This window comes from Microbacterium enclense, assembly GCF_001456955.1.
In the GTDB taxonomy this organism is placed as follows: Bacteria; Actinomycetota; Actinomycetes; order Actinomycetales; family Microbacteriaceae; genus Microbacterium; species Microbacterium enclense.
This window is the reverse complement of record NZ_KQ758469.1, coordinates 352,990-410,660: the sequence shown is the minus strand read 5'-3', so window position 1 is coordinate 410,660 and position 57,671 is coordinate 352,990. Positions and strand designations below refer to the sequence as shown.

The window sequence follows — 57,671 nt, the reverse complement described above, 5'->3', positions numbered from 1 at the left end:
GCCGAGTGCGAGCGGATAGCGCAGCGACCACGGCTGCACGAGGCGCACGAGGGCGTCGTAGATGGGGGCGTCGCCGTGCGGGTGGTAGTGCCCCATGACCTCGCCCACGACGCGCGCGCACTTGGAGAACGACTTGTCGGGGCGGAAGCCGCCGTCGTACATGCCGTAGATGACACGGCGATGCACGGGCTTCAGGCCGTCGCGCACGTCGGGCAGGGCGCGTCCGACGATCACGCTCATCGCGTAGTCGAGGTAGCTCCGCTGCATCTCGAGCTGGAGGTCGACCTGGTCGATCTTGCCGTGGTCGTGCGCCGGCTCGCCGCGGACGTCGTCGGGTTCGATCGTGCTGTCGTCAGCCATGTGTTCTCAGTTTCGTAGTGCGTCGTCGTTCGTCGCGCCGGGCGCGACGGAATCAGATGTCGAGGAAGCGGACGTCTTTCGCGTTGCGCTGGATGAAGGTGCGGCGCGACTCGACGTCTTCTCCCATGAGCACGGAGAAGATCTCGTCGGCGGCCGCGGCGTCATCGATGGTCACCTGCTTCAGCGTGCGCGTCTGCGGGTCCATCGTGGTCTCCCACAGCTCGTGGTCGTTCATCTCGCCGAGACCCTTGTAGCGCTGGATGCCGTTGTCTTTCGGGATGCGACGACCCGATGCCTGACCGTCGACGAGCAGCGCGTCGCGCTCCCGGTCGCTGTAGGCGTACTCGTGCGGGTGGTTCGACCACTTCAGTCGGTACAGCGGGGGCTGGGCGAGGTAGACGAAGCCCGCCTCGATGAGTCCGCGCATGTAGCGGAACAGCAGCGTGAGCAGCAGCGTCGTGATGTGCTGGCCGTCGACGTCGGCATCGGCCATCAGAACGATCTTGTGGTAGCGCGCCTTCGACATGTCGAAGTCTTCCCCGATGCCCGTGCCGAACGCCTGGATCATCGCCTGCACTTCTTTGTTGCCCAGTGCGCGGTCGAGGCGGGCGCGCTCGACGTTGAGGATCTTGCCGCGCAGCGCCAGGATCGCCTGGGTGTGCGGGTCGCGACCCTGCACGGCGGAGCCGCCGGCCGAGTCACCCTCGACGAGGAAGATCTCGCTGATCGAGGGGTCCTTCGAGGTGCAGTCCTTGAGCTTGTCGGGCATCGCCGCCGACTCGAAGACGCTCTTGCGGCGGGCGGTCTCGCGCGCCTTGCGGGCAGCCAGACGAGCGGTCGCGGCGTCGATCGCCTTACGGATGATGTTCTTGGCCTGGCCCGGGTTGCGGTCGAACCAGTCGCCGAGCTTGTCGCCGACGACCTTCTGCACGAACGCGCGCGCCTCGGTGTTGCCGAGCTTCGTCTTGGTCTGCCCCTCGAACTGCGGCTCCGACAGCTTCACCGAGATGACCGCGGTGAGACCCTCGCGGATGTCGTCGCCGGTGAGGTTGTCGTCTTTCTCTTTGAGGAGGTTGTTGGCCCGCGCGTAGCGGTTGACGAGCGTCGTCAGCGCGGCGCGGAAGCCCTCTTCGTGCGTACCGCCCTCGTGGGTGTTGATGGTGTTTGCGTAGGTGAAGACGTTCTCGGTGTACGCCGTGGTCCACTGCATCGCCAGCTCGAGCGCGATCTTGCGCTCGGTGTCTTCGGACTCGACCTCGATGATCTCGTCGTTGACGACGTCGGCCTTGCGCACGCGGTTGAGGTGCTCGACGTAGTCGACCAGTCCGCGCTCGTACAGGAACGAGTCGTGGCGGGCCTCGGTGACCTCTTCGCCGGGCTCGCCCTCGGTCACGAGCGACTGCGGTCGCTCGTCGCGCAGGCTCAGGCGCAGGCCCTTGTTGAGGAAGGCCATCTGCTGGAAGCGCGTACGCAGCGTGTCGTAGTCGAAGTCGATGGTGTCGAAGATCGTGGCATCCGGCCAGAACGTGATCGACGTGCCCGTGCTCTCGCTCGCTTCGCCCTTCTCGAGCGGAGCGAGGGGCACACCGCCGTTGCGGAACGACTGCCGCCACACGTGACCCTGGCGCTGCACCTCGACCTCGAGTCGGGTCGACAGCGCATTGACCACCGACGAGCCGACGCCGTGCAGACCGCCCGAGACGGCATAGCCGCCGCCGCCGAACTTGCCTCCGGCGTGGAGAACGGTGAGCACGACCTCGACGGTCGACTTGCCCTCGGTGCGGTGCATGTCGACGGGGATGCCACGACCGTTGTCGACCACGCGGACGGCACCGTCGCTGAGGATCGTGACGTCGATCGTGTCGCAGTAGCCGGCCAGGGCCTCATCGACGGAGTTGTCGACGATCTCTTGCACGAGGTGGTGCAGGCCGCGCTCACCCGTGGACCCGATGTACATGCCGGGGCGCTTGCGAACCGCCTCGAGCCCCTCGAGCACCTGGATGGCGTCTGCCCCGTACTCGTTGGGAACCTTCGCGGGAGAGGTCGCTTCGGGTTCCTCGGAAACGCTGTCGGGGTTTTCGGACGTCATGGGTACGCGCGCTCCAGAATCGGTTCGTCGGAACCTCCATCTTATCGCGCCGGGCCCTTCGAAACGGTGTGTGCGGCTCAATGCGGGGAGAAATCGCGTCGAACCGGGACCGACCATGGCCTAGCCGTAGGTATCGCGCGGACCGCGGCCTGGAACGGCTCTGGGCCCCCATTTCCAAGAGGGGACGTCGGGCCCGACGAAGCGGATCGCCTCCACCCCCGCTTCGGGGAAGCGTCTGATGATCTCCGACAGGATGTGCGCCCGCATGAGCTGCAGTTGCTTCGCCCACGCCGTCGAGTCGGCCTGGACGGTGAGGGTGCCGGCATCCAAGGCGACGGGCCGGGTGTGAGCAGCGGTGTCGGCCCCCGCCACCTCGTCCCACGTGCGCACGAGGTCTTCTCGCGACAATTGCGGCTCCCACCCGGCCGACTGCGTGAGGGCCGACAGCACGTCACCGAGACCGCGGGGATCGCGGCCGGGCGTGAAGGGGGCGTTCTCACCGTCGTCGGTGCGCCGGCGACGCTTCTTCTTGCGGTACGGCGACGGCTCGAGACCCCGCAGACGCAGGTAGGTCGAGATGGTCTCGGGAAGCTCGGGGTCGTCAGTCATCGTCCGACTCCCTGATCCGCCCCGCCTCGACCCTCACCACGTGTGCGCGCAGGGCGTCGGGAACGTCTTCTTCGACGGCGGAGGTGACGATGACCTGCTCGTACCCTCCCGCGAGCTCGGCGAGCCTGGAGCGGCGGCCGGCGTCGAGCTCGGCGAAGACGTCGTCGAGGATGAGCACGGGATCGCCCAGCCGTGATTCGGCACGGAGCAGCTCGGCGGATGCCAGCCGCAGCGCCAGCGCGACCGACCACGACTCTCCGTGGGATGCGTACCCCTTCACCGGCAGGCCGCGGACCTCGAGCACGAGGTCGTCTCGATGCGGACCGACCAGCGTGAGCCCTCGCTCGAGCTCCGTCGAGCGGCGGGCGGCGAGGGCCGCGCGGAACTGCTCGCCCAGCGGCGCCGACGAGCGTCCCGCCGCCGCGGAATCGCCCTCTTCGGGGTCGCCTCCTCCCACCGACAACGCCCAGGACAGCCGCGGTTCATGATCGGCCCCGGCGATGGCGGCGTAGGCGCGCGCGACCGGAAGGGAGAGATCGGATGCCAATGCCAGACGCGCCTCGATCACCTCGGTACCGAGGGTGATCAGCTTGTCATCCCACACGTCGAGAGTGCTGAGCGCGTCGCCTCGGAGCCCGCGGGCCCGGGCCGACTTCAACAGCGCACTCCGTTGGCGCAGGACGCGATCGTAGTCGCCCAGCACCGCGGCCATTCGGGGGGTGCGCTGCACGATCAACTGATCGGCGAAGCGACGCCGCGCGGAGGGGTCGCCCCGCACGATCTGCAGGTCTTCGGGGGCGAACAGCACGACCTGTGCGTAGCGCGGGAGCTCCGATGTGCGGACGTTCACCCCGTTGACCCGGGCTTTGTTCGCGCCCTGGCGGTTGAGTTGCAGCTCGAGCAGCACGCTGCGCTCACCGTGGGCGAGCCGGGCGCGCACGATCGCGGCATCCGTTCCATCGCGCACCAGAGGCGCATCGCTGGAGACCCGGTGCGATCCCAGCGTCGCCAGGTAGGCCACCGCTTCGACGAGGTTGGTCTTGCCCTGACCGTTGCGCCCCACGAAGACGTTGGCGCCCGTGGCGAGCGAGACATCGGCTGCCGCGTAATTGCGGAAGTCCTTCAGTCCGAGCTGCTCCACGATCACCGAGTCAGACTACCCGGGACCTCCGACACGGCTGCCGGACGACGACTCAGCGCAGAAGCAGGTTCGGCTGCAGCAGGTACTTGAACGAGCCTTCGCCGCCCTTGTCGACGGACGTCTGCGGGGTCACGAGCACCGGGCTGAGCTTGTTGGCGTTGTCGCTCGAGGTGAACGTGATGCGCGTGAACTCGCTGCGAACGGCTCCGAGCGACTCGAGCAGGTACTGCGGGTTGAGTCCGAGGGTGACCTCATCGCCCACGAGGGTCGCATCGACGGACTCCGTCGCGCGTGCCTGCTCCGTGCCGGAGGCGTCCATCGAGACGCCGTCGGGGCCGAAGGTGAATCGCAGCGGAGCCGAGCGGTCGAGCACGAGTGCCACGCGGCGCACGGCCTCGGCGAGTTCGGCGGTGTTCACGACGCTGTGGTGCTCGGTCTGGGCCGGGAACAGTCGACGCACCGGCGGGAAGTTCCCCTTGATGAGCAGCGACGTCACCGTCTTGTTGCCCGACGAGAACGCGATGATCTCGCGGTCTCCCGATCCCGAGAAGGCGATCGAGATGTCGCCGCCGTGCGCGAAGGTCTTGCCGACCTCCTGCAGGGTGCGAGCGGGAACGAGAGCCGACGTCGGCTCGTCGGATGCCGCTGCCCCGCCGTCCCACGGGATCTCTCGCAGGGCCACACGGTAACGGTCGGTCGCGACGAGGCTGAGCTGTGTTCCGGTGACTTCGAGCTGCACACCGGTGAGGACCGGGGTCACATCGTCACGGGAGGCGGCGAAGGCGACCTGAGCGATCGCGGTGGCGAACTCGTCGGCGGGAACGAGCCCGGACTCACCCGTCACCTCTGGGATGGCCGGGTATTCCTGCACGGGCATGGAAGCCAGGGTGAATCGCGCCGAACCGCACGTGAGCAGGATGCCGCCGTCGTCGTCGACCGCGATCTGGATGGGCGCGTTCGGCAGACGGCTCGCGATGTCGCTGAGGAGTCGACCGTGGACGAGGATCGTGCCCGGCTCGTCGACCGTGGCCTCGATGGTAGTGCGCGCGGACGCCTCGTAATCGAAGGCGGCGAGGGTGAGGCCCTCTTCGCCCGCTTCGATCAGCACGCCGGCCAGGATCGGCTGCGGGTTGCGCTGGGGCAGGAGCTTGACCACGAACGAGACGGCTTCGCTGAACACATCGCGATTGACGTGGAACTTCACGGGCGCTCCCTTGACGGCGGGTATGGCTTACCCATGCTAGTGCCCCCTTCGATGCAGGCACGGCGAGCGCTGTCGGCACGGCGAGGTCATCGAATTTCCCTTAACCAAGAGTTGGAGTCTTCATCTTGTTAACCGCTGTGGGAACTGTGGATAACTCCCGACACGCGTGTTAACAGCAGGGATGCGTGCGTCTGTTCACTGTGGACGGGTTGCGGAGAGCCTGTGTTGTTAACACGACTCGCGCGCTGCACCTCGAATGGCTCCTCCACAGTGTTAACGAATCCGTGCACAGTCCATCCGCAGGAAAGCCGAGTTATCCACAGGTTTTCCACACTGTGTAGAACCATGTCCGAAACTGCGTGCGAGCGGTGCTGTATGCCTGATCAGCGGCCAAAAACGGCGAAGGGGCCCGTTCCACGGAAATGGACGGACCCCTTCGGGAGAGCGGCACTCAGCGCATACGACCCAGCTGGCTCGTGATCTCGGAGACCTGGTTGAAGATCGATCGGCGCTCCTTCATGAGGTCGCTGATCTTCTTGTACGCATACATGACGGTGGTGTGATCCCGGTTGCCGAAGAGCTGTCCGATCTTGGGTAGCGACAGGCTGGTGCGCTCACGGCAGAGGTACATCGCGATCTGGCGCGCCGTCGCCACCGCCTGAGAACGGCTCGAGCCGTAGAGATCGTCGACCGACAGTTTGAAGTACTGGGCCGTCGCCGTGATGATGTCGGTCGGCGAGATGACGTTGGCGTCGTCCTGGTCGATGATGTCGCGCAGCACCGTCTGCGCGAGCGACATGTCGAGCGTGGAACGGTTCAAGCTGGCGAACGCCGACACGCGGATGAGCGCGCCCTCGAGCTCACGGATGTTCGACGAGACCACGGTGGCGATGTACTCCAGGACGTCGTCGGGAATGAGGAGTCTCTCGCTCTGCGCCTTCTTGCGCAGGATCGCGATGCGGGTCTCGAGGTCGGGCGCTTGGACGTCGGTGATCAGACCCCACTCGAAGCGGCTGCGCATGCGGTCTTCGAAGCCGGTCAGCTGCTTCGGCGGCAGGTCGCTGGTGATGACGACTTGCTTGTCGTGATCGTGGAGCGTGTTGAAGGTGTGGAAGAAGGCTTCCTGCGTCTCTGCGCGCCCCTGCAGGAACTGGATGTCGTCGATGAGCAGGATGTCGACGTCGCGGTAACGCGCCTGGAACGCCGAGCCGCGGTTGTTGGCGATCGAGTTGATGAAGTCGTTCGTGAACTCTTCGCTCGAGACGTATCGCACGCGGATGCCGGCGTACATGCTCGCGGCGTAGTCGCCGATGGCGTGGAGGAGGTGCGTCTTGCCGAGTCCGGAGTCGCCATAGATGAACAGCGGGTTGTACGCCTTGGCCGGAGCCTCGGCGACGGCGACCGCGGCCGCGTGGGCGAAGCGGTTGGACTGGCCGATGACGAAGTTGTCGAAGGTGTACTTCGGATTGAGGCGCGTGTCGTTGCGGGACGCGGGCACGATCGGTTCCGGCGTCTGATCGCTGACGGCGGAGTGGACGGTGATCGCGGGCGCCAACGGAGGGCGATCGCCGGCGGGGCTGATCGGCTCGCGAGGGGACTCGACGATGTCGGGGTTGACGACGACGCGGAAGGTTCCGATCTCGGGGTCGCTGCCCTGCACCTGGGCCAGCGCTTCGAGGATGGGCGCGCGCATGCGCTTGTTGAACTGCGCCGCGGTGAGGTCGTTCGGGACGTCGAGGTAGAGGGTGCCGCCCATGACGCCCTGCGGCACCGCCAGATTCAGGAAGCCGTGCAGCTGCGGGGTGACGCGGTCGTCAGTGAGAAGATGGTCCAGCACGGCTGACCAGACGGGTACATCCGGTACTTCGTGCAAAGACATATCCCCTCCGGGATCTAGACGCGACGGGCGATCGACGAGTCGCGCCGAACCTGTGGATAACTTCCGGGGCCACGCTAGTTCGCGGCTCTCGCGGAGCAAAATCCACTGTAAGACCCGGCCGCGTGTCTTTGCCACGCTTGTGGACAACGCCTGGGGATAATGGGCGGTCGGCTTCCCGGTTTGAGTTAACGCCGCGCACGACGTAGCCTTAGTCGGTTGACTTATGCCTATACGGCAGTCCCGACCCCGTCCCCGGCAGAAGAGCATCGGGCGACACCACCTCCGGAGTGACCCATGAGCAAGCGCACCTTCCAGCCCAACAACCGTCGCCGCGCCAAGAAGCACGGCTTCCGCGCCCGCATGCGCACGCGTGCCGGCCGCGGCATCCTCTCGGCGCGTCGCGCCAAGGGCCGTACCGAGCTCTCGGCCTGACAGACCCGGTGCTCGCGAAGCCGAACCGACTCACCCGCGGATCGGACTACAAAGCCACAGTCCGACGGGGCTCTCGCTGTGCCGGAGCGCACACCGTGACGTACGTCGGGACCTCGGCTGACACCGATGCACCGCGGTTCGGCTTCATCGTGAGCCGACAGGTCGGCTCCGCCGTCACCCGCAACACCATCCGCCGCCGTCTCAAAGCGGTGTGCGCCGAGGCGCTCCCGTCGATTCGCGGGGGCGCCTCGATCGTCATCCGTGCACTCCCCTCGGCCGCGACGACGGATTATGCGACCCTGCGTGCCGACGTGGTGAGATGCCTCGAACGGAAGGCGTCGGCATGAGCGCATCGACGCTTCCGACCTCGGCCACGGGCGCCGGTCGGCTCTCTGCCGATGCACTCCTGGCATCCGTTCCGCTCCTCCCCCGGAACGCGGGACTCGCCCTTCTGCACGCGTACCGGGCCACGATCTCGCACGTCTACGGCGACGTGTGCAAGTACTACCCCTCCTGCTCCGCCTATTCGGTGGGCGCCGTGCAGCAGCACGGACTCGTGAAGGGCGTCGCGTACACCGCCGCCCGTCTCGCACGGTGTCATCCCTGGGCTCAGGGTGGCATCGACGACGTCCGTCCTCACCGGGCCTTCCGTCACGAACTCACTCGGCACGGATTCGTCGTGCCCGCCCGAAAGGACTGATCGTGCAATTCGATCTCATTGGGACCATCCTCTGGCCGCTGAAATGGGCGGTCGAGCTCGTGCTGGTGGGGTGGCACTCGCTCTTCACCGCTCTGGGCATGCCTCCTGCGGCCGGCCTGACGTGGGTGCTCTCGATCGTCGGCCTGGTGCTCATCGTGCGCGCCGCGCTGATCCCGCTCTTCGTCAAGCAGATCAAGAGCCAGCGCAAGATGATGGAGATCGCTCCCGAACTGCGCAAGGTGCAGGAGAAGTACCGGGGCAAGAAAGACCAGCTGTCTCGCGAGGCGATGAGCCGCGAGACCATGGCGCTCTACAAGAAGCACGGCACCACCCCCGTCTCGAGCTGCCTCCCGCTCCTCGTGCAGATGCCGATCTTCTTCGCGCTCTTCAGCGTGCTGAACGACGTCGCGAAGCACGCGACCAACAATCAGGGTGGCGTGGGCCTGCTGACGCCCGAGCTGACGCGCGAGTTCTACGACGCTCGTCTGTTCGACGTGGCATCCATGCACGTGAACCTGGTCACCGCGTGGGGTCAGCCCGACGGTCAGATCACCGTCGCGATCCTGCTGACGCTCGTCGTGCTCATGATCGCGTCGCAGTTCTTCACGCAGCTGCAGATCATCTCGAAGAACCTGTCGCCCGAGGCCAAGACCGGCCAGGCGTATCAGATGCAGAAGATCATGCTCTACATCCTGCCGCTGGCCTTCATCTTCTCGGGTGTGTTCTTCCCGCTCGGTGTCGTCATCTACTGGTTCGTCAGCAACCTGTGGACGATGGTGCAGCAGTTCATCGTCATCCGCGAGATGCCGACTCCCGGTTCGGACGCGGCCAAGGCCCGCGAAGAACGTCTGGCGCGCAAGGGCAAGGCGATCGACTCGTCGGGCAAGGTCGTCCCGATGGAGAAGTACCAGGCCGAGCAGCAGCGTCTGCTGGAGGAGGCCGAGCGCGCTCGCGCGGCCGCGCCCAAGCGCCAGCAGCCCGTCGGCAAGCAGCGGGCCAAGAAGCAGTCCACCAAGAACTCCGGTGCCGCGGGCGGATCCGCCGGCGGATCCGGGTCCACCTCCGCCTCCTGACCTTCGGAGACCACGATGACGACGTCCGATCAGATCGCCCCCGAGCAGACCACCGCCACGGAGGAGCAGCTCGAGCAGGAGGGCGATATCGCCGCCGACTACCTCGAGGGGCTGCTCGACATCGCCGACATCGACGGCGATCTCGCCATGGATGTGCGCGCAGGTCGCGCCTACGTGTCGGTGGAGGCCGACGATGTCGAGTCGCTGTCGAGCATCTCGCACCCCGACACGGTGCAGGCGCTTCAGGAGCTGACGCGGCTTGCGGTGCAGAACTCGACCGGTCGCTTCTCGCGGCTGATCCTCGACATCGGGGGCTCGCGGGACGCTCGTCAGCGCCAGCTCGAGACCCTGGTCGACCGTGCGATCACCCGCCTCGAAGAGGGAGCGTCGCAGGCGTCGCTGCCGGCGATGTCGAGCTACGAGCGCAAGCTGGTGCACGACATCGCCGCCGACCGCGGCTACGCGTCGGAGTCGTTCGGCGAGGGTGCGGACCGGCACACCGTCCTTCGTCGAGGCTGACCCGCGGATGACGGAACAGCTCGAGTCCGAACCCGTCGCGGCCGCGCAGCTCTTCGGTGACCGCCTCGAGACGGCACGGCGTTTCACCGCCAATCTCGCCGCGCACGGCGAGGAGCGCGGCCTTATCGGCCCGTTGGAACTGCCTCGTCTGTGGACGCGGCACGTTCTGAACAGTGCGATCGCGGCTCCGTACTTCTCGGGTTCGGCCGTCGACGTCGGATCCGGCGCGGGCCTGCCGGGGCTCGTCCTCGCCATCGCTCGCCCTGACGTGGAATGGACGCTCATCGAGCCGATGGAGCGCCGGACCGCGTGGCTCACGGAACAGGTCGCCGACCTGGAGCTCGACAATGTCAGCGTCGAGCGCATGCGAGGTGAGGAGTGGTCACGGGGGCGTGTCTTCGACGCCGCCACGGCGCGCGCAGTGAGTGCGCTGCGTACTCTTCTGCCCTTCACCGCTCCCCTGGTGCGACCGGGCGGACGTCTCGTCTTCCTCAAGGGCGCCAACGTCGCCGGTGAGATCGACGCCGCGGCCAAGCAGATCAAGAAGTACGGACTGCAAGACGTGTCGGTGGAGATCGTCGGCGAAGGTGTGCTCGACGAGCCGACCCGGGTATTCCTGGCAACACTTAGTCGCTGACGTTTCACATGTATGCATGCGATGATCTAGAGTCCGTCACGGGTTGCGCGAGCGACAACTGATCGTCGCGATGCGACGTACGACATCCGTTGCGACGAGTGCGATTCGCGGCTGGACGACGGGTGGGCGATCGGCTGAGACGGCCGATCGGCATCCGCGTGCCGGGGTGGTAGACGATCGTCGCGGTGCCCTCCTCCAGGCGCGTCTCTGCGTCTCGCGATGGTCAAGGCGTTCCGAGCTTCCTGATTCGAGGTGACCCGGCCCTCGCTTGCGCGGCGGCGCGCGCTGATTCGGGCGCCGTTTCGCACCAATTCTCTGGCCGTGAGTTCGTCTCCCGTGGCCCGGTAGAGCTCCACCGGTGCACGGTATCGGCCCCGCGGTCTGCGCGCGGCCGTCTGGGGCGTGCAGTGGGCTTTGGCGCAGACGGAGAGCGGGGCCGGCTCTTCTCGGCGGTAGGTGCCGGCCGAGAGCAAGATCGTTCTGTCTGGGGTGTGGCGTCTGTGCAACGGGGACACGGACCGTGGTGCGGCGCGTGAGCCCCGTCGCCTCCCTTCTGCAACCAGCACACCGTAGGGTGTCGAGGCGGATTTTCTACGTTCCCGTCCGGGGGCGTTGGCGCCGATCGGGGACCCACTGTGCGCGTCCTTCAGGAGAAGCGTCTCTCGTTTCACGTGAAACGAAGCCGTCTCAGTCGATGCGTTTCGCTTGCGGCATGACACGGCACCGATGCCGATGGTCTCGGAATGGATCCTCCCGCATAGGTCGGTGCCGTCAGCTGCGCATGGCAGTGAAATCTGCGGCAGCCAGTGCTGGCCGCTGTGCGTGCTCACATCGCCCGCGGCGCGATCGTTGGCGCACCGACTGCCGCGAGGAGGGCTCGACCGCTCCCCCAAAGAATGTCACGATGGAGTACCGGGGTTCGGGTCGCCGGTGACTTTTGGGCGGGACGGTGACTTCGTGGGCGTCAGCTCGGGGCCGTCGTGGTGCCGGGCCTCCCACGAGTGAAGTTCTGGCGCTTTTCAACGCCGCCTGCGCGTCCCAGGTGCTGAGGACTCGCGTGGCGTTCAGACTAATGGAAGAAACTAGCGCGAACGAATTGCGTAACGCTTCGAGGGTCGGTGTGCGGTCCATGCGGTTGAGCGTCTGTCATGCGCCGCACCGCTGCGGTGAGATTTCCGCTGTTTCACGTGAAACACCCATCACCTCGTCGATGCCTGACGGCCGCACTCAACGCGGACGGTTGCTGACACAACGGATTCCTTGATGCGACGCGGCCCAACTTCGTCGCCCAGTGCCATAGCGCGGTCGTCGTCAGGTGCGGGTGACGAATGTGGTTCACGATGGCCCACCGGCCCTGAGCTGACGGCTGAGGAGCGTGCGGCGCTCGCAGCCCTTCATCACCGTCCGCGACGGGACGGTGAGCGAGATGGTACCCGGCAGTCGACGACGATGGCCGTATCCGGTGCATGGGCACCGCTTCGCCGCAGGCGCTCCGCGGCTGCCTCGCGATGACCGTCGGGCTGAACCTCGTTCGTGTCAGATGGGAAGCGATGACGGAGGCAGTCGCCCGCCCGTGGCCATGACAATGCATTCGCCGACTCTCCCGTCGGTGGTCACCCGTCGGGCCGCATTCCGAGGAGCGACCGCGGTATGACATGCGCGTGGCATCCTCTGCGACCCCGGTTCCCTTGGGAGGAGCTCGAGGGCCAGTGTTACTCGTCCGGGAGCATACGCGCTCTGGTTTGTGAAGAGTACGAATGGGCGTCGTTGGGGCTGCGTCGCCTGAAGGCACGTCTCCCCCGCCCTCTTCGGCATGTATCTACGGTGATGCGAGTCCCGAATCTGTGGCGCGTCGGCGTAGCTCATGGACCATACGGGTTCCTGCGGTTGCATTGGGGTCGTGCACGCGGCGTCGTCTTGTACGAGGCCGGACTGACACTGTGGCGTCGAATCTACACTTCGCACTGTCGCGCGACGATGTGGACGGCTGGACTGCTGGGGTCTGACGGAAGATCTGGCGTCGCACCTCGCTCGCGCGGCCAGGTGGATTCCTGCTCACCGCTGGTCCGATCGTTCGATACTGCCCATACGACGACGATCCGTGGGTGGCTCGGCCGCCGCGAGTCAACCACCGATCGGGCGCGTCCTTGGACATTCGCGCGAGCCGGCCTCTGACATTCGGACGATCAGTCTGCGCAGAGCGCTTCTCGGCGGGCGGATCCCCGCGGTGGCGTCGCTTCCGTCGAATTCGTGAGGCTGCTGAGGTGAACTTGACAGATGGTGGAGCTCGCCGATGATGCTCGGTCAGACGAATGGCGGCGTGGCCTGAGCCACCATGTCGCCACTTGGGTGCCCCTCCCGTTTCACGTGAAACATCACGGCGAAGCGCGGACCGGTCCGCACAGCCGGTCACTCGTTGCGGACAACGTTCTGACACACTGCGATGCGGGCTGGGTCACCGAGAGGAGGTGCGGCGGTGTCACCGGGGGCCTCGGTAGAGCAGTTCACGGCCGATCGAGTCCGTCGTGATGAACTCAGCCCCGTGGTCCCCCACTCAATCCGTCGGGCTGTGCGGCCTTGTTCGACAATGCGGTCGCGTCGGAGGAACAGCCCGGCGGAGCTGATTACACATGAGTTGTCCGCCAGTGGTCGTGGCCGACGCGCGAGTGTTGCAGTCGCGCGCGATCGCGTCCGGCGGGTGGCTGGCGGCATTGCACCCTGCTTGGTTCAGCTCAGCGCCACGCACCGAAGATCGACCCGCGCTCAACTCACAACTCAATGCGTGCGCACGCGGTACTTCGGTTGTCTGCGCCAATGTTTCACGTGAAACGTCTCGCCCATTCACTACGACAGCCACGACGCAGTCGAAGATGCAACCCCATCGGGCGGGTATCGAGTCAGCTTCAGCAATGAACATCGGCGCACTGCTCTGTGTGTCCTGGGTGACTCATCGTCGAGCCGTAGGAACTTGGCTCACGATGGTGATCACCTGGGTCTGCTTCGGCGGAGCAGATCATCGGGCGCATCGTCTGTTTCACGTGACACGCCGTCCACGAGCCGGTAGTGAGGAACAGGCACCTTCTGCCGCAACTGTCTAGCGTGGCGCGGGTGTGGCGCCGCAGTCACGTCCCGGTCCGGGCGCCCACGATCCGAATGTGCGCGTGGGTTCGTGAAGCCGACACCCTCGGGAACGAGAATGCCCACGAACGCCCCTGCGGGACGCATCTCGCCCTTCCCGAGAACCGCGGGGATCGGTGTCCGCGCGCGCCCAGCGGTTCCTACGTGGAACGGAGTCGTCCGTGAGGGACGCGCGGCCATTCTGCAGTTCGCTGGTCAGGCACTCTGTAGAGGCGCGTGCAAGCGTAGGCAGGAAGGCACGCGGGGCGACTGCGCTGACCGCGGGTATTGCCGAGTGCTGAGTGTGCGGGCCAGTTCGCCATGCAGGATTGCGGCACCATGCGAGCACCGGCGACATGAGCCTGCGAGAACCCGCGACACGAAGCGTTTCACGTGAAACATACAGTCGCACGCTCCCCTCGACGGGCGGAGGCGACGACGATACACGCAGCGCGGCCGCGCCACGAGGCGGAGGCGAGACCATTGCCAGACGCACCAACGCCCAAGCGGCAGCTCGAGTGACGCCAGCCGGGTGACCTCGCCGGAGGCCACCATCGCGCTGAACGTGTGAGACCTGGGCCCTCGAACGACCCGAGAGGGCGGAGCTTCCGACCGTGCCGCCGCGCGATCTCCCGTGCCCGCAGCTGCACCCCAACCGTCGAAACTTGGCGCGTCTTCCTCAGTGGCGCTGGCCCAATGTTTGCACGAGCCCCAGTCCCGGTAGGGCGTTCTCGATAGCGTCCACCGTGCGCTCGCTGTCGAGTCATCTGTTTGCGCCGCATGGCCGACGTATCCAACACCCGAACCGACGACCGGCAATGTCGGAGCCCGCGGGTAGACTGGGCAAGTTCGTGACGGTGAGAGGTGTTTCACGTGAAACAGTCCGGTGAGGCGTCTTCGTCCTTTTCTCTCTATGACTCCCCCATCGCCCGCGAGATCGCTGACTTATCCGCACGACGTCGTGCATTGGAAGCCGCCGATGTGACCCTGTCTGGGCGAACCCGGGTCCTCACCGTCTCCAATCAGAAGGGCGGCGTCGGAAAGACCACGACCGCCGTTAACATGTCGGCCGCGCTCGCATCGGTCGGCGCCCGCGTTCTGGTCGTCGACCTCGACCCGCAGGGCAACGCCTCGACCGCACTCGGCGTCAAGCACAATGCCGAGACACCGAGCATCTACGACGTCCTCATCAACGAGGTGCCGCTCGCCGACATCGTCCAGACCAGTCCCGAGTCCCCGAATCTGCTCTGTGCACCCAGTACGATCCATCTCGCCGGTGCAGAGATCGAACTCGTCTCTCAGGTGGCGCGAGAACACCGTCTCCGCGGCGCGCTTCGCGAATACCTCGAGATCGAGGGGAACCACTTCGATTTCGTCATCATCGATTGCCCCCCTTCTCTGGGGCTTCTGACGATCAACGCGTTCACGGCGGCTGACGAGGTCATGATCCCCATTCAGTGCGAGTACTACGCTCTCGAGGGTCTGAGCCAGCTGCTCGGCAGCGTGCAGATGATCCAGAAGCACCTCAACCCCAAACTGCATGTCTCGACCATCCTGCTCACGATGTACGACGGACGAACCCGTCTCGCGCAGCAGGTGGCGGAGGAAGTCCGTTCGCACTTCACTCACGAGGTGCTGAGCACGGTGATCCCTCGTTCGGTCCGTGTGTCCGAAGCGCCGAGCTTCGGGCAGACCGTCATCGCCTACGACGGCCAGTCGGCCGGAGCTATCGCATATCGCGAAGCCGCAGTTGAAATCGTCGCTCGCGACACCACCGAAAAGGATTCCTGATGGCAAAGAGGACCGGACTGGGTCGAGGCATCGGCGCGCTCATCCCCACCGCCGAACCGTCGGAGGCGCGCCCCGTCGACGTGTTCTTCCCCGGTGGGTCCACCGCAACCAGCGACGACTCGGCGACCCAGCCGCGCGAGACGAAGGACGGCGACGCAGAACAGCTCGTCGAGATTCCCGGTGCGCGTCTCATCCACATCGACCCGAAGTCCATCGTCCCGAACCCGCGTCAGCCGCGCACGCACTTCGACTCCGACGACCTCGCGGAACTCGTCCACTCCGTGCGCGAGTTCGGCGTCCTTCAGCCCGTCGTCGTTCGCGACAAGGGTGACGGCACATACGAACTCATCATGGGTGAACGTCGCACGCGCGCATCGCGGGAGGCGGGCCTCGACACCATTCCCGCGGTCGTGCGTGAGACCGAGGACGAGTATCTCCTCCGAGACGCGCTGCTCGAGAACCTGCATCGATCGCAGTTGAACCCTCTGGAAGAAGCATCTGCCTATCAGCAACTGCTTGAGGATTTCGGCATCACCCAGGAAGAGCTCGCGACGCGGATCGGGCGCTCGCGCCCGCAGATCAGCAACACGATTCGCTTGCTCAAACTCCCGGTCCCGGTGCAGCAACGCGTCGCCGCCGGCGTTCTGAGTGCGGGTCACGCCCGCGCCATCCTGTCGCTGGACGACCCGCGCGAGATGCAGAAACTCGCCGACAAGATCGTGAACGAAGATTTGTCGGTTCGCGCCGCCGAGGCCGCAGCGAAGATGCCGGGCGTCGTCCCCGTGCGGCAGAAGCCGCAGGCCGGCGGTAGGCAGGCCGGGCTCGATCAGATCGCGGAACGGCTGGGCGATCGGTTCGATACCAAGGTCCGCGTATCGATCAACGCAAAAAAAGGCCAGATCAGCATTGATTTCGCCTCCATTCAAGATCTGAACCGCATTCTGTCGAACCTGGGTGAAGAGGGATACACGGGGTGAACCCGGGCGTTCCGGAGACCGTCTCGCCAGCGGCGAACGGAAGTCGGGTCCGGGTGTCGGTGGGTCGACGTACCCTGGAATGGTGACAGCGAACGACGACACCACGCGCCGCCGCGCCAGCCTCGAGCTGCTGCGCGCCGAGGCGTCCGATGAGCTGGCCGTGCTGATCCACGAGCGTCTGCGCGGCGGTGAGGACCCCTGGGACTTCATGGAAGACCTGCCGAGCGTCGACGAACTGGTCGTTCTGACCCTTCGCGCCGAGAACATCGCGGAGAACGGCGGGCAGCGCCCGAACCGGTCGCGCAACTACCGCGTGCTCCGTCAGATCTCTCTCGACTATCCCCCGCTCACACGGGCTGTATGGCGCATTCTGGGCGACGAAGAGCCCCACCGGCGTTGGGACGCGAGTGTACGCCTCGACGCGTCCTGAGCGCGTCCAGCGCCTCTGAGAGGCGTCATCGCTCGACCCGGGAGCGGAGTGCGGCGAGGACAGCCCCGCAGATGCACGTGGGATGAGCGAGACCCAGAGCGCACCGTAGCGGGGCCGGCACTCGGAGACACACCCGGAACGACCAAGGCGCGGAGCGCAGCACGGCCCGGCGGGGGCGGCACCTGGGGGCACGCCCGCCCGAGCGAGGCCCGCTGAGCAGCGCAGGGCAGCGCGTGTCGCATCCGATAGCTAGGTCTGGACCGCGCCACAGCGCGGGGGCATCCGACGATGCGCTCGAGAACGGCAGAAGCCCCGAGTCACGGGGACTCGGGGCTTCTTGGAGTGTGTCAGCCGATGAACGGCGCGAGATCCTGCTCGAGAGCGAACTTCGGCTTCGCGCCGATGATCGTCGTCTTGACCTCGCCGCCCTGGAATACCTTCATCGCGGGGATCGAGGTGATCTGGTACTTCATCGCGAGGTCGGGGTTCTCGTCGACGTTCAGCTTGAGGACCGTGATCTTCCCGGCGTTCTCGTTCTGAATCTCGTCGAGCACGGGAGCGACCATGCGGCACGGGCCGCACCACTCGGCCCAGAAGTCCACGAGCACGGGGCCGTCAGCCTGCAGGACGTCCTGCTCGAACGTGGCGGAGGTCGTCGCCTTGGCAGTCATTGCATTTCTCCTTAGATGAAGCGTCAGTGAATGAAAACGCCGGTGAGCCCGGTTTTGTTCCTCAGACGACCGCGGCGTCGGGGAGGCCCTCGATCGGGCTCTCCGCCACCGCAGGCTCGCCGGCCTCGCCACGCGCGGCGAGGAAGTGCTCGACGTCGAGGGCGGCGACGGTGCCGCTGCCCGCGGCGGTGATGGCCTGACGGTAGGTGGGGTCGATCACGTCACCCGCGGCGAACACGCCCTCGACCGAGGTGCGCGACGAGCGGCCGTCGACCCAGATGGTGCCCTGGTCGGTCAGCTGCAGCTTGTCGTGCACGAGGTGCGTGCGCGGGTCGTTGCCGATGGCGACGAACAGGCCGTCGAGCGGCAGTTCGCGCGTCGTGTCGTCGACGGTCGAGCGCAGGCGCACACCATTGACGGCGTCATCACCGAGGATCTCGTCGACGGCGCTGTTCCAGATGAACTCGATCTTCGGGTTCGCGAAGGCGCGCTCCTGCATGATCTTCGACGCGCGAAGCGAGTCCTTGCGGTGGATGACGTAGACCTTCGACGCGAACTTGGTGAGGAAGTTCGCCTCTTCCATCGCCGAGTCACCGCCGCCGACGACGGCGATCGTGCGGTCGCGGAAGAAGAAGCCGTCGCACGTGGCGCACCACGAGACGCCGCGACCCGAGAGGCGCTCCTCGCCCTCGAGGCCGAGCTTGCGGTAGGCGGAGCCGGTGGCGTAGATGACCGAGACGGCCTCTTCGACCTTGCCGCTGCCGAGGGTGACGGTCTTGACCGGGCCGTCGAGCTGCAGCGACACGACGTCGTCGTAGAGCACCTCGGCACCGAAACGCTCGGCCTGCGCCTGCATCTTGGCCATGAGGTCAGGACCCTGGATGCCGTCGGGGAACCCGGGGAAGTTCTCGACCTCGGTGGTGTTCATGAGGTCTCCGCCGGCTTCGACGGAGCTCGCGACGACGAGGGGTGCGAGGTTGGCTCGGGCGGCGTAGATGGCGGCCGTGTACCCGGCCGGGCCCGATCCGATGATGATGACGTGACGCACGGTTGCGCCTTCCTCTCGTTGATTCCGTCGGATGAAACCCATGCTAGCCGTGGGGTATTCCGCGGCCGCCGGGCTAGCGCTTGGGGAGGAACCGTCGGCCGAGCGCGAGGGCCGGTTCGAGCTCCGGGGTGCGGAGCAGGGCCAGGATGCCGAGATAGACGGCGATCACGACGGAGCCGATGAGCGCGGCGGCCAGGGCGCCGGTCAGCTTGTCGCCGGCGATCCACCCGGTGGGGCCGCCGCACAGCAGCACGACGCCCCAGCCGGCGGCAGCGGCGGGAATGCCGACGAGGGCGAATCGCCCCAGCGGCAGGAGCCATTCCCCGACCCGGATGCCGCCCAGCCGGCGGTTCAGGATGACGGTGGCGATGATCACCTGCACGATGCTCGCCACGGACTGACCCAGGGCGACCGTGGCCGCGAGCTGGGTGACCTGGATCATGCCGGCATCCATCGACCAGGCGGCGGCGACGGCGGTGGCCGCCACGAGTCCGCCCTGGACGAGGGTGAAGAGGAACGGCGTGCGGGTGTCGTTGTAGGCGTAGAACGTGCGCTGGATGACGAACAGCACCGCGAGCGGCAGGAGGCAGACGAGGAAGCACAGCAGCAGGGGCGCGGCGGCGAGAGCCTCATCGGGGTGGTTCGTGAAGATGCGCGTCGCCGGCACCGAGGCGACGGCGAGGGCCGCCGTGGCGGCGACGATGAACATCCCCAGCACGCGGATGCTGCGGACGATGTCAGTCTTCACCTCGTCGTCGCGCCCGGCCGCGGCGTGCTCGCTGAGCTGCGTGAAGTACGGGGTTCCGATCGACAGCACGATGATGGAGTACGGGAGCATGAACACCAGCCACGCGTTCTGCGTGGCGATGATCGAGGGTCCGTCGCCGGTCGCTTCCGACAGCACGCGCGACTGCACGAGGCCCGCGACCTGGCCGACGATGACCATGAGGAACGTCCACCCCGCGAGACGGCCGATGTGACGCAGGCCCACGCCTCTCCAGTGGAAGTCCGGACGCAGCTGCAGACCGGCGCGACGCCAGAACACCAGCAGCACGAGCGTCTGCACGACGATGCCCCCGGTGGCGATGCCGCCGAGGAGTCCGATCATCGTGGGCGTCCACTGGACGATGTCGGGGCTGGGACCTCCGAAGAGCAGCAGGAAGACGCCGAAACCGATGACCGATACGACATTGTTGACGATCGGTGCCCACGTGTACGGGCCGAACACCCGCCGGGCGTTCAGGATCTCGCCGAGCAGCGCGAAGAGACCGTAGAAGAACACCTGCGGCAGGCACCAGTAAGCGAATGCAGTGGCGAGGGCGATCTGGTCGGGTCGGAAGTCGTCGGGGTTGACGTACACCTGAACGATGACGGGCGCCGCGATCATCGCGAGGGCGGTCGCGGCGAGGAGGATCACCGTGCCCAGCGTGAACAGCTTCGACACGAACGCCCGCCCGCCGTCGGCGTGCGCGGCGGCCTTGACGATCTGCGGCACGATCACGGCCGTCAGCACGCCGGTCGAGATGACCGTGTAGATGTTGTTGGGCAGCTGATTGGCCAGACCGAATGCGTCGCCCGCCTTGCTGGCGACCGTGCCGACGATCGCGGCGAGCATGATGGTGCGCAGCAGCCCGCTCACACGCGACACGATCGTGCCCGCCCCGATGAGCACGCTGGCCCGTCCGATACTGCTCACGGGCGTGTCTCCTGCTCGGTGGGGGGTGAAGCGATGGCGTCTTCGGTGTCGGCCTCGGCGGGACCGCGCCCGTCGGCATCCGGATCCTTGACGCCGATGCCGTCGGCGGGGGTATCGGAATCCGGAACCGCGGAGGACTCCTCTTCGGCCCGCACGCGCCGACGGCGAGCGACCGTGCGCACGACACCGAGGCTGAGGAAGCCCACGACGAGCACGACGATGACGATGAGCCCGATGCTCTCCCACTCGGCGCGCACTTCGACATCGACCCGCTGGGGCGTACCGACCGGCTGATCGGTGGGGCTGTACAGCTGCAGGTCGACGCTGACCTCGCCGTTGGCGATGCGGGCTTCGACGGGCACCTCGACACGCGTGTTCGCCGCGGCCTGCGCCTCGATGGTCGTGCGGTCCTGCACGCGCAGACGCGCATCGTTCGTGCGGACCGTGAGCACGACGGTCACCGGCCAGGGCAGGTCGTTGCGCACCCAGGGACGCAGCGGCGCGCTGGAGCTGACCAGGCGGAAGTCTGACGAGAGGATGCCGACGGAGTCCAGCGTCGTCTGCGTGCCGGCGCGATGGTCGGTGACGGCCTTGCGGGCGGCATCCCCCGTCCACGAGACGTTGATGACCTGCAGCAGCTCGGCGCGTTCGCGGCCGGTGAGCAGCTCCGGCTGGTCGAGGATCGTGGCGAAGCGGTCGACGTCCTGCTCGTCGGCCATCAGGTCGCCTACTTCCGCCACGCGGGCGGAATCGACGGTTGGTGCGGCGAGGGAGATCTCGGATGCCGGCCGGCTCGCCACCTCGGCGAGCGTCGAGGTCGTGAAGCCCGGTGCGGTGGAGAGCAGGCCAAGGGTGGCGCGCAGGCTCACGCGCGACCGGTCGGTTCCGCGGTCGAGCACCGCGAGCACGGGCTGGTCGCCGGCGGTGGCCCGGGCGACCGCCAGGTATCCCTGCGCGGCGGCGAGGGAGGCGCTGCGGCGGGTCGTGTCGTTCTGTCCGGCGGCGTCGGCGAGGACGCGCGACACCTCGGCGTCGTACACCGGGGTCGACACCCCTCCGACGGCACCGGCTGCAGGACGCGACCCGGTGACGCTCGTAGAGGCCACGAGCACGCGTGTGGGCTCCTCGGCCGTGCCCAGGGCGCCGAGCGACGCGACCGTCTCGGATCCGGCGGAACCCGTGGCCGGCCAGAAGACGTTCGGTGTCGCCGTGCCGATTTCGAGCAGCGCGGACAGCGAGGGGAAGCTCGGTTGCCCGGGGCTCGTCGAGGGCGTCGGTTCGGGGCTCGAGACCGCCGTGGCCGGGCGCGTGAAATCGGCCTCCGACATGTAGGACTGCAGCGAGGTCGGACCCATCGGCGCCGTCAGGCCCGCCTGCAGCTGGGAGGCGACGTCGGAGTCGCCGAACTGCAGGGCGAAGCGGTCGTTCGACAGCGAGAGCAGACGCTGCAGCCAGGCGACCGCCGTCGGGGGAGCAGCCGAGCCGAGCACGCGGATGGCGGCCGGAATGGCGGGATCGACGGCGAGGGTGGCGGTCGTTCCGTCGACCGCGTCGAGCTGCGCCGACAGCGCCCCGTCGACCGCGGTGAGCTCGGCCAGTTCGTTGCCGGTGAGCAGACCGCGCGTCATCGGCGCCGCCGTGATGGGGACGACGAGCGCGATCGGGGTCGCGGCGCCGTCGGAGGGGACCACGACGACGCTGGATGCCGTCAGGGTCCCCGCCGTCACCAGCACCGGGTAGACCCCGGCTCCGCGCCCGTTCAGAGCGGGGTCGGTCGCTGCGACGGTCAGCGTGGTCGAGGTCTGCGCGCCGGAGGCGGTGGCATCCGCTGCTCCGGTGGCGACCTGCTGCATCGTCTGACCCGCCGTGTCGCCGCCGAGCCACCGGTCGAGGGCGCCGTCGTCGGGGAGCGCCGCCGAACCGATCGAGAGGGTGAGGGGCGTGTTCGCCACGGCCGAAGACCCCGCGGCCAGCGTCACCACGACCGAGAGGGAGTCGCCGGGGCGCAGGATGCCGTTCGCCGCGGGCGCCGCCGAGAGCGAGGCCGCCTGCACCGACGGCGAGGGACTGGCGGTCGCGGCGACGGCGGCAGCCGACGGCAGTGACACGCCGAGTGCCAGAGCTCCGGCGGCGAGGGTCGCCAGGAGCCGGCGCGCGAAGGGGCGCCGCAGCACGGGTGAGCCCGAAGGCGGGGAAGTCACGGTCATACGAGCGTCGGTGGCACGAGGGGGCCTCGCATCGCGACGAGTCTAGGCCCGCCTCCCTTCACGCCCGCCGATAGCCTCGCGCAGACGGTTGAATGGACCGGTGCTCCCCGAACCCGAACCCCGCCTCTGCCACGCGCTCGCCGACGACCTCCGCAGCGCGGGCTACACGAGCGCCGCGCTCCGCGATGCGTGGGGAGAGCAGGCCGACGACGCCCTCGCACGGGGGCTGCGCCGCCCGGCGGAGCGCGCCCTGGAAGGCCGGGGCGACCCCCTCGCGGTGCTGGGGAGGCTGTGGGGTCTCGGTTTCGCCGTCTCCCGCGACGAGCTCGCGTCGGCGCTTCCCGCGCTGGGCGTCGACGGGGCGGTCGGCCTGGGCCTCGCGCGCGTCGAGGGCGATGACGTGCAGCCGGCCGTGCTCGTGCGGCCGCAGGCGTTCTCCGACGAGGCGGGCGACGTCGAGTGGTGGATCGCGAGCGATCTCGACGAGGCGGCGCTGCAGGGGCCGCTCCCGGAGGATCACGTGCTCGGCGTGGGCGGAGCCTCGCAGACCCTCGCCCGCCTGCAGCTCACCCGCCGCGCCGGCACCGCCCTCGACGTCGGCACGGGCTGCGGCATCCAGGCCCTTCGCCTGCGCAGACTCGTCGACCACGTCGTCGCGACCGACATCTCGGAGCGTGCTCTGCGCTTCACCCGGCTGAACGCCCTCGTCAACGACATCGACGGCATCGAGACGCGGCACGGTTCGCTGTTCGAGCCGGTCGCGGGCGAGACGTTCGACCGGGTGGCATCCAACCCCCCGTTCGTCATCACGCCGCGCGTCGAGGGGGTGCCGTCGTACGAGTACCGCGACGGCGGACTCGAGGGCGACGCTCTCGTGGCTGCGGTCATCTCGGGCGTCGGGGAGCGCCTCTCCCCCGGTGGTGTCGCGCAGTCGCTCGGCAACTGGGAGTACCGCGAGGGCGAGTCGGGGCTCGACCGCGTGCGCGCGTGGGTCGGCGACGCGATCGACGCATGGGTGATCGAACGCGAGGTCCTCGACCCGTTGGCCTACGCCGAGCTGTGGGTGCGCGACGGAGGCACCGTTCCCGGCACGCCCGCCTACGCGCGGCTCATCGACGCGTGGCTGGAGGACTTCGCCCGCCGGGGCGTCACGGGTGTCGGCTTCGGATACGTGCTGCTGCGCAAGCCCCTGGCCGGCGGCCCCACCCTCGCGCGGTACGAGCGCGTCGCGGGAGGCGGAGAGGCCGGGTTCGGACCGCACCTGGCCGCCTGCCTCGCCGCCCACGATCGCGCGGCGCTGCTCGACGACGACGATCTCGCGGCCAGCGTGCTGCAGGTCGCGCCCGATGTGACCGAGGCGCGGCACCATCGCCCGGGCGAGGAGGATCCGTCGGTCATCGAGCTGCACCAGGGCGGCGGATTCGCGCGGCGCGTGGAGGTCGATCCGGCGCTCGCGGCGCTCGTGGGCGCGTGCGACGGCGACCTGGCCGTGGGACCGCTCGTCGACGCGATCGCGCAGTTGATGGAAGTGGATGCCGCGCATCTCCGCGCCGACCTGCTCCCCCGGGTGCGCGAGTTGCTGGTGACGGGCTTCCTGGGGTTCGCGGACTGACGACCGACGAAGGGCTGTCGGCGCCCCCGGATAGGCTCGGAGGCATGCTGAACATGGCCGAGGGTCTCGCGCGCCTCGAGGAGCTCGCCGCGCACCCCGTCGTCGCCACCGTCGCCCGCGCCTTCGCCGAAGCGGGGCGTGATCTGGCGATCGTCGGCGGTCCCGTCCGTGATGCGCTGCTGGGCCGCACCACTCACGACTTCGATTTCACGACCGACGCGCGTCCCGACGAGATCCTCGCGCTGGTGAAGCCGATCTCTTCGGTGCAGTGGGACGTCGGTCGCGCCTTCGGCACCATCGGCGCCCGCGTGAAGGGCGAGCAGGTCGAGATCACGACGTTCCGCGCCGACAGCTACGACGGCGTGACGCGCAAGCCCACCGTCGAGTTCGGCGACACGCTCGAGGCCGACCTCAGCCGGCGCGACTTCACCGTCAACGCCATGGCGCTTCGCGTGCCCGCGCGCACGCTCGTCGACCCCACCGGCGGCGTCGAAGACCTCGTCGCCGGGCGCCTGCGCACCCCCATCGACCCGGCCATCAGCTTCGGCGACGACCCGCTGCGCATGCTGCGCGCGGCGCGCTTCTCGTCGCAGCTCGACTTCGCCGTCGACCCCGACACCCTCGACGCGATCGTGCAGCTGCGCGGCTCGCTCGGCATCGTCAGCCCGGAGCGCGTGCAGGCCGAGCTGGTGCGCCTGCTGCAGACCGACGACCCGGTCCGCGGCATCCGGGTGCTCGTCGAGACGGGCCTCATCGAGGAGTTCCTCCCCGAGGTGCCCGCCCTGCGGCTCGAGGTCGACGAGCACCACCACCACAAAGACGTCTACGAGCACTCCCTCACGGTGCTGCGGCAGGCGATCGCGCTCGAGAAGAGCCGGCATCCGGATGCCGCGCCCGACGTGCCCCTGCGCCTGGCCGCGCTGCTGCACGACATCGGCAAGCCCGCCACGAGGCGCCTCGAAGACGGCGGCGGTGTGACGTTCCACCACCACGACATCAAGGGCGCGCGCATGGCCCGCAAGCGCCTGCAGGCGCTGCGGTTCGACGCCGCGACGACGACGGTCGTGTCGCGTCTGGTCGAGCTGCACCTGCGGTTCTTCGGCTACGCCGAGGGCGCCTGGACCGATGCCGCCGTGCGCCGCTACGTGCGCGACGCGGGCGACGAGCTGGAGCGCCTGCACATCCTCACCCGGGCCGATGTGACCACGCGCAACAAGCGCAAGGCGCAGCGCCTGGCATCCGCTTATGACGACATCGAGGCCCGCATCGCCGCCCTGCGCGAGCAGGAGGAGATCGACGCGATCCGGCCCGAGCTCGACGGCAACCGCATCCAGGAGGTGCTGGGGCTGAAGCCCGGCCGCGAGGTGGGCGAGGCTTACCGCTTCTTGCTCGACCTGCGCCTCGACGAGGGCGTGGTCGGCGAAGACGAGGCCGAGAGGCGCCTGCGGGAGTGGTGGGCGGCGCGCGGCTGAGGGCGAGGCGGCCGCGGGGTGGTGAGCGTTCGGGGCGTGAGACGGCCCCCACGCCGCATCACGCCCCGAACGGGTCTTACTCCCTCTGGTCCTCTGGTGGACCCGCGGCCAGCGCGGCCGTCACGAGGTGGGTGAGGTCGATGCTCACGATGCGGGGCTCCTCGTTCACGGGGTCACCGCCCCGTCGGGGGTCGGTGCGACGGTCTCGGCCGCAGAAGGCGTCGGCGTCGGGGTCGCGGGGTCTCCTGCGGCGGCATCCGTCGAGGGGGCGCGTGACGGCGCGACGTCCGCGGGCAGGGGCTGGACTCGTTCGAAGGGGAACGTCGACGGCTTCGCATTCGCCATATCCGCCACGCTGTCCCATGTGCTCGATCCGGCGGGGATCTCGCGCAACGGGTAGACGTTCCAGGCGTCATTTCCGCCGGGGATCAGGTAGGGAACCGGCACCGGCCCCCCGCCGCCGTAGAAGTAGGGGTCGACGGGCGCCCCGTCCACGTCCCGACCCACCGTTGTGAGCGCGTTGCCGTCCTGGTCGAACAACTGCACGGCGGGAATCGGATTGCCATCGGCGTCGAAGGCGTAGATGTTGCGCACGCGCTGACCGTCGACGGAGAGGCCGGGAGGAAGGTAGGTCTCGGGAACCTCGCTCCCCCGCGACCACAGCTGCGAGAGGGCCGACGAGTACAGCCCGAACAGAATCGGCAGGATCAGGATCGTCCCGATCGTCGCCGCCGTGCCCAGGCCGCGCCACGGCAGCCAACGACCCCGTCCCCACTGCACGCTCAGAAGCAGCAGCCCGATCAGCACGAGCCAGGCCCCGACGTTGCTGTTGAGGACGAGGACAGCTCCGAGCAATCCGTTGTAGGTGCGGGAGGGGACGGCCGCGAGAAGAATGGCGTAGCCGGCGAAGTACCAGGCGATTCCCCGTGCGAGCCACCACACAGGGCGCAGCGTCGCCGCCAGGTCGAGCACCCACACAGCGGCGGGGTTCTTCCGCACGGCGGCGCCCGTCTCGCGCCAGCCGTCGCGCACGATCTGCAGGACGGGGATCCGCGTGCCACCGGTCTGCGGACGGCGCTCCGGGAGCCCCGCGGCCGCGCGCAGTTCGGCGGCGTAGGTCGTGGCATCCGGAAGCTCGAAGGCATCGCCCGCTTCGGCGGCCTGATCGGCCAGATCGGCCTCGAGACCGTCGAGCAGGTCGTCGACCTCGTCGGCCGGCAGGTCGTCGAGGTGCGTGCGCACCGCGGCGGCGAAGACGCGGATGTCGTCGCGAACGGGCGTGGTGATCATCGGGCGTCTCCGATCGTGCGCAGCTTCTTCGTGTGAGTGGTGTCGTCGAGCAGGGTCGTCATGGCCGCCGAGAAGTGCGACCAGCTCGCACGCTGCGCGTCGAGCAGCTCGCGGCCCTGCGGATTGATGGCGTAGTACTTGCGGTGCGGTCCCCCGTCGCTGGGCACGACGTAGCTCGACAGCGCGCCCGCCGAGTACAGGCGCCGGAGCGTTCCGTACACCGATGCGTCGCCGACCTCGCCGAGCCCCGCATCGCGCAGTCGCCGCACGATGTCGTACCCGTACCCGTCGTCGTGCTGCACGACCGCGAGCACGGCGGCATCCAGCACCCCTTTCAACAGCTGCGTCGTATCCACGCGGCCCCCTTCGCTTGTCTGCCTCGGACAGTACCACGCAGTGCGCGGTAGTGTGGAGAGCGGGAGTGTGGCGCGGCAACGGCCGAGGGGGATGACCTCGCACCCCGTGGCGCCCACCTCCGCCGATCGGGCATCGTGGAACGGTGGATGCCACGAACTGCGTCTTTCACGCGCGCGTCGCCCTCGCCCCGGGAACGGACTCTTTGATGCCGGCGAGCGCCCTGGCCGACGTCGACGCCGCGGCCTCCCGCGCCGCGCTGGCGAAGTACGACGACACCCCGGAGCGCCGTCGGCTGCGCGACACCGTGGTTCCCGGGCTCGGGCGCTCATGGACGGAGGTCGTGTTCCTGTCTCCGGTCCACCCGCACGCGGTGTGGCGCGCGTGGCGTGAGATCACGGGCCGTGAGCGGGCTCCGATGGACTTCTGGGCGATCCCCGCAGACGACCTGCCCGTCGGAACCGTCGTTCTGGATCGCACGTCGACGCGAACCGGTGAGCCGATCGACCCCCGGGAGGTCACGCCGTTCGTGCCGTCGGGTCACCGTGCGGCGCTGTCGACGACGGCCGCGAACCGATCCTGGCTGGAGGACTGCGCGCGCCGAAAGGTCAGCGGCGCCTGGTTCCACGGCATCCCGCATGTCCTCGCGCCCGGGGCGGTGCCGCTGAGGCGGGCGCGGGTCATCTCGTGGAGCGATCCGCCGGAACGGAGCGCGCGTTGACCCCTCCCGCTCGACAGCGGCGCGACCTACACTGAAACCTCCTCCGTCACCGCCGATGGGAGTGCCGTGCCCTCTCCGTGGTCGCGACCGACCGTCTCCCCCGAGACATCGGGGTTGCTGATCGCGCGTGCGCACGAAGAACTCATCGCCGGCAACGACGACCGTCGGCTCGACGACGTGCGGGCCCTGGTCAAGGACTCGTGGCGCAGGTCGCTGGCATCCCTCGTCGGACCCGAAGGCCTGCCCTCGCTCGATCTCGCGAGTGACGAGCTCGAGGCGTATCGCCGGGCGCACCCGCTCGCCGGGGTGATGGACATGATCCGCGCGTTGCTGCTTCCCGGCACGGCCGAGGAGTCGGGCGTCGTCGTGGCCGTCGGCGACGCGGCCGGACGCCTGCTGTGGGTCGAGGGCGACCGGCACATCCGCGCGCTGACCGGCGACATGGGCTTCGTCGCGGGAGCGAACTGGGCCGAGGATGCCGTGGGAACCTCCGCCCCGGGAACTGCGCTGACCCTCGACCGCTCGGTGCAGATCCGCGGAGCCGAGCACTTCAACCGGCTTGTGCAGCCCTGGTCGTGCACCGCCGCACCCGTGCACGACCCCGAGACGCGTCGACTGCTCGGCGTGATCGACGTCACGGGAGGGCCCGAGGCCGTGACACCCCAGGCCCAATTGCTGGTGGATGCCACGGCTCGGGCGATCGAGAGCGAGATCCTCGTCGCGCGACTGCGTGCGCAGCAGGCTCCGCCGCCGAAGCGCTCGACGCCGTCACGGGCCGTTCTACGAGTGCTCGCACGGGACCGGGCCGTGCTGGAAGCCGGAGGCGCGACGGCCGAACTCAGCGCCCGGCACGCGGAGATCCTCCTGCTGCTCGCCGTGCACCGCGAGGGACTCTCGGCCGAGGCGCTGAGCGAGGCCGTCTACGGCCATGCCGCCGTCGAGACGCTGCGTCCGGAGATGGTGCGCCTGCGCCGCGCACTGGTGCCGATCGCGCCGCGTCTTGTCCCGGCATCCCGGCCGTATCGCCTGCCCGACGGACTCGAGACCGACGCGCAGCACGTGCTGTCGCTGCTCGACCGCGGGGCGCACCGGGTGGCGCTCGCGGCTTACGCGGGGCCCGTGCTGCCCGAATCCGACGCGCCGGGCGTGGCCGAGGTGCGCGAGTCGGTGCGCTCCGCCCTGCGCGAGGCGCTCATCGCCGAGGCGGGGGTCGACGTGCTGCTCGCGTACGCCGACATCGCCGACGCCCGTGACGACGAAGAGGTGCTGCGGCTGTGCCTGCGCATGCTGCCGGCGCGATCGCCGAAGCGCGCGGGTCTCGTCGCGCGGCTGGAGCGGCTGGAGCGGCTGGAGCGTCTGGAGCGTCTCGAGCGGGAGTAGGTGCGTGCGGCGCGGATTCGCGGGGGCTCGCGGGGTGACAGTGGGGGCGCGGGCGCTTCGCCGCGGGCCGGGGCATGGCCGGCCGCGACGCGCCGCATCGAGTGCCGATGTCGGAGGCCCTCGTTACGCTGAACATATGGACGAAAAAGCGCTCGACATCTTCTCGGCAGCTCGTGCCCGTCGCGACGTGGGGCGTATTCGCGAGGCGCTGGCTGAGGTGAAGGCGGGCGACGTCGCCCGGGTCATCGTCCGCTCGCCCCGTTACGGTCTGTACGCGCTCGAGGGCACGGTTCGTATCGGCGTCGGCGGGCAGCCGCTCGTCGGCGACGTCATCTTGGCGACGAGTTCCGAGATCCAGCGCATCGACCTCGGCATCGACCCGCCGCAGCCCGCGCTCGACGCCGATGTCGTCGATCCGTCGACGCTCCCGCACGGCACTCCCGTGCGCGTGACCTTTCTGACGCCCACGCACCAGACCTTCGCGCTCACCGGGCCCATCACCGCCGGCAACGACCGCTTCCTCCTCGTCGGCAGCTGGATCGTCGCAGACGACCGTGCCATCGCCCCGCGCGTGCAGAGCATCGAACGCCTCGACGACGTCGACCTGCACGAAGTCAACGTGCCGCCGCTGCGGTCGGTCCTCGCCGACGCAGACGCGTAGTCCGTCGCGGCGCGGCGCGGCGCGTCGCGTCGTCGCGGCACCTGGCCGTCGTGCGTTCGTTGCGCCCGGCCGTCGCGGCGCCCTGGGGTTGCTGGAGCGTCGCGGTCGCGTATCCGTGCACCGCGTCGTCGCGACGTCTTGCGGTCTCGTGTCCGTTGCGCCCAGTCGGTGGCCCGGACGGCCGCGCGTCTCGTCTGAGCCTGCCCTCGCCGAGGACCCACCCGTTCGCCGAGGACGCACCCGTTCGCCGAGGACGCATCCGCTCGCCGAGGACGCATCCGCTCGACGAGGACGCACCCGCTGGAGGCCAAACGCGTGCGGCGTCGGCGAACGAATGCGTCTTCGCCGCACACCCGCCCCGCGTACCGCGCGCGCACCGCCCACTCCGCACACCATCCCGCCTGCGGTGCAACCCGATGCAACCTTCCGCGGCGTACCGTCGGCGCATCGCCGCCCGGAGCCTGCGCGGCGACTCATGACCGTCGAAGGAGACACGCATGACCATCGTCGAAGAAGGCGTCTCGAGCGTCTATGCCGCACCCGGCACCCGCGGATCCGTCGCCGAGTACCGCTCGCGGTACGGGCACTACATCGGCGGTGAGTGGGTCGAGCCGCACAGCGGCGAGTACTTCGAGAACATCACCCCCGTCACCGGCAAGCCGTTCTGCGAGGTCGCACGCGGCGATGCGCACGACATCGACCGAGCCGTGGATGCCGCGTGGAAGGCGTTCGCGACCTGGAAGACGACCACGCCCGCCGAGCGCAGCGTCATCCTGAACAAGATCGCCGACCGCATCGAGCAGAACCTCGAGAAGATCGCCGTGGCCGAGACGTGGGAGAACGGCAAGCCCGTGCGCGAGACGCTGGCGGCCGACATCCCGCTGACCGTCGACCACTTCCGCTATTTCGCCGGTGTGCTGCGCGCGCAAGAGGGCTCGCTCAGCCAGCTCGACGAGAACACCGTGGCCTACCACTTCAACGAGCCGCTCGGCGTCGTCGGGCAGATCATCCCGTGGAACTTCCCCATTCTCATGGCGGCATGGAAGCTCGCGCCGGCCCTCGCGGCGGGCAACTGCGTCGTGATCAAACCGGCGGAGCAGACGCCGGCATCCCTGCTGTTCCTGTTCGACATCATCGGCGACCTGCTCCCCGCGGGTGTGGTCAACATCGTCAACGGCTTCGGCATCGAGGCGGGGGCGCCCCTCGCTCAGCACAAGCGGATCCGCAAGATCGCCTTCACGGGTGAGACCACGACCGGCCGCCTGATCATGCAGTACGCGTCGCAGAACCTCATCCCGGTGACGCTCGAGCTCGGCGGCAAGAGCCCCAACGTGTTCTTCGAAGACGTCGCCCTGCGCAGCGATGACGCCTACTACGACAAGGCGCTCGAGGGCTTCACGATGTTCGCGCTCAACCAGGGCGAGGTCTGCACATGCCCCTCGCGGTCGCTGATCCAGCGATCGATCTACGACCAGTTCCTCGGCGACGGCCTCGAGCGCGTGAAGAAGGTGCGCCAGGGCAACCCGCTCGACCCCGAGACGATGATCGGTGCGCAGGCCTCGAATGACCAGCTCGAGAAGATCCTGTCGTACATCGACATCGGCAAAGCCGGCGGCGCGAAGCTGCTCACGGGCGGTGAGCGGGTCGACCTCGGCGGCGACCTGACGGGCGGCTACTACGTCGCACCGACCGTGTTCGAGGGCACCAACGACATGCGCATCTTCCAGGAGGAGATCTTCGGGCCGGTGCTCTCGGTCACGTCGTTCGACGACTTCGACGACGCCATCGCGATCGCCAACGACACGCTTTACGGCCTCGGCGCCGGCGTCTGGAGCCGCAGCGGCGACACCGCCTACCGCGCGGGACGGGCCATCGAGGCCGGACGCGTGTGGACGAACACGTACCACCAGTACCCGGCGCACGCCGCGTTCGGCGGGTACAAGCAGTCGGGCATCGGCCGCGAGAACCACCTCAAGATGCTCGACCACTACCAGCAGACGAAGAACCTGCTCGTGTCGTATGCCGATGGGGCCATGGGCTTCTTCTGAGTCGGACCGCGACCGCGTTGTCGCATCACGCGGCCCCCGGGTTTCGGCTCGGGGGTCGCCCCCATTCCGCTTCGAGGAGATGAACGGATGCCAGAACTCTCTCGCGTCGATGTGACGGATGCCGCGGCCGCGCTCCTGCGTGAACTCACGGCGAAGCACGGGCCGCTGATGTTTCACCAATCGGGCGGCTGCTGCGACGGCAGCTCGCCCATGTGTTACCCGGTCGGCATGTTCCTGACCGGCCCGAGCGACGTGCGCCTCGGCTCGATCGAGGTCGGGTTGGATGACCCCATCGAGGTGTACATGTCGGAGTCGCAGTTCGAGTACTGGAAGTTCACGCACCTGACCATCGACGTCGTGCCCGGCCGCGGAGCCGGGTTCTCGGTCGAGGGGCCGACGGGCATGCGCTTCCTCATCCGCTCCCGGATGCTCACGCAGGAGGAGGCGGCGGCGTTCGGGGTGCAGCCGGTTCGCGAATGAGGCTTGCGCGCCACCGCCGGTCTCTTATCCACGAGGCGAGGGCGAAGGTGATCACGAGCACCGGGATGGAGAGCACCGCGTCGGGCGCCAGATTTGCGGTCACAAAGCCCGTGAGCACGACCGAAACTACGGCCACCCACCGGGTGGCGGGCCGCAGCGGGTCGATGAGGAAGCCCCACCCGGCGCCGGTGAGAGCCAGGTAGACCGTCACGACAACGGTCAGGTCGAACGTGTTCCACACAGCGCCGTCCTCTCGAGATCGAAGGAATCAGCGTTCCACGACCGGTCGGAGGAGCCGCGCTTTCGTCACCCTGAGGGGCGACAACTTCATCTCGTCACGCTCTCGTCGCCGTCGCGATCCCGGTGATCATTCCCGCGGCGACCCTGACACGGAGAAGGTTCTCGCGACTAGCGGTCACGCCATCACGGTGCGGGCGGGGGCGGCGTCGGAAGGCCGTCGTAGTAGGCGAACGGGTCGCCGGGGACGCAGATTCCGCCAAGGCTGATGGCGTACGTGGGGGATGTTGCGAAAGAGATCGCGTTTACCGGTCCGCCGGAGCCGAATACGACGATGACCGGGTCGGTGACGACGCGCGACTGGATGCCGAGGGTGTCCCAATAGTCAACGACCCGCTGAGCGTCGGCTGCTGGGTCAGTATTCTCGGGCTGAGCGTACGCGCCGTGGCCGAAGGTGACGCCGTCTTCGTCGGCGACCTTGCAGCCCTGCGGAAGGGGTTGCCCCTCGGCGTCAGGTATCCACCCGGTGATGCCGGAGGCCCTCATCGTGCCGTAGAGGACACTCATGGTCTGGTCGCGCGCCTGCTCGGGGGTCATGTGTTCTGTTTCCTCTCGAGTGCAGCCGACCAGGAGCAAGCCACTCACCGCCACGAGCGCCATCACGCCCAGATATCGCGGGCTCACAGGCCGATTCCGGGTGCGTTCATGGGCGGGTTTGGGAACCTGCGGCGCCTGATCCGTCACCACGGAATGCAGACGCGGCGTCGTCGACCGCGGTCAGCGTTCGGCTGACCTCGGAGACCACGTCGTCGAAATGCACGGCGACCGACGACAAGATGGCCGCCACGCCGGCGGAATCCACGGAGTAGCGCATCCGCCGAATCTAGGCATGTCGGCCGCTCGGCCGGGGTGGGGTGTGGATAACCGCACCCGTTCTCACGACGTGAGTCACCCGCGCCGAGCTGAAATTAGTGCGGCTTCGACGCGCGGATCGTGTAGCTCAGCGGCATGACCGAGGGCTGCTGCGTCAGCGCGTACTCGCCGTCGGGGCGCTGGGTCATGCGGCCGGGGAGCGCCTCCCACGGAACGCTGTCGTGCTCGACGAGCGTGTCGAGGCGCAGGCCGCGGTCGAGCAGGGCGGTGACGATCTCGCCGAGACCGTGATTCCACTCGTACGTGCGCGTCGCGGTGATCGGTGCCGCGACCTCGACGTAGGTGCCGGCGTCATCCCACTCGAGCGGCACCGACTGCTCGAAGTACGGGAACGTCAGCGCGAGGCCGGGCAGCTCTTCGTTCAGAGACCACAGCACGGGGTGCCCCTCGCGGATGTGCAGCGTGCCGCCGGGCGCCAGCATGTCGGCCACGACACCCGCCCAGTCGGTGATCGACGGCAGCCAGCACAGCGCGCCGATGCCGGTGTAGACGAGGTCGAAGGTTCCGCGGGGCAGGACGCTCGCGGCATCCCGCACATCCGCCTGCACGAAGTCGACCTCGGCACCGGCCTCGGCGGCCAGACGGCGGGCCTCGGCGACGGCGTTCTCGGAGAAGTCGAGGCCGGTCACACGGGCGCCCAGGCGCGCGAGCGACAGGGTGTCGGTGCCGATGTGGCATTGCAGATGCACCGCGCGCCGACCCGTGATGTCGCCGAGCAGGGGCAGGTCGAAGCGCACGACGTCCGATAGCGCCCCCGGGTCGGCGACGTACCGCTGCACGCCGTACCCCGAGCCGTCGCGTGCCGCGTGCAGGGTGGCACGCTGATCCCAGTTGGCGCGGTTGGCGTCGATGTAGTCGGAGGTCATGGCATCCCTTCCTGCGGGCAGAGCCTTGCAACGATACAGATTCCGGATGCCATGCACCCCTGCCGGAGCGCGGGTGTCGTCTCGTGACGCGCTGTTCATCGCGATGTCGGAGGGGCGCGTTAGCCTGGCGGAATGTCGGGCAAGGTCTATGTCATCCACGAGAATCCGCAGTGGATTCCGCCGTTCGCCGCGGCGTTCGAGGCCGAGGGGGTGCCGTTCGAAGAGTGGCTGCTCACCGACGGCTCGATCGATCTCGCGGTCGAGCCGCCCGACGGCGTCTTCTGGTCGCGCCTGAGCGCCTCCGCGCACACGCGCGATCACGCCCACAGCAAAGAGTTCGGCCGCGCCGTCCTGCGCTGGCTCGCTTCGTGGGGGCGCACGGTGATCAACGGCGCCGACGTGCTCGAGCTCGAGGTCAGCAAGGTCGCTCAGCATGCGGCGCTGCGGCACGCGGGCATCGAGGTTCCGCGCACGCTCGCCGTCTTCGGCACCGACGACCTGGCCGCCTCTGCTGCGCGCTTCGGTGCACCGTTCATCAGCAAGCACAACCAGGGCGGCAAGGGCCTGGGCGTGCGGCGGTGGGACTCGGTCGAGGCGTTCGCGGAGTGGATCACCAGCCCCGACTACGAGCCGTCGCCCGACGGCATCACACTGCTGCAAGAGCTGCTGGTCGGCCGCGACTCCTCGATCACCCGGGCCGAGTTCGTCGCGGGCGACTTCGTCTACGCCGTCCGGGTCGACACGAGCACGGGCAGCTTCGAGCTGTGCCCCGCCGAAGCGTGCGCGATCCCCGGTGCAGACGGCGTCGAGCCCGAGCCCCTCTTCCGCCTGCGCGACGACGTCGACCCGGCTCTGCTCGACCGCTATCTCGCGTTCCTCGCGGCCGAGGGCGTGGGCATCGCCGGCATCGAGTTCATCGAGACGCGCGACGGCCGCACGGTGACCTACGACGTCAACACGAACACGAACTACAACCCCGACGTCGAGGCATCCGCCCCCCGCTCGGGCCCGCGCGAGATCGCGCGCTGGCTCGGCTCGCTCCTCCCGCGCGAAGTGGAGACCCTCCGTGGCTGAGCCGGGCGTGCCGCACACCGACTGGCACGGCTTCGGCTTCGCCACGCGTCAGGTGCACGCGGGCGAGCAAGAAGATCTGACGCACGGCTCGCGCATCACCCCGGTGCACCTGTCGGCGGCCTACCGGTTCGCCTCCTTCCAAGAGGCAACCGATCGATTCGCCGGGGCCGACCTCGGTCACCTGTACTCGCGCAACGCCAATCCCACCAACCAGGTCGCCGAACGCCGACTCGCCTCGCTCGAGGGCGGTTCGGGCGCCATGGTGGTGGGCTCTGGGCAGGCGGCCATCACCGTGTCGCTGCTGGCACTGGCAGGTTCCGGTGAGCACATCGTCTCGACGGCGAGCATCTACAGCGGCACGCGCGTGCTGTTCGACCGCACCTTCGCGCGCATGGGCGTCACGGTCGAGTACGTGTGGGACCCGACCGACGAGGCCGAGTGGGACGCCCTGATCCGCCCCGAGACGAAGGCCATCTTCACCGAGACGCTCCCCAACCCCAAGAACGACATCGTCGACATCCCCGCCGTCGCGCGCATCGCGAAGCGCCACGGCATCCCCCTCGTCGTCGACAACACGATCGCGACCCCCTTCCTGGTCCGCCCGATCGAGCAGGGCGCCGACATCGTCGTGCACTCCGCGACCAAGTTCCTCTCGGGTCACGGAGCCAATCTCGCCGGCGCGGTGGTCGACGGCGGAACGTTCGACTGGGTGGCATCCGACCGCCCCTACCCCGCCCTGACCGACACGCCGATCGCCGCGCACGCCTCTTTCGTCGAGGCGTTCGGACCCCGCGCGTTCGAGCTGTCGCTGCGGTTCGGCATCGCCAACGACACCGGACCGGCGCTCTCGCCGCTCAACGGCTTCCTGCTGCAGCAGGGCATGGAGACGCTGTCGGTGCGCATGCGGCAGCATCTCGCCAGCGCTCGCACCGTCGCGGAGTGGCTCGAACAGCACGACGCCGTCGAGAGCGTCGACTACGCCGGACTCCCCTCGCACCCGCAGCACCACCTCGCGGTGCGCGATTACGGCGGGTTGTCGGGCTCGGTGTTCTCGTTCACGGTGCGCGGCGGGCGCGACGGCGCCGAGCGGTTCTTCGACGCGCTGCGCCTGTTCAGCCGCATGACGAACATCGGCGACACCCGGTCGATGGCGCTGCACCCGGCGACCACGACGCACATCGGCTTCACGCAAGAGACCCGCGATCGCCTCGGCATAAACGACGGACTCGTGCGCCTGTCGATCGGACTCGAGGATGCCGAAGACCTCATCGCCGACCTCGATCAGGCCCTCCGCGCGGCGGTGTAGGCCCGCCGCCGCGGCACCTTGCGCTTCCGGCGTGCGGTCGGAGCACCCTTGGGGCGGAGGTCCCTGAGCCTGTCGAAGGGTCCGGGCGTTATACCGGGCCCGGTGGCTTCGACGGGCTCAGCCACCTGCGTGCGCGGCGCGGATCGTGCCGCGGGGCTCGGCGGCTGGGGCGGGCTCAGCCACCTGCGTGCGCGGCGCGGGTCGTGCCGCGGGGCTCGGCGGCTGGGGCGGGCTCGGCGTGCTCGCGCCAACGCCGCAGCCCGCGCCTCACGCGTCGCGCTGCGCCTCCAGGCGCCGCACGCGCGGGATGACCTCGGCGGCGAAGCGCTGCAGCTCGGGCAGGTGCGGCGAGAACTGCAGCAGCAGCGTCGAGACGCCGACGTTCGCGAACGCCACGATGCGCTCGGCGACCTGGTCGGGCGTGCCGACGAGGTTGGGCCGCAGGCCGCGGTTCGACACCGAGTACTCCTTGAGGTCGACCGGGGTGTCGAGCTTCGACTTGCTGACGAAGTCCTGGTACGAGCCGTAAGCCGCTCCCCCGCGCACGTCGGTGATGCGCGCGATCTCGGCCTGCGCCTCCTCCTCGGTGTCGCGCACGATCGCGTACGCGGCCATGCCGAACGCCTCGAACGGCGTCGCGCCCGCCGCAGCGCGCCGCTGACGCATGTCGTCGACCTTGGCCGACAGCTCCTCGAGCGTGCCGCCGTGGGTCAGGTAGGCGTCGGCGAAGCGCGTGATCGAGGCGCGACCGGCCTCGCTCTCGCCACCGGCGTACAGACGCGGGATGACGCGGGGCTTCGGCTCCGTGTACGTGCCCTCGGTGCGGTAGTACTCCCCCTCGTACGCGAAGGGCGTCTGAGACCACAGCCCGCGCAGCACCTCGACCCACTCGATCGTGCGGGCGTAGCGATCGTCGTGGGCGCTGAAGAGGCCGTCGTACTGCTTCGCCTCCTCGGCCCACCACGCCGACACGACGTTGAGGGTGAACCGCCCGCCGCTGATCTCGTCTATCGTCGCGGCCTGCTTCGCGGTGTGGAACGGGTTGTGGAACCCCGGGCGCACGGCCGTCATGAGCTCCAGCGACGACGTCACCGCCGCCAGTCCCGCCGTCACCGCCCACGCGTCGAGCGACGGCGCCTCGACGCCCTTGATGTCGTTGAGGTTCAGCTCGGGGATGAGCGTGAGGTCGAACCCGCCCTCCTCGGCCGCGCGGGCGATCTTGGCGATGTGGGCGAACGAGACGGGCGTTTGCTCGTCGTCGACATTGCGCAGCCAGCCGCCGAAGATCGGGGTCCAGTAGCCGAAACGCACGCGTTGGGGGGAGGTCATGGCATCCATCCTCCCGTCTGCACGAAGGAGCGGTTTCGACGGTGACACCGGAGGTCACAACGGCTATGCCGACGCGCGCACGCAGGGCCACCGTCTCCGCCGGAAGGCCGTGCGCGCACGACGGCGACGCACAAACTCGGCGATGCGCACAACCTCAGTCGCCGAGCGGCGGATGCCACGGAGATTGTGCACATCGCGGAGGTTGTGCACATCGCGGAGATTGCGCACATCGCGGAGATTGCGCGCGCGCTAACCCGCCCCGACCCGGCCACAGAACGAAGCGTTCCCCGAGAGCGGTAACACCCGAGCGCACGCCCGTCACCGCGGCGTAACACGGCATCCATAGGTTCCTTTCAGGTTCGGCCAACCGAATCGCCCCCCGTCGCCGTGCGTGATGCTCCACGATGCACGGCACGCAACCCTGATGGAGATCCCGTGCAGAGACGCATTCTCGCGGGCACTGTCGTCTGCGGCTTCGCCGCCACGACCGTGTTCGCCGCCCTCCCGGCCTCGGCCGCGATGGTTCCCCCCTCGCTGAACATCGTGCGACCCGTGTCGCCGTTGATCGACATGCCCGCCAGCTACCCGGTGCAGTCCGAGCTGAAGGTGTTCCCCGACCTTCCGGAAGACGCCTCCATCGCGCGCGGCGTGCGCCCTTACGACGAGATCGCGCCGTTCCTGAACACGCTCATGGACACCAGCGACCGTGTCTCGGCGCAGGTCGTCGGCACGTCGGCGCAGGGTCGTGACATCTACCTCGTGACCGTCACGACGCCCGAGACCGCGGCGCAGACGGCCCAGCAGGCCGACTGGCGCGACCTCATCAAGGCCGACCCGGCCGCCGCGGCCGCCGACGCGACGCTGCAGAGCGAGTACAAGGTGCCGATGTGGTTCAACGGCAACATCCACGGCAACGAGTGGGAGGGTACCGACGCCACCCTCAACTACATCGAAGACCTGGCGACGTCGACCGACCCGGCGACCACCGAGATGCTCAGCGACCACCGCGTGTACTTCACGGTCACCAACAACCCCGACGGCCGCGCCCTCGGACAGCGCGGAACAGCCAACGGCTACGACCCGAACCGCGACTTCATCACGGGCGCCACGGCCGAGGCATCCATCGTCCGCGACCTCGCCAGCGTCATCCAGCCGACGTACTTCATCGACCTGCACGGCTACACGAGCGTGCTGCAGGTCGAGCCCTGCGGCCCGCCGCACGGCGAGAACTACGAGTACGACCTCTTCGTGCCCCACGCCTACGCGACCGCCCTCGAGATCGAGGATGCCGTGACCGCGGCGAACATCCCCGGCAACACGTACTACGACCCGGCGACCGACAGCGTGACCGAGACCAACACCGGTTTCATCAACATCCCCTACCGCGACCAGCGGTCGGGCTGGGACGACTGGCCCCCGATCTTCGCGCCGCAGTACGTGGCGTACCAGGGCGCCATCACCAACACCGTGGAGCTGCCGCTCGGCCGCTCGGGTGACCAGCCGGCGCGCGCGAAGGTGAACATCGAGGTCGCCGAGGTCGTCATCGACACCGTCGTGGACTACGTCGACGAGCACAGCGACGCCCTGCTCGAGAACCAGATCGAGATCTTCCGCCGCGGCGAGGCTGGCGAGCCCAGCCGCGTGATTCCCGCCGACATCGCTCCGGCGGACCTCGCGCCCGGCGTGCCGACCGAGTGGACCGACATCTGGGACGAGACCGACATCTACAACGCCGACTTCCCGCGCGCCTACGTCATCCCCGTGGGTGACGGCCAGCGTTCGGACTCCGACGCGCAGACGCTCGTGCAGCAGCTGCTCGTCAACGGCATCCGGGTCGAACGGCTGACGCAGGCCGCTCGTCTCGAAGGGGTGGACTACCCGGCCGGCTCGTTCTACGTCGACATGCATCAGCCGCTCCGCGGGCTCGCGAACGTGCTGCTCGCCGACGGATCCGACATCTCCGATCGCGTGCCTGACATGTACGACATCTCCGCGTGGAGCCTCGCGCTGCTGTGGGGCGCCGACGTCGCACGCATCGGCGAGACCACGGATCCCGCGCCCACCACCGCCCTCGAGGCCGTGACCGAGGCGCCGCTGACCGGGTCGGTTCCCCCCGGCGCGGGTTCGCTGGCGTTTGAGCCGCGCGGCGTCGCCGACTGGCAGGCCGTCAACGGGCTGCTCGCCTCCGGGATCCCGCTCTCACAGCTCTCCGACGGCACCATCGTGCTCGGCTCCGGGGCGGCATCGCGCGCGGCGGCCGAGTTGGCGGCCGACCTGTTCGGCGTCGACTTCACCCTCGTCGCCGGAGCGCCGGCCGACGCCACCGAGCTGCGCAGCGTGCGCGTCGGCTACGTCGGCGACGCGGGGGACCGCGACGCGCTGACCAAGCTCGGCTTCACCGGACTCGTGCCGGTCACCGCCGCAGCGCTCGCTGCGGGCGAGGTCGACCTGTCGAGCGTCGACGTGCTCTACGTCGGCACCGGGCTGAGCTTCTCCGCGGAGCAGCAGGCCGGAGCCGACCGGGTGAAGGCGTTCATCGCGGCCGGCAACCCCGTCGTCGGGCGCGGCGCGGGCGGTGCGGCGTTCGTGAACACCTACGTCGCTCCCCTCACCGCTGTCACCGGCACCCGCGGATCGAACGGCATCGCCCGCGTCGAGACCCCCGCCGCCGGTGTGCTGGGCGACTACCCGCAGGACACCGCCTTCGGCTACCCGTTCGCGTGGTTCCCGAACCCGGCAGCCGGAGTCACCGTCGAGCAGCGCTACGCCGCGTCGAACACGTTCGTTGCCGGCCACTGGCGCAGCACCGAGGGACAGGCGATCCAGGATGCCGCGGGCCAGGCGTCGGCGGTCTCGCTCACCGGAGCGACGGGAAGCCGTGCCTTCGTGTTCGGCACGTCGCCGACGTTCCGCGCGCACCCGGTGGGCGCCTTCAGCGACATCGCCCGCGCGGTGTTCTGGGCGGTGGAGGAGCCGGTCGACATCGAGCCGACGCCCACGCCGACCCCGACGCCGACGGCCGAGCCCACGGTTGCGCCGACGCCGGAGCCGACGGTTGCGCCGACTGCTGAGCCCACGGTTGCGCCGACGGTCGAGCCGACGCCGGAGCCGACGGTCGCACCGACCGCCGAGCCGACGGTCGCGCCGACGGCCGAGCCTACGGTTGCGCCGACGCTCGCGCCGACGGCTTCGGCCACGCCGGTGCCCGGCACCGGCTCCGGATCGCTCGCACAGACCGGCGCTGACGACGTCTCGTCGCTGGGCTGGCTCGCGCTCGCGGCCGGCATGGTCGGGGTCGGTCTGGTCGTGATCGGCCGGACGCGCTCGACCACCTCGACGCGCTGACCCCGCTCCGGGGAGGGGCACCCGCCCCTCCCCGGAGTCCCCACTCTGGAGCTCCACCCATGACCCACCCCGAAGACTCCGCGCAGAATTCGGATGCCACGGCCTCCGGCACGGCATCCCCTCTCCCCCGTCGCCGCGCGGCGCTCGTCATCGGCTCAGCGCTCGTTCTCGGCGGCATCGCGCTCGCGATCTGGGCGGTGACGGCGACGGGCTCGTCCGACCCGCAGGTCGCGGCGCCGTCGACGGCCCCGTCGGCCTCGAGTTCGGGAACGGCCGGCGACTCCCCCGCGGCCGAGTCGCCTGCGGCGCCCGCGTCCGCGGCATCCACTCCCCCGGCTGCTTCCGCGGAAACCCCGGTCATCTCGGCTTTCGCCGTCGAGCCGGCGGTAGCGGCGTGCCCCGACGACCGGGCCAGCACCGTGCCGCTGACGTTCTCGTGGACCACCGCCGGCGCCGAGCGCGCCTGGATCGGGATCGCGACGACCGATGCGGCGGCGCAACCCGCGGCGGAGGTCGACCTGACCAGCGCCGATTTCTCCGAGCTCGCTTTCGCGTGCAGCGACACCGATCAGGTGTTCACGCTGACGGTGCAGGGCGCGGGCGGCACGGTCAGCGAGACGATCGCGATCTCCCGCGAGCTCGACTGACCCTCCCGGGCAGAGGTGGCTGAGCTTGTCGAGGCCGCCGGGACGGGTGCGGCGCCGTGGTTCGGACCCTTCGACGGGCTCAGGGTCCTCGGCGCAGCGTCAACGCCGCCGGCTGTGTCAGGACCCGAGCAGGTCGAACACGATGCTCAACAGCCACCACCCGCCGATCGCGACGGCGAAGACGACGGTCACCCACGAGAAGCCGCGGCGGAGCCTGCGCCCGCCCTTCGCGACACCCACCGGCGGGGGAGTGAGCAGCGCGCTCGGCTGTGCCGGGAGACCGGATGCCGCGGCTCCCGCCGTCGGCGCCGCCGTCAGGCGCTCGTCGCGCCACCGCGCCCACTGGGCGAGCTTGTCGTCGAGGGCGGCCGCTGTGGTGAACAGCCACTGCCACGTCGCGGGATCGAGGGTCGAGAGGTCGCGCCGCGAGTAGAGGAACAGCCAGTCGTCGATGATCTCGACGTCGAGGGCGGCGGCGTTGTCGACGAAGCGCGCCATCACGTCGGGAGTGAAGAGGTAGAGGGCGTCGCGCTCGTACCCCTCGGGGCAGTACAGCGCGAAGTGCTTGTCGAAGTCGCCCTCGAGGCTGAGGCGCTGGTTGCGGCCGAACGTGACCGGCAGGTTGGATCCGCCGAACAGGCCGTTGTTGCCCACGGCATCCAGCACGATGTGGGGAAGTGGCGTGTCGAGCCGGAGCGCGGCGTACCCCCAGCGGTGCGTCTGCTTGTTCTTGCCCGAGCCGGTCTCGTAAGTGAAGTTGGCCACCTCGAAGAACCGCGGACTCGGGCGCCGCATGAGGTCGTGCGTCTCGCGGTCGCGGCCGAGGCCGAAGATCATGCCCGGCAGCTCGGGATCCATGTATCCCGGATGCCAGGTCATGCCGTTCGCGCGGGCGAACCGGTCGAACCGGTAGCGACGGACGGCCGCGCCGCCGAGACCACGCACGATCGCCGTCGCGACGACACCGATGATCGCGAGGACGACGAGCACCGGGATCACGGCGAAGCCGTTGCCGCTGCGCTCTTCGCCGATGGACAGGGCGATCGAGACGAAGACCGGGCCGATGATGAAGAGCGCCGCGAGGCCGATTATGACGAGCACGATGATCGACAGCGCGCGCCCCCGCAGGGTGCCCTTCGCCCGCAGCTCGGCGGTGAAGGCGCGCACCTTCGCCCGGTCGACGGGCTCGGTCAGCGGCGTCGTGTCGAGCTGCGCGGTCGCTGTCATGTCGTTTCGCCTCCGTGAGCGACGGTAGTCGGGCCTTCCGACATCCGCGGGGTGCGGGCTCTCATCGCAGGGCCAGCAGCAACAGGAACGGGCCGAGGGTCACCGCCAGACCGCCGATGCCGAACACGGTGAGCACGATCGCGACGACGATCCACGGGCTCCTTCCGCGCAACCGGCGCCCCGGTGGCGCGACGCCCACCGGCGGTCGCACCCTGGGTTGCAACGGGGCCGCGGGCACCCCGGCCCCGTTCGATCCCGCGGAAACCCCGGCCCCCGCCGGAACCGCGGCCCCCGGCGCACTCGCTGGAAGTCCCACCCCCGGCGCACCCGCCCAAAGCGCGGCCCCCGGCGCCCCCGCCGCCAACCGGTCATCACGCCACCGCGCCCACTGGTCGAGCTTCTCTAGCAGCGTCGAGATGACCGAGAACACCCAGGCCCACCGCGCGGGGTCGGTCGACGACAGCTCCTCACCCGAGTACAGCAGCAGCCAGTCGTCGACGATCTCGACGTCGAGCACCGAGGCGTTGTCGATGAACCGCGCCATCACGTCGGGCGTGAAGAGATAGAGGGCATCGCGCTCGTACCCCCGCGGGCAGAACAGGCGGAAATGCCGGTCGAAGTCGCCCTCGAGGCTGAGCTGCTGGGCGCGGCCCCACGACGCCGGCAGGTTGGAGCCGAACAGGCCGTCGTTGGCCGTGGCATCCAGAACGATGTGCGGCAGCGGCACGTCGAGACGGATGGCGATGTAGCCCCACCGCATCGTCGTCGTGTTCTTGCCGTTGCTCACCGTGTACGTGTGATTGCCCACCTCGACGAAACGCGGTCGATGCCCCCGAAGGATGTCGGATGCCACCCGCCCGCTGCCGATGCCGAAGATCACGCCCGGCAAGCCCGGCGCCGGCACGGCGGGGACGTACTCCATCCCCACGTCACGGGCGAAGCCGGCCATGCGCCAGCGGCGGTCCTCCTGCGCGCGTCGCCCGTGCCGGAAGGCGACGTAGCCTCCCGCGATCACGCCGACGCCGAGCAGAAGCGGGAGCAGGAACAGGATGCCGAGCAGCGGCGCACCCTCACCGAGAGATGCGGCGAGCACCACGAACAGCACCGTGAGCACCACGCCCCCGACGCCGAGGATGACCACGCCCGCGACCATCGCGACGATCGCCGAGGCCGAAGACGAGCCCGGAAGGCGCTGTTCGGCGCGCAGCCGGGCGGTGAACGCGCGGGCGGCCGTACGGTCTTCGGGCGCGGTCAGCGCCCGCGCGTCGAACGGTCGAATCCCCACCATGCGGCACCCCCGGCGTCGTCCCTGCTCCCACGTTACCGAGCACGATCGCCCGAGACGGCGGCATCCGTTAGACTACGAAGGTTGTCCGGCGACGCCCATGCGCGTGTGAGCCCGCGACGACGTGCAACACACCCTCCTGCTGCCGGGAAATGCCCGTCAGCCGTTCTAGTCCGAAGGAGGTGGGTTAGTGACGCACCAGTACGAACTCATGGTCATCTTCGATCCCGAGGTCGACGAGCGCCAGGTCGCTCCGAAGCTCGACGGATTCCTCAAGGTCATCACGGCCGATGGAGGAACCATCGACAAGGTCGACATCTGGGGCCGCCGTCGTCTCGCCTACGAGATCCGCAAGAAGAACGAGGGCATCTACGCCGTCGTCAACTTCGTCGCGACCAGTGAGGCCACGAACGAGCTCGACCGTCAGCTGAAGCTGAACGAGCAGATCATGCGCACCAAGGTCCTGCGCGCCGAAGAAGCGATCGCCCAGGTCGCCGCCGAGGCCAAGCGCTCCGAGGAGAAGGCCGCCCGCAAGGCCGCCGCTCCCCGCAAGGTCGAGTCCGCCGAGAAGGCTGCGAAGTAACGACGATGGCCGGCGAAACCGTCATCACCGTCGTGGGCAACCTCACGGCTGACCCCGAACTGCGCTACACGCAGAACGGCCTGCCCGTGGCGAACTTCACGATCGCGTCGACCCCCCGCACGTTCGACCGTCAGGCGAACGAGTGGAAGGACGGCGAGGCGCTCTTCCTGCGCGCCTCGGTGTGGCGCGAATTCGCCGAGCACGTCGCCGGTTCGCTGACGAAGGGCAGCCGTGTCATCGCGACCGGTCGCCTCAAGCAGCGTTCGTACCAGGACCGCGAGGGCAACAACCGCACCTCCATCGAACTCGAAGTCGATGAGATCGGCCCCTCGCTCCGCTACGCGACCGCCCAGGTCACCCGTGCCGCCGGTGGCGGCGGTGGCGGCGGCGGTCAGCGCCCGCAGGTGCAGCAGTCGAACGACGAGCCGTGGTCGACCCCCGGCTCGAACAACGGCGGCGGCAACAGCGGCGCTGACGCGTGGAGCACTCCTGGCTCCTACGGAGACGACACCCCGTTCTGATCTTCGCCGCGCTCTCGCGAGCACGACGACCCCCGAAATTCCGGATGCCATGCCCCGGTCCCCGTGACCGGATCGGCATCCGAACCACACGAAAGAAGGAAGCATGGCTGGAAAGGCCACTGGCGACCGCCGCAAGCCGCGGAAGGGCGCGAAGAACGCAGCCCCCGCGAAGGCGATCCGCGTCGGCGTCATCGACTACAAGGACGTCGCAACCCTCCGCAAGTTCATCTCGGAGCGCGGCAAGATCCGCGCCCGTCGTATCACCGGTGTCTCCGTGCAGGAGCAGCGCCTGATCGCCCGCGCCATCAAGAACGCGCGCGAGATGGCTCTCCTGCCCTACGCCGGCGCCGGCCGCTAAGGAGCACCCGATGGCAAAGCTGATTCTCACGAATGAGGTCACCGGGCTCGGTAGCGCCGGTGACGTTGTCGAGGTCAAGAACGGGTACGCCCGTAACTACCTCATCCCGCAGGGCTTCGCCGTGGCCTGGAGCCGTGGTGGCGAGAAGCAGGTCGCGTCGATCCGCGCCGCTCGCGAGTCCCGCGCGATCCACGACCACGAAGAGGCCGTGTCGCTGAAGAACAACCTCGAGTCGAACACCGTCAAGCTGGCTGTCAAGGCCGGCAACGAGGGTCGCCTCTTCGGTTCGGTCAAGCCCGCCGACGTCGCCGACGCCGTCAAGGCTGCCGGTCTGGGCGAGCTCGACAAGCGCAAGATCCAGATCACCTCCGCGATCAAGTCGGTCGGCGAGCACGAGGCGACCGTTCGCCTGCGTGACGACGTCACCGCCGTGATCACCCTCCAGGTGGTCGCCGCGAAGTAATTCGCTGCATCTCGAGAACGGCCCCGCTCCTGCTTCGGCAGGGCGGGGCCTTTCTGCGTGTCTGGGGCGCTGGCTTGCGGCGGGGGCGGTTTCGGGCGTCGGGGCGTGTTTCCAGGGTTTGGGGCGGGTTCTGCGCCTTGGGGCGGTTTTCTTGTGCCCCAAGGCGCCGATCCCGCCCCGAACGGGAGGACAGCACCGCCCGGGCGCGAGCGGACCGTTCGCCGACCCGCGTGTCCCCCGAAGACGCCCCCGACGCCTGCCGGGGCGCCGACTGGGTACGCTGTGCTCCACACAGCACTCCGGGGATGCCCCCGACACGTCCACGAGGAGACACCGTGACCGCTTCCGCACGCCTGCGCCGCGCCGCCGCCCTGACCGCCGTGGCCGCCGCCACGGTCGTCTCGCTCACCGCCTGCGCCTTCGCCCCCACCGGCTCCGACGCCGGAGCCGCCCCGGCCACCGAGGGTGCCCTGCAGACGGTCACCGCCGGCAAGCTCACCATCGCCACCGGTGAGCCGGCGTTCTCGCCGTGGGTCGAGAACGACGACCCCGCCTCGGGCGAGGGCTTCGAGGCGGCCGTGGCCGACGCCGTGGCGACGCAGCTGGGCTTCTCGGAGGACGACGTCGTGTGGGTGCGCACCACCTTCGACAGCGCCATCGCCCCCGGCCCCAAGGACTGGGATCTCAACGTGCAGCAGTTCTCGATCACCGATGAGCGCAAGCAGGCCGTCGACTTCTCGTCGCCGTACTACACCACCACGCAGGCCGTCGTGACGACCGGGTCGTCGCCCGCGGCATCCGCCACCACCGTCGCCGAGCTGAAAGGCATTCCCGTCGGCGTGATGAGCGCGACCACGAGCTACAGCGTCGCCGAAGACCAGCTCGGCACGGCGAACCTCAGCGTCTACTCGTCGAACGACGACGCGGTCGCCGCCCTGCAGGCAGGGCAAGTGGATGCCATCGTCGTCGACCTCCCCACCGCCTTCTACCTCGCCGGTGCCGTGCTCGACGACGGCAAGGTCGCCGGCCAGCTGCCCGACTCCTCCGTCGGTGGCGACGAGCTCGCGTTCGTGCTCCCCAAGGGGTCGGCGCTGACGACCGCGGTGTCCGAGGCGGTCGATGCTCTCCGAGCGGACGGCACTCTCGACGAGCTGCAGCAGAAGTGGCTCGCCGGCACGGCCGCCGCTCCCGTGCTGAAGTAAGCGTCGTGGCATCCACCCCCGTCGACGCGGCGTGGCGCCCGAGCGATCTCGAACTGGGTCGGCGCCTCACGCGGCGTCGGCAGTCGACGAAGTCGGTGCTGATCGCGCTCGTCAGCTCCGTGGTGTTCGTCGTCGTGGTGGGGTGGGCGATCCTGTCCAGCCCCGGCTGGGAAGACGTGCGTCGCAGCTTCTTCGACGTCGACATCGCGATCGCGAGCTTCCCGTCGATCCTGGCCGGTCTGTGGGTCAACATCCAGGTGCTGTTGGTCGCGGCGATCGCCGTCGCGGTGCTGGGCACGACCCTGGCCGTGCTGCGGTCGCTGCGCGGGCCGGTGTTCTTCCCCCTCCGCGCGTTGGCGACGGTGTACACGGATCTTTTCCGTGGCATCCCGTTGCTGATCGTGCTGTACCTCGTGGGGTTCGGTGTGCCGGCGCTGGGGATCTTCGGCCGCGTGCCGGTGGTGTTGTGGGGAACCATCGCGATCGTGCTGACCTATTCGGCGTACGTCAGCGAGGTGCTGCGAGCCGGCATGGAGGCCGTGCACCCCTCGCAGCGGGTCGCCGCCCGCTCGATGGGCCTCACGCACGGACAGACGCTGCGCATCGTCGTCATCCCGCAGGGCGTGCGCAAGGTCGTGCCCGCGCTCATGAACGACTTCGTCTCGATGCAGAAAGACGTCGGCCTGATCTCGGTCCTCGGAGTGGTGGATGCCATCCGCGCGGCGCAGATCGCCGCGGCGCAGTACTACAACTTCACGCCGTACATCGTGGCCGCGCTGTTGTTCGTGGCGTTGGCGCTGCCGATGATCCGGCTCACCGACCACGTCTCGGCGCGGTTGGCGAAGCGCGAGCAGATGGGCGGGATCGTGTGAGCGTGCTCGACGTCCGCGGCATCCGCAAAACGTTCGGCGACCACGTGGTGCTCGACGGCATCGACCTCGAGCTCGCGAAGCACGAGGTCGTCGTGCTGATCGGCGCGTCGGGCTCGGGCAAGTCGACGCTGCTGCGCACCATCAACCTCATCGAGCGCGTCGACGACGGGCAGATCCTGTTGAACGGCGACGACCTCACCGATCCGACCATCGATCAGGATGCCGCCCGCGCACGCATCGGCGTCGTGTTCCAGCACTTCAACCTCTTCCCGCACCTCCGCGTCATCGACAACGTGACGCTCGCGGCGCGGAAGGTGCACCGGATGCCGAAGGCCCAGGCAGACGCCCGCGGCACCGAGCTGCTCGAACAGCTCGGCCTCGGGGCCAAGGCCCGTGAATTCCCCGACCGGCTGTCGGGCGGTCAGCAGCAACGCGTCGCGATCGTGCGCGCCGTGATGACCGACCCCGAGCTGTTGCTGCTCGACGAGATCACGTCGGCGCTCGACCCTCAGCTCGTCGGCGAGGTTCTCGATCTCGTTCGGGTGCTCCGCGACCGCGGCTCGACCATGCTGATGGCGACGCACGAGATGTCGTTCGCGCGCGAGGTGGCCGACCGCATCGTGTTCTTGAAGGGCGGACGCATCGTCGAGCAGGGCACGCCGGCGCAGATCCTCGACGCGCCGCAGCACCCCGACACCGTTGCGTTTCTCGAGCGCGAGCGGCGCGGGGGAGCGCTGTAGGCCGCGGGCGTCTGCGCCCGCGGAGGCGTGAGCTGCCGCGAGACGTTCTGTCAGACGCCGAAGGAGGGGATTTCAGTGACGGGAGGGTCCTCCGCGGCTGCGGCATCCTCCCTTCCCCAGACGACCTCCCGTCCGGGGCGGGTTCGCGAGTGCGGTGACCCCACTCGGACGGCACCCGTCCGGGCGCGCCACGACACCGGATGCCGCCTCGAACGGTTGGCATCCGGTGTCGCGCTCTTCGCGGAGGGATCGGCCCCTCCGCAACTCGATGCGTCAGATGGTCGCTCGGCGGCGTCGCATCAGCAGCGTGCCTCCGAGCAGGAGGGTCAGCAGACCCGCAATGCCGAGGGCGACTGCTGACGAGCCGTCAGCTCCCGTCACAGCCAGCGTCTTGGCGTCGCCGGAGGCGACAGGCGCTGTGGCCGAGTACGACATCGCCGACACGGATGCCGTGGAACCCTCGACCGGGGCGGTGATGTTGCTGCCGGGGGTGCCGGGCGTGCCCGGCGTTCCCGGGGCGCCGGGGGTGCCGGGTGTTCCGGGGGTGCCGGGGGTACCCGGGGTGCCGGGGGTGCCGGGCGTTCCCGGGGTGCCGGGGGTACCCGGGGTGCCGGGGGTACCCGGGGTGCCGGGGGTGCCAGGCGTTCCCGGGGTGCCGGGGTTTCCGGGGTTTCCGGGGGTGCCGGGGGTGCCGGGGGTGCCGGGGGTGCCCGGTGTGCCCGGTGTGCCGGGGGTGCCGGGCGTTCCGGGGGTGCCGGGGGTGCCCGGTGTGCCGGGGTTGCCGGGCGTTCCGGGGGTGCCGGGGGTGCCGGGGGTGCCGGGGTTTCCGGGGGTGCCGGGGGTGCCGGGGTTCCCGGGCGTTCCCGGCGTGCCGGTGTGCGAGCCGCCGGTGTGGCTGTCGCCGATGATCGACACGGCGTTTCCGCCGATCGTCACGGGCAGGCTGATCGGGGCGATCAGCTGGTTGCCGCCGAGGATGCTGTCCGATCCATCGGTGGTGATGCCGCCGAGCAGGCCGCCGCCGTTGCCGCCGGTGGTGGTGGCGTCCGTCGACGTGCTGTCGCCGATGACGGAGACCGTGTTGCCGCCGATGGTGACGGGCAGGCTGATCGGGACGATCGCCTGGTTGCCGCCGAGGATGCTGTCCGATCCATCGGTGGTGATGCCGCCCAGCAGGCCGCCGCCGGTGCCGCCGGTGGTGGTGGCGTCCGTCGAGGTGCTGTCGCCGATGACGGAGACCGCGTTGCCGCCGATGGTGACGGGCAGCGAGATCGGGGCGACGAGCTGGTTGCCGCCGAGCAGACTGTCGGTGCCGTCAGTCGTGACGTCGGTGCCGTGGCCGGAGCCGCCGTTGCCGCCGGTGGTCATGGCATCCGAGGTGTGGCTGTCGCCGATCACGGAGACCGCGTTGCCGCCGATGGTGACGGGCAGCGAGATCGGGGCGACGAGCTGGTTGCCGCCGAGCAGACTGTCGGTGCCGTCGGTCGTGACGTCGGTGCCGTGGCCGGAGCCGCCGTTGTCGCCGGTGGTGGTGGCATCCTTCGAGGCGCTGTCGCCGATCACGGAAACCGCGTTGCCGCCGACCGTCACGGGGACGTCGACCGGGATGACGGCCTGGTTGCCGCCGAGCAGGCTGTCACCACCGCCGGTGGAGACGTCGCCGCCGTGGCCGGAGCCGCCGGAGCCGCCGGTGGTGGTGGCATCCGAGGTGTGGCTGTCGCCGATCACCGAGACCGCGTTGCCGCCGATGGTGACGGGCAGCGAGATCGGGGCGACGAGCTGGTTGCCGCCGAGCAGGCTGTCCCCACCGTCGGTCGTGACGTCGGCGTGGTGGTCCGATCCGCCCGAGCCACCGCCGGTGGTGGTGGCGTCGTGCGAGACGCTGTCGCCGATCACTGACACGGCGTTCCCGCCGACGGTCACTGGCACGTCGACCGGGATCACGCCCTGGTTGCCGCCGAGCAGGCTGTCGCTGCCGTCAGTGGTGACGTCGCCGCCCGAGCCGGAGGACCCGGTCGAGGTGGTGGCATCCGAGGTGTGGCTGTCGCCGATCACCGACACGGCGTTGCCGCCGACGGTGACGGGCACGTCGACCGGGATCACGGCCTGATTACCGCCGCCGACGCTGTCGCTGCCGTCGGTCGAGACGTCACCCGAGCCGCCCTCGTCGGAACCGCCCGAGCCCGAACCGCCCGAGCCCGAGCCGTGGTGTCCGGAACCGCCCGAGCCTGAACCGCCCGAGCCCGAACCGCTCGAGCCCGAGCCGCCCGAGCCCGAGCCAGAGCTCGACGATCCGCCCGAGGTCGTGGCATCCGAGGTGCTGCTGTCGCCGATCACCGACACGGCGTTGCCGCCCACGGTCACGGGCACGTCGACCGAGACGACGCCCTGGTTGCCGCCGAGCAGGCTGTCGCTGCCATCGGTGGTGACGTCGCCGCCCGAGCCCGACGAGCCGCCGGTGGTGGTGGCATCCGAGGTGTGGCTGTCGCCGATCACCGAGACGGCGTTGCCGCCGATGGTGACGGGTGCGTCGACCGAGACGATGCCCTGGTTGCCTCCGAGCAGGCTGTCTGCCCCGGAGGTGTCTACGGCGTTCGCGACGCCGCATCCGAGAACGGCCAAGCCGCTCCCGACGAGCGCGCCCATGAGGACGCGCGAGTGGATCTTGCGCATGAGAGTTTCTCCTGTAGATGAGTGAGGGTGCGCGTGCGCGCGGGGTCATCAGCCGTGCAGAAGCACAGCGAGACCGGCCTCAGTCAGGAGAAGCGTCGGTGTCGTAGACGGGGATGCCGGGGAGGTCGTCGTCGACGTCGCCCCCGTGAGCCAGAAGGGTCAGCGCGAAGGCGAACGCGCCGTGGTCGGCGGTGCCGGCGGTCGTGCCGCTCGCGCCCGATCCGGTGGATGCCGAGGATCCGGCGCCGGTGCCCGCGCCCAGCGCGAGGGGGGCGGCGTCGTCGGCGGGGGAGTCGGCGGGAGTCGAGGGGGCGTCCACGGCGGAGGGGGTGGATGCCACGACCGCGGCCGCGAAGTACCGGGCGACCTGCGCGGCGGAGGTGGGCGTTGAGACCGCCGGGATGACAGCCGTGGAAGCCGGGGGAGTGGCGGCCGACTCGAGGCTGGGGACGACCGCCTCGGGCTCGACGGGAACCGACGGCGCCGCGGGCGACGTCACGGGAGGAGCCGTGACACCGGGGGCGGGGGTGATGCCGGGTCCACCGGGGATCGAGGGCACGACCGGGGCGATCTCGGGAGCGGTGCCGACGACGACCGGGAGGGTCTCGTCGACGGTGCCGGCGACGTCGGTGACGACGCCGCCCAGGCCGGTGTCCTCGACGACTCCGCCGACGATGGGGAGCGATTCGGCGGTGTCGACCACCGGCTCCGCGATCGCGCCGACGACGCCCGACGAGGCGACATCGCTGACGACGCCTGTCACGGTGCCGACCGTGCCGGTGATGACGGTGTCGGCTGTGTCGAGGGTGCCGCGCACGAAGCCCGGCGAAGCGACGTCGGTGACGACGCCCGCGACGGTGTCGACGGTGCCGCCCACGAGGGAGTCGGCCGAGCCGACGGTGGTGGTGGCGGTTCCGACCAGCTGGGGGGCCGCGTCGGTGACGGTGCTGACGACGTCTGCGACCGGGGCCGGAGCGATCTCGGCGACGGGTGCGGCGGTCTCGGCGACGACCTCGACGACAGGCTCGACGACCGCGGTGGCGACCGGCTCGACGGTCTCCGCGACCGGCTCTGCCACGGTGGAGACGACGGGCTCGACGGCCTCGGCGGCCGGTTCGACGACGGCGGTGGCCGCGGGTGCGACGGTCTGGGCGACGGGTTCGACGACGGCGGTGGCGACGGGCTCGACCACCTCGGTGGCGACCGGTTCGACGACGTCTCCCGCGGTGTCGGTGACGACGTTCACCGTCGATCCGGCGACGCCGAGCAGGCCCGATCCGGAGTCGGAAGCGGATGCCGATGAGGTGGAGGCGAAGAGCGAGATGACCGCGAGAGCAAGGGAGACGAGCACGCCCAGCAAGAAGGCGCGCACGATGCGCGGCGCCCCCCGGCTCAACGTGGCATCCATGATCCGCCCCCCAAAGGTGAATCGTCGGCAACTCCAGGTGGGCGACGATACGCCCGGATTCACCCGTACGAAAGAGGCGGGGTGAATTCTCGGTAGTGCCTACGTAGCCGCGGTCTGACAGGCGACACGCCCACGCGCCGCGGGATTTGACACGCGATGCCGCGGATCGATACGCCTCCGTCGAGTTATCCCGAGTTGTACACATGCCTTTGTCAAGTCGGGGAACCTTCAACGAGTACTTCAACCCGGATTTCCCCACACATCCTGTGGAGAAAGAAAACCCAGGTCGAGAGCGGTATGCCGTGCGGAATCCACATTCATCCACCGAGTTCTCCACAGGAGTTGTGCACAGACACCGCGGCGTTTCCCGCAGACTCTCCACAGAGTTATCCACAGGCATATTTGCGTGGGTGCGAGGTGGTATCTAGCGTGGGGGCAGCCCATCGGGCATCCTCTTCACCTTGCCGCGCGCGTCGATGTCGGACGTCGGTGATTCGATGCTCCCGAGGTCGTTCCACCCTCGCCATCGCATCCCTTGCGCGCGCGTGAGGGGGTCGCCGGGGCGGCCCGAGAGCAGAAGGAGAGCCCGTGTCGATCGCTGACATCGCCGAGGAGCGCCTCGGAAAGGCACCGCGTCCCGAGCGCACGCCCCCGCACGACATGCTCGCCGAGCAGAGCGCGCTGGGCGGCATGCTGCTGTCGAAAGACGCCGTGGCCGATGTCATCGAGACCCTGCGCGGCCCCGACTTCTACGTGCCGAAGCACGAGCTGATCTTCGAGGCCATCCTCACGCTCTACTCGCACGGCGAGCCGACCGACGTCGTGGCCGTCACCGACGAGCTGATCAAGACGGGTGAGCTGCAGCGCGCCGGGGGAGCGGACTACCTCCACACCCTCACCTCGATCGTGCCCACCGCGGCCAACGCCGGCTACTACGCGTCGATCGTCTCGGAGCGCGCGATGCTGCGCCGCCTCGTCGAGGCCGGCACCCGCATCGTGCAGATGGGCTACGCCGGCGAGGGCGACCCGGTCGAGCTCGTCAACAGCGCCCAGGCCGAGATCTACAACGTCTCGGGCGACGACAGCGCCGAGGACTACATCCCCCTGACGGTGGCGGTGGATGCCGCTGTCGACGAGATCGAGGCCGCGCGCGGCCGCGACGGGTCGATGACGGGCATTCCCACCGGCTTCGCCGGCCTCGACCAGCTGACCAACGGTCTGCACCCGGGCCAGATGATCGTGCTCGCCGCGCGCCCCGCCATGGGTAAGTCGACGCTCGCCCTCGACTTCGCCCGCGCCGCCGCGATCAAGTCAAACGCGCCGTGCATCTTCTTCTCGCTCGAGATGGGGCGTAGCGAGATCGCCATGCGTCTGCTCAGTGCCGAGGGCCAGATCCCCCTGCAGAGCATGCGCAAGGGAACGCTCGACTCCCGCGACTGGACCACGGTCGCCGCCACCCGCGGCCGCATCAACGACGCCCCCCTCTACATCGACGACAGCCCCAACATGACGCTGGTCGAGATCCGCGCCAAGTGCCGCCGCCTGAAGCAGCGCGAGGGCCTGAAGATGGTCGTCATCGACTACCTGCAGCTGCTCACCAGCGGCAAGCGGGTCGAGTCGCGCCAGCAGGAGGTCAGCGAGTTCTCGCGCGCGCTGAAGCTGATGGCGAAGGAGCTGCAGGTTCCCGTCATCGCCCTGTCGCAGCTGAACCGTGGCGCCGAGCAGCGCGCCGACAAGAAGCCCGCCCTGAGCGACCTGCGTGAGTCGGGCTCGATCGAGCAGGATGCCGACATGGTGGTGCTGCTGCACCGTGAGGCCGCGTATGAGAAGGACTCCCCGCGTGCGGGCGAGGCCGACCTGATCGTGGCGAAGCACCGTAACGGTCCGACTGACACGATCACCGTGGCGTTCCAGGGGCACTATTCGCGGTTCGCGGATATGGCGCCGGGGATGTGACGAGCTGCCGCGGCGCCGCTCTGCGGTCCGTGCGTATCCTCGCTCCGTGGAGAAGGTATGGATCGTCTACCGGGGCGACGAAGACGTGGAGATCCTCGGCGTTCTGCGAAATCAAGACGAGGCGACGAGGCACGCACAGACTCTCGCGGAGACGCGGTACGAGGGAGAGCGGATTTGGACGGGCGGCTACGCCGTGCCGTATCGCATAACTGACGACATCCCGCGCTGATGTGAGAGGGTCCGGACGCGAGCCCGACCCCTCTGCCCGGCGCAACGGATCGTCTCAGTTGCACCTGTGGCTCCATGATGGCGTTGAATGCAGCCGCCACACACCGCGAGCGAGCCAGAGGAGCTTGCGTCGCGAAGCGGCTGGACACGATCCTCTAGGCTCCGAATGGCCACGGCCCCACGGCCGAGTCGTAACGGGCCCCAGGGGGAATGTCTTGACCATCGATACACGTCACATCATCGGCGGGGCCATCGACGACCTGGCCGAAGGCCTCCGTCCGTTCATCGAGCAGGTTTTCGCAGAGCGCCTACCCCAGGGGCCGTCGTGGGTGAAGGTCATCGCTCACAAAGACGAGCTCGCGGGTAGACCCACCTCGCACCATCACGTGAATGACGTCGGGCTGATGCTGCGAGTGATGACCGAGAAGCTGGGCAACCTCGGCTACCCCTTCGACGGGCGCATCTCCCGCCAGGCGACGAACTGGGCGAGTGAGCTGCGCGAGGTGCGCAACAAGCACGCGCACCAGGTCGAGTTCAGTCTCGCCGAGACATACCGGGCGCTCGATTCGGCTGAATTGCTCCTGCGCGAAATCGGCGCGGGCGACGAAGCGCAGCGGATTGCGGCGCGCAAGCCGGCGGTGCTGTCGGCACTGGGCGGTGGAGCCACCGGCCGCCCGCTTCCGTCACCGCCGAGCGCCCCGCTCCCCGCGCCACCGGTCGCGCCACTCCCCGTGCCCCCTGCTGCCCCGCTCCCTTCGTCAGCAACCGCCCCACTTCCTACCGAGCTGGCCGCCGCGGAAGCGTTGCCGCTCACCCGCCGTCAGCGGCGCGAGCAGCCCGAGACGGACGAGTCCGCGACTTCATCCAATCCGGCGTCGAACGCGCGTCTGTCGCTCGACGCGGTGAGCGAGCTTAGCTATGCCATGGCACACGCACGCATCGTGCCGGTGCAGGAGGTTCGGGTCTCTTATGCCGGGCCCGAGCTTCGCGGAGCATCCCTCGAGATCGAGGCCGGCACGGCGAACGGTTCGCTGGGGGCGCCCAAAGTCGTGATCCTCGACCTTGCGCCCGGTCTGAAGACGCTCGCCGGGCTCGATCTGCTGTCGCTCGATCCCGCTCCGATGCTTCAAGTCGATACGGAGCAGCCCGGCTTCATCACTCTCACCCTGCGCGGCCCAGACGGCGCGGTGATCGCCGATCATCGTCATCCGGTCACCGTGCTTGCCGCGAACCAGTGGATCGCCAAGGAGCTGCACCTCGGCCTCGAGCTCCTTGCATCCTTCGCTCAGCCGCAGGCGACCGCGCTGACGCCGGTCCTGCAGCGAGCCTCGGACGTGCTGGGGCAGTCGAGCGGCCGCACGGAGCTCGACGGGTACCAGAGCGACAACCCGGCGCGGGTGGACGCCGTGGTCGCGGCCATCTGGGATGCCGTGCGCGAACTCGACATCCGCTATGCAGAGCCTCCGGCGAGCTGGGGCCTGCGCGGTCAGAAGATCCGCACGCCGCACGAGGTGCTCGAGGGACGGCTCGGAACGTGCCTCGACACGACGCTGACATTCGCCGCGTTGCTCGAGCAGGTCGGGATCAATTCGACGCTGTGGGCCGTGGACGGTCACATCTTCCTCGGGTACTGGCGTGAGAACGGCAGTCTCGGTCTGCCCGCGACCACCGACATCGAAGAAGCGGTCAACCTCGCGAAGCTGGGCCGAATCTCACTGCTCGAGACGACACAGGTGACCGGCGGTGCGGCATCCGTCCCGTTCGACGTCGCCCGCGCCACCCCCGCGGCGTACCTCGAAGCCCGCCGGGACGAGATCCTC

The 57,671-nt window shown here is 69.1% G+C and carries 50 protein-coding genes (2 of these 50 only partly in view); 30 read left to right on the top strand and 20 right to left on the bottom strand.

What is annotated here, in order from left to right:
- The 6 genes from gyrA to dnaA all read right to left on the bottom strand — a co-directional run.
- On the bottom strand, positions 1–360 hold the start of the coding sequence (gene gyrA, locus AS029_RS07545) for a DNA gyrase subunit A (protein ID WP_058231962.1). The gene continues 2,271 nt to the left of window position 1, outside the view; only the first 360 of its 2,631 coding nucleotides appear in the window; its start codon is at positions 358–360; the stop codon falls past the left edge of the window.
- A 52-nt stretch (positions 361–412) separates the two neighbouring features.
- Positions 413–2,449 (bottom strand): DNA topoisomerase (ATP-hydrolyzing) subunit B, encoded by a 2,037-nt coding sequence (gene gyrB / locus AS029_RS07540; protein WP_058231961.1) that lies wholly within the window; start codon positions 2,447–2,449, stop codon positions 413–415.
- Between the two features lie 120 nt (positions 2,450–2,569).
- Positions 2,570–3,058 carry a DciA family protein gene (locus AS029_RS07535; protein ID WP_058231960.1) on the bottom strand — a complete coding sequence of 163 codons (489 nt, stop codon included), beginning with the start codon at positions 3,056–3,058 and terminating at the stop codon, positions 2,570–2,572.
- The gene (recF, locus tag AS029_RS07530) at positions 3,051–4,205 is read right to left on the bottom strand and encodes a DNA replication/repair protein RecF (protein WP_058231959.1); all 1,155 of its coding nucleotides are present in this window, start codon (positions 4,203–4,205) and stop codon (positions 3,051–3,053) included. Before recF ends, AS029_RS07535 begins: the two co-directional genes overlap by 8 nt.
- 46 nt (positions 4,206–4,251) lie before the next feature.
- Positions 4,252–5,403 carry a DNA polymerase III subunit beta gene (gene dnaN / locus AS029_RS07525; RefSeq protein WP_058231958.1) on the bottom strand — a complete coding sequence of 384 codons (1,152 nt, stop codon included), beginning with the start codon at positions 5,401–5,403 and terminating at the stop codon, positions 4,252–4,254.
- A gap of 451 nt (positions 5,404–5,854) precedes the next feature.
- Positions 5,855–7,282 carry a chromosomal replication initiator protein DnaA gene (dnaA, locus tag AS029_RS07520; RefSeq protein WP_058231957.1) on the bottom strand — a complete coding sequence of 476 codons (1,428 nt, stop codon included), beginning with the start codon at positions 7,280–7,282 and terminating at the stop codon, positions 5,855–5,857.
- A gap of 294 nt (positions 7,283–7,576) precedes the next feature.
- On the opposite strand from dnaA, the gene rpmH reads away from it, so the two are divergent.
- The 9 genes from rpmH to AS029_RS07475 all read left to right on the top strand — a co-directional run bounded on the left by rpmH (position 7,577) and on the right by AS029_RS07475 (position 16,958).
- Positions 7,577–7,714 carry a 50S ribosomal protein L34 gene (gene rpmH, locus AS029_RS07515; protein ID WP_055952712.1) on the top strand — a complete coding sequence of 46 codons (138 nt, stop codon included), beginning with the start codon at positions 7,577–7,579 and terminating at the stop codon, positions 7,712–7,714.
- An 8-nt stretch (positions 7,715–7,722) separates the two neighbouring features.
- Positions 7,723–8,061: a ribonuclease P protein component gene (gene rnpA / locus AS029_RS07510; RefSeq protein ID WP_058231956.1), complete on the top strand. Its 339-nt coding sequence runs from the start codon at positions 7,723–7,725 to the stop codon at positions 8,059–8,061.
- Positions 8,058–8,414, top strand: a complete 357-nt coding sequence (gene yidD / locus AS029_RS07505) for a membrane protein insertion efficiency factor YidD (RefSeq protein WP_228375904.1) — start codon at positions 8,058–8,060, stop codon at positions 8,412–8,414. Before rnpA ends, yidD begins: the two co-directional genes overlap by 4 nt.
- Positions 8,414–9,487: a membrane protein insertase YidC gene (gene yidC, locus AS029_RS07500; RefSeq protein ID WP_414683035.1), complete on the top strand. Its 1,074-nt coding sequence runs from the start codon at positions 8,414–8,416 to the stop codon at positions 9,485–9,487. Before yidD ends, yidC begins: the two co-directional genes overlap by 1 nt.
- A 15-nt stretch (positions 9,488–9,502) precedes the next feature.
- Entirely contained in the window at positions 9,503–10,006 is a 504-nt protein-coding gene (locus AS029_RS07495; RefSeq protein WP_058231954.1) for a Jag family protein, read from the top strand.
- Between the two features lie 7 nt (positions 10,007–10,013).
- Entirely contained in the window at positions 10,014–10,643 is a 630-nt protein-coding gene (rsmG, locus tag AS029_RS07490) for a 16S rRNA (guanine(527)-N(7))-methyltransferase RsmG (RefSeq protein ID WP_058231953.1), read from the top strand.
- 3,981 nt (positions 10,644–14,624) lie between these two features.
- A complete protein-coding gene (locus AS029_RS07485; RefSeq protein WP_058231952.1) occupies positions 14,625–15,551 on the top strand; it encodes a ParA family protein in 927 nt (308 codons plus the stop codon).
- On the top strand, positions 15,551–16,528 hold the full coding sequence (locus tag AS029_RS07480) for a ParB/RepB/Spo0J family partition protein (RefSeq protein WP_058231951.1): 978 nt from the start codon (positions 15,551–15,553) through the stop codon (positions 16,526–16,528). The genes AS029_RS07485 and AS029_RS07480 overlap by 1 nt, the downstream gene beginning before the upstream one ends.
- An 82-nt stretch (positions 16,529–16,610) precedes the next feature.
- A complete protein-coding gene (locus AS029_RS07475) occupies positions 16,611–16,958 on the top strand; it encodes a tryptophan synthase subunit alpha (RefSeq protein ID WP_307334000.1) in 348 nt (115 codons plus the stop codon).
- Positions 16,959–17,305: 347 nt separating this feature from the next.
- On the opposite strand, the gene trxA is transcribed toward AS029_RS07475, so the two are convergent.
- From trxA to AS029_RS07455, 4 genes are all read right to left on the bottom strand, one after another.
- Positions 17,306–17,629 (bottom strand): thioredoxin, encoded by a 324-nt coding sequence (trxA, locus tag AS029_RS07470; RefSeq protein WP_058231949.1) that lies wholly within the window; start codon positions 17,627–17,629, stop codon positions 17,306–17,308.
- 61 nt (positions 17,630–17,690) lie between these two features.
- Positions 17,691–18,677, bottom strand: a complete 987-nt coding sequence (trxB, locus tag AS029_RS07465) for a thioredoxin-disulfide reductase (RefSeq protein WP_058231948.1) — start codon at positions 18,675–18,677, stop codon at positions 17,691–17,693.
- A gap of 73 nt (positions 18,678–18,750) precedes the next feature.
- Entirely contained in the window at positions 18,751–20,373 is a 1,623-nt protein-coding gene (gene murJ, locus AS029_RS07460; protein WP_058231947.1) for a murein biosynthesis integral membrane protein MurJ, read from the bottom strand.
- Positions 20,370–22,574, bottom strand: a complete 2,205-nt coding sequence (locus tag AS029_RS07455; protein WP_139168049.1) for a DUF6049 family protein — start codon at positions 22,572–22,574, stop codon at positions 20,370–20,372. Before AS029_RS07455 ends, murJ begins: the two co-directional genes overlap by 4 nt.
- A 106-nt stretch (positions 22,575–22,680) precedes the next feature.
- Here AS029_RS07455 and AS029_RS07450 point away from each other — a divergent pair, with 106 nt between their 5' ends.
- On the top strand, positions 22,681–24,192 hold the full coding sequence (locus AS029_RS07450; RefSeq protein WP_058231945.1) for a DUF7059 domain-containing protein: 1,512 nt from the start codon (positions 22,681–22,683) through the stop codon (positions 24,190–24,192).
- 44 nt (positions 24,193–24,236) lie between these two features.
- Positions 24,237–25,664, top strand: a complete 1,428-nt coding sequence (locus AS029_RS07445) for a CCA tRNA nucleotidyltransferase (RefSeq protein ID WP_058231944.1) — start codon at positions 24,237–24,239, stop codon at positions 25,662–25,664.
- Positions 25,665–25,829: 165 nt separating this feature from the next.
- On the opposite strand, the gene AS029_RS17560 is transcribed toward AS029_RS07445, so the two are convergent.
- Both AS029_RS17560 and AS029_RS07435 read right to left on the bottom strand, forming a co-directional pair.
- Positions 25,830–26,954: a hypothetical protein gene (locus AS029_RS17560; RefSeq protein WP_058231943.1), complete on the bottom strand. Its 1,125-nt coding sequence runs from the start codon at positions 26,952–26,954 to the stop codon at positions 25,830–25,832.
- Positions 26,951–27,310, bottom strand: a complete 360-nt coding sequence (locus AS029_RS07435; RefSeq protein WP_058231942.1) for a PadR family transcriptional regulator — start codon at positions 27,308–27,310, stop codon at positions 26,951–26,953. Before AS029_RS07435 ends, AS029_RS17560 begins: the two co-directional genes overlap by 4 nt.
- Positions 27,311–27,453: 143 nt before the next feature.
- Between AS029_RS07435 and AS029_RS07430 the strand changes: the two genes are divergently transcribed.
- The 5 genes from AS029_RS07430 (at position 27,454) to AS029_RS07410 (ending at position 32,598) form a co-directional block, all read left to right on the top strand.
- The gene (locus tag AS029_RS07430; RefSeq protein WP_228375903.1) at positions 27,454–28,029 is read left to right on the top strand and encodes a hypothetical protein; all 576 of its coding nucleotides are present in this window, start codon (positions 27,454–27,456) and stop codon (positions 28,027–28,029) included.
- Positions 28,030–28,095: 66 nt separating this feature from the next.
- A complete protein-coding gene (locus AS029_RS07425; protein WP_058231940.1) occupies positions 28,096–29,409 on the top strand; it encodes a GAF domain-containing protein in 1,314 nt (437 codons plus the stop codon).
- A 136-nt stretch (positions 29,410–29,545) separates the two neighbouring features.
- Positions 29,546–30,070, top strand: a complete 525-nt coding sequence (locus AS029_RS07420; RefSeq protein WP_058231939.1) for a hypothetical protein — start codon at positions 29,546–29,548, stop codon at positions 30,068–30,070.
- A 497-nt stretch (positions 30,071–30,567) separates the two neighbouring features.
- Positions 30,568–32,118 (top strand): acetaldehyde dehydrogenase ExaC, encoded by a 1,551-nt coding sequence (gene exaC / locus AS029_RS07415; RefSeq protein ID WP_058231938.1) that lies wholly within the window; start codon positions 30,568–30,570, stop codon positions 32,116–32,118.
- An 87-nt stretch (positions 32,119–32,205) separates the two neighbouring features.
- Positions 32,206–32,598 carry a DUF779 domain-containing protein gene (locus AS029_RS07410; RefSeq protein WP_058231937.1) on the top strand — a complete coding sequence of 131 codons (393 nt, stop codon included), beginning with the start codon at positions 32,206–32,208 and terminating at the stop codon, positions 32,596–32,598.
- A gap of 423 nt (positions 32,599–33,021) precedes the next feature.
- On the opposite strand, the gene AS029_RS07400 is transcribed toward AS029_RS07410, so the two are convergent.
- The 3 genes from AS029_RS07400 to AS029_RS07395 all read right to left on the bottom strand — a co-directional run bounded on the left by AS029_RS07400 (position 33,022) and on the right by AS029_RS07395 (position 34,634).
- On the bottom strand, positions 33,022–33,432 hold the full coding sequence (locus AS029_RS07400) for a hypothetical protein (protein WP_139168048.1): 411 nt from the start codon (positions 33,430–33,432) through the stop codon (positions 33,022–33,024).
- Between the two features lie 106 nt (positions 33,433–33,538).
- Positions 33,539–33,709 carry a hypothetical protein gene (locus AS029_RS17555; protein WP_167345239.1) on the bottom strand — a complete coding sequence of 57 codons (171 nt, stop codon included), beginning with the start codon at positions 33,707–33,709 and terminating at the stop codon, positions 33,539–33,541.
- 94 nt (positions 33,710–33,803) lie between these two features.
- The gene (locus tag AS029_RS07395) at positions 33,804–34,634 is read right to left on the bottom strand and encodes a class I SAM-dependent methyltransferase (RefSeq protein ID WP_058231934.1); all 831 of its coding nucleotides are present in this window, start codon (positions 34,632–34,634) and stop codon (positions 33,804–33,806) included.
- Between the two features lie 132 nt (positions 34,635–34,766).
- On the opposite strand from AS029_RS07395, the gene AS029_RS07390 reads away from it, so the two are divergent.
- Both AS029_RS07390 and AS029_RS07385 read left to right on the top strand, forming a co-directional pair.
- Positions 34,767–35,708 carry an ATP-grasp domain-containing protein gene (locus AS029_RS07390; protein WP_058231933.1) on the top strand — a complete coding sequence of 314 codons (942 nt, stop codon included), beginning with the start codon at positions 34,767–34,769 and terminating at the stop codon, positions 35,706–35,708.
- A complete protein-coding gene (locus AS029_RS07385; RefSeq protein WP_082642207.1) occupies positions 35,701–37,014 on the top strand; it encodes an O-acetylhomoserine aminocarboxypropyltransferase/cysteine synthase family protein in 1,314 nt (437 codons plus the stop codon). Before AS029_RS07390 ends, AS029_RS07385 begins: the two co-directional genes overlap by 8 nt.
- A 267-nt stretch (positions 37,015–37,281) precedes the next feature.
- Here the strand turns inward: AS029_RS07385 and AS029_RS07380 are convergent, their stop codons facing one another.
- Positions 37,282–38,343: an LLM class flavin-dependent oxidoreductase gene (locus AS029_RS07380; protein WP_217630065.1), complete on the bottom strand. Its 1,062-nt coding sequence runs from the start codon at positions 38,341–38,343 to the stop codon at positions 37,282–37,284.
- A gap of 435 nt (positions 38,344–38,778) precedes the next feature.
- Here AS029_RS07380 and AS029_RS17550 point away from each other — a divergent pair, with 435 nt between their 5' ends.
- Both AS029_RS17550 and AS029_RS17545 read left to right on the top strand, forming a co-directional pair.
- Complete coding sequence (locus AS029_RS17550) at positions 38,779–41,688, top strand: M14 family zinc carboxypeptidase (protein ID WP_058231932.1); 2,910 nt, start codon at positions 38,779–38,781, stop codon at positions 41,686–41,688.
- 59 nt (positions 41,689–41,747) lie between these two features.
- Entirely contained in the window at positions 41,748–42,335 is a 588-nt protein-coding gene (locus AS029_RS17545; RefSeq protein WP_058231931.1) for a hypothetical protein, read from the top strand.
- Between the two features lie 117 nt (positions 42,336–42,452).
- Here the strand turns inward: AS029_RS17545 and AS029_RS07365 are convergent, their stop codons facing one another.
- On the bottom strand, positions 42,453–43,562 hold the full coding sequence (locus tag AS029_RS07365; RefSeq protein ID WP_058231930.1) for a hypothetical protein: 1,110 nt from the start codon (positions 43,560–43,562) through the stop codon (positions 42,453–42,455).
- Between the two features lie 61 nt (positions 43,563–43,623).
- Positions 43,624–44,850: a hypothetical protein gene (locus AS029_RS07360; protein WP_058231929.1), complete on the bottom strand. Its 1,227-nt coding sequence runs from the start codon at positions 44,848–44,850 to the stop codon at positions 43,624–43,626.
- 187 nt (positions 44,851–45,037) lie between these two features.
- Here AS029_RS07360 and rpsF point away from each other — a divergent pair, with 187 nt between their 5' ends.
- The 7 genes from rpsF (at position 45,038) to AS029_RS07325 (ending at position 49,586) form a co-directional block, all read left to right on the top strand.
- Positions 45,038–45,430: a 30S ribosomal protein S6 gene (gene rpsF / locus AS029_RS07355; RefSeq protein WP_013584644.1), complete on the top strand. Its 393-nt coding sequence runs from the start codon at positions 45,038–45,040 to the stop codon at positions 45,428–45,430.
- Between the two features lie 5 nt (positions 45,431–45,435).
- Entirely contained in the window at positions 45,436–45,951 is a 516-nt protein-coding gene (locus AS029_RS07350) for a single-stranded DNA-binding protein (protein ID WP_058231928.1), read from the top strand.
- 103 nt (positions 45,952–46,054) lie between these two features.
- Positions 46,055–46,309: a 30S ribosomal protein S18 gene (gene rpsR, locus AS029_RS07345; RefSeq protein WP_013584646.1), complete on the top strand. Its 255-nt coding sequence runs from the start codon at positions 46,055–46,057 to the stop codon at positions 46,307–46,309.
- 10 nt (positions 46,310–46,319) lie between these two features.
- Entirely contained in the window at positions 46,320–46,772 is a 453-nt protein-coding gene (gene rplI / locus AS029_RS07340) for a 50S ribosomal protein L9 (protein ID WP_058231927.1), read from the top strand.
- Positions 46,773–47,107: 335 nt separating this feature from the next.
- Complete coding sequence (locus AS029_RS07335; RefSeq protein ID WP_228375901.1) at positions 47,108–47,974, top strand: ABC transporter substrate-binding protein; 867 nt, start codon at positions 47,108–47,110, stop codon at positions 47,972–47,974.
- A 5-nt stretch (positions 47,975–47,979) separates the two neighbouring features.
- Positions 47,980–48,846, top strand: coding sequence for an amino acid ABC transporter permease (locus AS029_RS07330; protein ID WP_058231925.1), 867 nt, complete (start codon positions 47,980–47,982; stop codon positions 48,844–48,846).
- The gene (locus AS029_RS07325) at positions 48,843–49,586 is read left to right on the top strand and encodes an amino acid ABC transporter ATP-binding protein (protein ID WP_058231924.1); all 744 of its coding nucleotides are present in this window, start codon (positions 48,843–48,845) and stop codon (positions 49,584–49,586) included. The genes AS029_RS07330 and AS029_RS07325 overlap by 4 nt, the downstream gene beginning before the upstream one ends.
- Before the next feature lie 273 nt (positions 49,587–49,859).
- Here the strand turns inward: AS029_RS07325 and AS029_RS17880 are convergent, their stop codons facing one another.
- Positions 49,860–52,259: a hypothetical protein gene (locus tag AS029_RS17880; protein ID WP_058231923.1), complete on the bottom strand. Its 2,400-nt coding sequence runs from the start codon at positions 52,257–52,259 to the stop codon at positions 49,860–49,862.
- Positions 52,260–52,338: 79 nt separating this feature from the next.
- Entirely contained in the window at positions 52,339–53,667 is a 1,329-nt protein-coding gene (locus AS029_RS07315; RefSeq protein WP_058231922.1) for a hypothetical protein, read from the bottom strand.
- A 660-nt stretch (positions 53,668–54,327) separates the two neighbouring features.
- Here AS029_RS07315 and dnaB point away from each other — a divergent pair.
- The 3 genes from dnaB to AS029_RS07300 form a co-directional block, all read left to right on the top strand.
- Complete coding sequence (gene dnaB / locus AS029_RS07310; protein ID WP_285836963.1) at positions 54,328–55,623, top strand: replicative DNA helicase; 1,296 nt, start codon at positions 54,328–54,330, stop codon at positions 55,621–55,623.
- 46 nt (positions 55,624–55,669) lie between these two features.
- On the top strand, positions 55,670–55,852 hold the full coding sequence (locus AS029_RS07305) for a hypothetical protein (RefSeq protein ID WP_058231920.1): 183 nt from the start codon (positions 55,670–55,672) through the stop codon (positions 55,850–55,852).
- A 214-nt stretch (positions 55,853–56,066) separates the two neighbouring features.
- A protein-coding gene (locus AS029_RS07300) for a DUF3320 domain-containing protein (protein WP_058231919.1) crosses the window boundary here: on the top strand, positions 56,067–57,671 show its 5' portion. It continues 4,884 nt past the right edge of the window; only the first 1,605 of its 6,489 coding nucleotides appear in the window; it begins with the start codon at positions 56,067–56,069; its stop codon lies off the right edge, out of view.

Excerpts from the sequence above, each read along its gene's own strand:
- AS029_RS07400 (WP_139168048.1), bottom strand. The coding sequence starts at position 33,432 with ATGACCCCCGAGCAGGCGCGCGACCAGACCATGAGTGTCCTCTACGGC.
- AS029_RS17880 (WP_058231923.1), bottom strand. The coding sequence starts at position 52,259 with ATGCGCAAGATCCACTCGCGCGTCCTCATGGGCGCGCTCGTCGGGAGC.
- rpsR (WP_013584646.1), top strand. The coding sequence starts at position 46,055 with ATGGCTGGAAAGGCCACTGGCGACCGCCGCAAGCCGCGGAAGGGCGCG.
- AS029_RS07420 (WP_058231939.1), top strand. The coding sequence starts at position 29,546 with ATGGACGAAAAAGCGCTCGACATCTTCTCGGCAGCTCGTGCCCGTCGC.
- AS029_RS07365 (WP_058231930.1), bottom strand. The coding sequence starts at position 43,562 with ATGACAGCGACCGCGCAGCTCGACACGACGCCGCTGACCGAGCCCGTC.
- AS029_RS17545 (WP_058231931.1), top strand. The coding sequence starts at position 41,748 with ATGACCCACCCCGAAGACTCCGCGCAGAATTCGGATGCCACGGCCTCC.
- AS029_RS07390 (WP_058231933.1), top strand. The coding sequence starts at position 34,767 with ATGTCGGGCAAGGTCTATGTCATCCACGAGAATCCGCAGTGGATTCCG.
- AS029_RS07360 (WP_058231929.1), bottom strand. The coding sequence starts at position 44,850 with ATGGTGGGGATTCGACCGTTCGACGCGCGGGCGCTGACCGCGCCCGAA.
- trxA (WP_058231949.1), bottom strand. The coding sequence starts at position 17,629 with ATGACTGCCAAGGCGACGACCTCCGCCACGTTCGAGCAGGACGTCCTG.
- AS029_RS07535 (WP_058231960.1), bottom strand. The coding sequence starts at position 3,058 with ATGACTGACGACCCCGAGCTTCCCGAGACCATCTCGACCTACCTGCGT.
- AS029_RS07410 (WP_058231937.1), top strand. The coding sequence starts at position 32,206 with ATGCCAGAACTCTCTCGCGTCGATGTGACGGATGCCGCGGCCGCGCTC.
- AS029_RS17555 (WP_167345239.1), bottom strand. The coding sequence starts at position 33,709 with ATGCGCTACTCCGTGGATTCCGCCGGCGTGGCGGCCATCTTGTCGTCG.
- rpmH (WP_055952712.1), top strand. The coding sequence starts at position 7,577 with ATGAGCAAGCGCACCTTCCAGCCCAACAACCGTCGCCGCGCCAAGAAG.
- AS029_RS07380 (WP_217630065.1), bottom strand. The coding sequence starts at position 38,343 with ATGACCTCCCCCCAACGCGTGCGTTTCGGCTACTGGACCCCGATCTTC.
- AS029_RS07480 (WP_058231951.1), top strand. The coding sequence starts at position 15,551 with ATGGCAAAGAGGACCGGACTGGGTCGAGGCATCGGCGCGCTCATCCCC.
- rplI (WP_058231927.1), top strand. The coding sequence starts at position 46,320 with ATGGCAAAGCTGATTCTCACGAATGAGGTCACCGGGCTCGGTAGCGCC.
- gyrB (WP_058231961.1), bottom strand. The coding sequence starts at position 2,449 with ATGACGTCCGAAAACCCCGACAGCGTTTCCGAGGAACCCGAAGCGACC.
- rsmG (WP_058231953.1), top strand. The coding sequence starts at position 10,014 with ATGACGGAACAGCTCGAGTCCGAACCCGTCGCGGCCGCGCAGCTCTTC.
- AS029_RS17560 (WP_058231943.1), bottom strand. The coding sequence starts at position 26,954 with ATGATCACCACGCCCGTTCGCGACGACATCCGCGTCTTCGCCGCCGCG.
- AS029_RS07315 (WP_058231922.1), bottom strand. The coding sequence starts at position 53,667 with ATGGATGCCACGTTGAGCCGGGGGGCGCCGCGCATCGTGCGCGCCTTC.
- yidD (WP_228375904.1), top strand. The coding sequence starts at position 8,058 with ATGAGCGCATCGACGCTTCCGACCTCGGCCACGGGCGCCGGTCGGCTC.
- AS029_RS07495 (WP_058231954.1), top strand. The coding sequence starts at position 9,503 with ATGACGACGTCCGATCAGATCGCCCCCGAGCAGACCACCGCCACGGAG.
- dnaB (WP_285836963.1), top strand. The coding sequence starts at position 54,328 with ATGCTCGCCGAGCAGAGCGCGCTGGGCGGCATGCTGCTGTCGAAAGAC.
- exaC (WP_058231938.1), top strand. The coding sequence starts at position 30,568 with ATGACCATCGTCGAAGAAGGCGTCTCGAGCGTCTATGCCGCACCCGGC.
- AS029_RS07445 (WP_058231944.1), top strand. The coding sequence starts at position 24,237 with ATGCTGAACATGGCCGAGGGTCTCGCGCGCCTCGAGGAGCTCGCCGCG.
- AS029_RS07350 (WP_058231928.1), top strand. The coding sequence starts at position 45,436 with ATGGCCGGCGAAACCGTCATCACCGTCGTGGGCAACCTCACGGCTGAC.
- AS029_RS07395 (WP_058231934.1), bottom strand. The coding sequence starts at position 34,634 with ATGACCTCCGACTACATCGACGCCAACCGCGCCAACTGGGATCAGCGT.
- dnaA (WP_058231957.1), bottom strand. The coding sequence starts at position 7,282 with ATGTCTTTGCACGAAGTACCGGATGTACCCGTCTGGTCAGCCGTGCTG.